The organism is Vibrio sp. S12_S33, from assembly GCF_963889785.1.
GTDB lineage: Bacteria > Pseudomonadota > Gammaproteobacteria > Enterobacterales > Vibrionaceae > Vibrio > Vibrio aestuarianus.
In genome coordinates, this window is record NZ_CAWPQZ010000020.1 from 1 (window position 1) to 57,671 (window position 57,671).

At 43.9% G+C, this 57,671-nt stretch carries 52 protein-coding genes, 1 other RNA gene and 1 pseudogene (1 of these 54 running past the window's edge); 30 read left to right on the top strand and 24 right to left on the bottom strand.

What is annotated here, in order from left to right; all coding sequences use genetic code 11:
- Positions 1–156 precede the first annotated feature (156 nt).
- From AACW06_RS10790 to AACW06_RS10805, 4 genes and pseudogenes are all read left to right on the top strand, one after another.
- Complete coding sequence (locus tag AACW06_RS10790) at positions 157–861, top strand: transposase (RefSeq protein WP_192075055.1); 705 nt, start codon at positions 157–159, stop codon at positions 859–861.
- Between the two features lie 12 nt (positions 862–873).
- Positions 874–1,062, top strand: a pseudogene (locus AACW06_RS10795) (IS3 family transposase); the annotation flags it as partial.
- 209 nt (positions 1,063–1,271) lie between these two features.
- Positions 1,272–3,875 (top strand): LysM peptidoglycan-binding domain-containing protein, encoded by a 2,604-nt coding sequence (locus AACW06_RS10800; protein ID WP_192075056.1) that lies wholly within the window; start codon positions 1,272–1,274, stop codon positions 3,873–3,875.
- 9 nt (positions 3,876–3,884) lie between these two features.
- Positions 3,885–4,205, top strand: coding sequence for a hypothetical protein (locus AACW06_RS10805; protein WP_013857456.1), 321 nt, complete (start codon positions 3,885–3,887; stop codon positions 4,203–4,205).
- 500 nt (positions 4,206–4,705) lie between these two features.
- On the opposite strand, the gene AACW06_RS10810 is transcribed toward AACW06_RS10805, so the two are convergent.
- The 7 genes from AACW06_RS10810 to radC all read right to left on the bottom strand — a co-directional run bounded on the left by AACW06_RS10810 (position 4,706) and on the right by radC (position 7,834).
- Positions 4,706–4,933, bottom strand: a complete 228-nt coding sequence (locus AACW06_RS10810) for a hypothetical protein (protein ID WP_192075057.1) — start codon at positions 4,931–4,933, stop codon at positions 4,706–4,708.
- 47 nt (positions 4,934–4,980) lie between these two features.
- Positions 4,981–5,349, bottom strand: coding sequence for a hypothetical protein (locus AACW06_RS10815; protein WP_192075058.1), 369 nt, complete (start codon positions 5,347–5,349; stop codon positions 4,981–4,983).
- A 30-nt stretch (positions 5,350–5,379) separates the two neighbouring features.
- Positions 5,380–6,114 (bottom strand): WYL domain-containing protein, encoded by a 735-nt coding sequence (locus AACW06_RS10820; RefSeq protein ID WP_192075059.1) that lies wholly within the window; start codon positions 6,112–6,114, stop codon positions 5,380–5,382.
- 138 nt (positions 6,115–6,252) lie between these two features.
- Complete coding sequence (locus AACW06_RS10825; RefSeq protein ID WP_192075060.1) at positions 6,253–6,429, bottom strand: hypothetical protein; 177 nt, start codon at positions 6,427–6,429, stop codon at positions 6,253–6,255.
- Positions 6,430–6,432: 3 nt separating this feature from the next.
- Complete coding sequence (locus AACW06_RS10830; protein ID WP_192075061.1) at positions 6,433–6,876, bottom strand: DUF2787 domain-containing protein; 444 nt, start codon at positions 6,874–6,876, stop codon at positions 6,433–6,435.
- Positions 6,877–6,926: 50 nt separating this feature from the next.
- On the bottom strand, positions 6,927–7,364 hold the full coding sequence (locus AACW06_RS10835; protein WP_192075062.1) for a DUF2787 domain-containing protein: 438 nt from the start codon (positions 7,362–7,364) through the stop codon (positions 6,927–6,929).
- Complete coding sequence (gene radC / locus AACW06_RS10840) at positions 7,361–7,834, bottom strand: RadC family protein (RefSeq protein ID WP_192075063.1); 474 nt, start codon at positions 7,832–7,834, stop codon at positions 7,361–7,363. The genes AACW06_RS10835 and radC overlap by 4 nt, the downstream gene beginning before the upstream one ends.
- Before the next feature lie 158 nt (positions 7,835–7,992).
- Here radC and AACW06_RS10845 point away from each other — a divergent pair, with 158 nt between their 5' ends.
- From AACW06_RS10845 to AACW06_RS10855, 3 genes are all read left to right on the top strand, one after another.
- Complete coding sequence (locus AACW06_RS10845; RefSeq protein ID WP_053541675.1) at positions 7,993–8,181, top strand: AlpA family transcriptional regulator; 189 nt, start codon at positions 7,993–7,995, stop codon at positions 8,179–8,181.
- Positions 8,182–8,299: 118 nt separating this feature from the next.
- Positions 8,300–8,479 (top strand): methylation-associated defense system helix-turn-helix domain-containing protein MAD1, encoded by a 180-nt coding sequence (mads1, locus tag AACW06_RS10850; RefSeq protein WP_007464736.1) that lies wholly within the window; start codon positions 8,300–8,302, stop codon positions 8,477–8,479.
- A gap of 86 nt (positions 8,480–8,565) precedes the next feature.
- Entirely contained in the window at positions 8,566–9,177 is a 612-nt protein-coding gene (locus tag AACW06_RS10855; protein WP_238336677.1) for a type I restriction-modification system subunit M N-terminal domain-containing protein, read from the top strand.
- A 7-nt stretch (positions 9,178–9,184) separates the two neighbouring features.
- Here the strand turns inward: AACW06_RS10855 and AACW06_RS10860 are convergent, their stop codons facing one another.
- The 6 genes from AACW06_RS10860 to AACW06_RS10885 all read right to left on the bottom strand — a co-directional run bounded on the left by AACW06_RS10860 (position 9,185) and on the right by AACW06_RS10885 (position 17,583).
- Positions 9,185–9,883 carry a hypothetical protein gene (locus tag AACW06_RS10860; protein WP_192075064.1) on the bottom strand — a complete coding sequence of 233 codons (699 nt, stop codon included), beginning with the start codon at positions 9,881–9,883 and terminating at the stop codon, positions 9,185–9,187.
- 11 nt (positions 9,884–9,894) lie between these two features.
- Positions 9,895–10,671: a M48 family metallopeptidase gene (locus AACW06_RS10865; protein ID WP_192075065.1), complete on the bottom strand. Its 777-nt coding sequence runs from the start codon at positions 10,669–10,671 to the stop codon at positions 9,895–9,897.
- A gap of 2 nt (positions 10,672–10,673) precedes the next feature.
- The gene (locus AACW06_RS10870; protein WP_192075066.1) at positions 10,674–13,985 is read right to left on the bottom strand and encodes a type I restriction endonuclease subunit R; all 3,312 of its coding nucleotides are present in this window, start codon (positions 13,983–13,985) and stop codon (positions 10,674–10,676) included.
- A 217-nt stretch (positions 13,986–14,202) separates the two neighbouring features.
- Positions 14,203–15,390 (bottom strand): restriction endonuclease subunit S, encoded by a 1,188-nt coding sequence (locus AACW06_RS10875; protein ID WP_192075067.1) that lies wholly within the window; start codon positions 15,388–15,390, stop codon positions 14,203–14,205.
- The gene (locus tag AACW06_RS10880; protein WP_192075068.1) at positions 15,380–16,897 is read right to left on the bottom strand and encodes a type I restriction-modification system subunit M; all 1,518 of its coding nucleotides are present in this window, start codon (positions 16,895–16,897) and stop codon (positions 15,380–15,382) included. The genes AACW06_RS10875 and AACW06_RS10880 overlap by 11 nt, the downstream gene beginning before the upstream one ends.
- A gap of 44 nt (positions 16,898–16,941) precedes the next feature.
- Positions 16,942–17,583, bottom strand: coding sequence for a restriction endonuclease subunit S (locus tag AACW06_RS10885; protein WP_238336678.1), 642 nt, complete (start codon positions 17,581–17,583; stop codon positions 16,942–16,944).
- Between the two features lie 147 nt (positions 17,584–17,730).
- On the opposite strand from AACW06_RS10885, the gene AACW06_RS10890 reads away from it, so the two are divergent.
- The 10 genes from AACW06_RS10890 (at position 17,731) to AACW06_RS10935 (ending at position 33,072) form a co-directional block, all read left to right on the top strand.
- Positions 17,731–19,098: a tyrosine-type recombinase/integrase gene (locus tag AACW06_RS10890; RefSeq protein ID WP_192075069.1), complete on the top strand. Its 1,368-nt coding sequence runs from the start codon at positions 17,731–17,733 to the stop codon at positions 19,096–19,098.
- Entirely contained in the window at positions 19,091–21,028 is a 1,938-nt protein-coding gene (locus AACW06_RS10895; protein WP_192075070.1) for a hypothetical protein, read from the top strand. Before AACW06_RS10890 ends, AACW06_RS10895 begins: the two co-directional genes overlap by 8 nt.
- An 11-nt stretch (positions 21,029–21,039) precedes the next feature.
- Positions 21,040–23,028, top strand: a complete 1,989-nt coding sequence (locus AACW06_RS10900) for a hypothetical protein (protein WP_192075071.1) — start codon at positions 21,040–21,042, stop codon at positions 23,026–23,028.
- A gap of 5 nt (positions 23,029–23,033) precedes the next feature.
- Entirely contained in the window at positions 23,034–23,420 is a 387-nt protein-coding gene (locus tag AACW06_RS10905; RefSeq protein WP_192075072.1) for a hypothetical protein, read from the top strand.
- A gap of 127 nt (positions 23,421–23,547) precedes the next feature.
- Positions 23,548–25,665 carry an N-6 DNA methylase gene (locus AACW06_RS10910; RefSeq protein ID WP_337923390.1) on the top strand — a complete coding sequence of 706 codons (2,118 nt, stop codon included), beginning with the start codon at positions 23,548–23,550 and terminating at the stop codon, positions 25,663–25,665.
- Positions 25,658–26,923 (top strand): restriction endonuclease subunit S, encoded by a 1,266-nt coding sequence (locus tag AACW06_RS10915; RefSeq protein ID WP_192075073.1) that lies wholly within the window; start codon positions 25,658–25,660, stop codon positions 26,921–26,923. The genes AACW06_RS10910 and AACW06_RS10915 overlap by 8 nt, the downstream gene beginning before the upstream one ends.
- Before the next feature lie 61 nt (positions 26,924–26,984).
- A complete protein-coding gene (locus AACW06_RS10920) occupies positions 26,985–30,947 on the top strand; it encodes a type I restriction endonuclease subunit R (RefSeq protein WP_238336679.1) in 3,963 nt (1,320 codons plus the stop codon).
- Between the two features lies 1 nt (position 30,948).
- Positions 30,949–31,629, top strand: coding sequence for a M48 family metallopeptidase (locus AACW06_RS10925; protein ID WP_192075074.1), 681 nt, complete (start codon positions 30,949–30,951; stop codon positions 31,627–31,629).
- Between the two features lie 59 nt (positions 31,630–31,688).
- Positions 31,689–32,264 (top strand): hypothetical protein, encoded by a 576-nt coding sequence (locus tag AACW06_RS10930; RefSeq protein WP_192075075.1) that lies wholly within the window; start codon positions 31,689–31,691, stop codon positions 32,262–32,264.
- The gene (locus AACW06_RS10935) at positions 32,239–33,072 is read left to right on the top strand and encodes an ATP F0F1 synthase synthase (RefSeq protein WP_192075076.1); all 834 of its coding nucleotides are present in this window, start codon (positions 32,239–32,241) and stop codon (positions 33,070–33,072) included. Before AACW06_RS10930 ends, AACW06_RS10935 begins: the two co-directional genes overlap by 26 nt.
- Here AACW06_RS10935 and AACW06_RS10940 read toward each other — a convergent pair.
- From AACW06_RS10940 to smpB, 3 genes are all read right to left on the bottom strand, one after another.
- Complete coding sequence (locus AACW06_RS10940; RefSeq protein ID WP_192075077.1) at positions 33,069–34,307, bottom strand: integrase domain-containing protein; 1,239 nt, start codon at positions 34,305–34,307, stop codon at positions 33,069–33,071. The two genes, AACW06_RS10935 and AACW06_RS10940, sit on opposite strands and share 4 nt — an antisense overlap.
- Positions 34,308–34,490: 183 nt before the next feature.
- Positions 34,491–34,858: a transfer-messenger RNA gene (gene ssrA / locus AACW06_RS10945) on the bottom strand.
- A 67-nt stretch (positions 34,859–34,925) separates the two neighbouring features.
- Entirely contained in the window at positions 34,926–35,411 is a 486-nt protein-coding gene (gene smpB / locus AACW06_RS10950; RefSeq protein ID WP_053310366.1) for an SsrA-binding protein SmpB, read from the bottom strand.
- A 116-nt stretch (positions 35,412–35,527) separates the two neighbouring features.
- Here smpB and AACW06_RS10955 point away from each other — a divergent pair, with 116 nt between their 5' ends.
- Together AACW06_RS10955 and AACW06_RS10960 are read left to right on the top strand one after the other, a co-directional pair.
- The gene (locus tag AACW06_RS10955) at positions 35,528–35,962 is read left to right on the top strand and encodes an SRPBCC family protein (protein WP_192075078.1); all 435 of its coding nucleotides are present in this window, start codon (positions 35,528–35,530) and stop codon (positions 35,960–35,962) included.
- Positions 35,959–36,258: an RnfH family protein gene (locus tag AACW06_RS10960; RefSeq protein ID WP_192075079.1), complete on the top strand. Its 300-nt coding sequence runs from the start codon at positions 35,959–35,961 to the stop codon at positions 36,256–36,258. The genes AACW06_RS10955 and AACW06_RS10960 overlap by 4 nt, the downstream gene beginning before the upstream one ends.
- 85 nt (positions 36,259–36,343) lie before the next feature.
- On the opposite strand, the gene bamE is transcribed toward AACW06_RS10960, so the two are convergent.
- The 3 genes from bamE to nadK form a co-directional block, all read right to left on the bottom strand.
- Positions 36,344–36,703, bottom strand: coding sequence for an outer membrane protein assembly factor BamE (gene bamE / locus AACW06_RS10965; RefSeq protein WP_192075080.1), 360 nt, complete (start codon positions 36,701–36,703; stop codon positions 36,344–36,346).
- 141 nt (positions 36,704–36,844) lie between these two features.
- Complete coding sequence (gene recN, locus AACW06_RS10970) at positions 36,845–38,509, bottom strand: DNA repair protein RecN (protein WP_192075081.1); 1,665 nt, start codon at positions 38,507–38,509, stop codon at positions 36,845–36,847.
- Between the two features lie 123 nt (positions 38,510–38,632).
- Entirely contained in the window at positions 38,633–39,517 is an 885-nt protein-coding gene (nadK, locus tag AACW06_RS10975) for an NAD(+) kinase (RefSeq protein ID WP_053310361.1), read from the bottom strand.
- Positions 39,518–39,660: 143 nt separating this feature from the next.
- Here nadK and grpE point away from each other — a divergent pair, with 143 nt between their 5' ends.
- From grpE to dnaJ, 3 genes are all read left to right on the top strand, one after another.
- Positions 39,661–40,260: a nucleotide exchange factor GrpE gene (gene grpE / locus AACW06_RS10980; protein ID WP_192075082.1), complete on the top strand. Its 600-nt coding sequence runs from the start codon at positions 39,661–39,663 to the stop codon at positions 40,258–40,260.
- Between the two features lie 395 nt (positions 40,261–40,655).
- Positions 40,656–42,563, top strand: a complete 1,908-nt coding sequence (gene dnaK / locus AACW06_RS10985) for a molecular chaperone DnaK (RefSeq protein WP_192075083.1) — start codon at positions 40,656–40,658, stop codon at positions 42,561–42,563.
- A 296-nt stretch (positions 42,564–42,859) separates the two neighbouring features.
- A complete protein-coding gene (gene dnaJ / locus AACW06_RS10990; protein ID WP_192075084.1) occupies positions 42,860–44,005 on the top strand; it encodes a molecular chaperone DnaJ in 1,146 nt (381 codons plus the stop codon).
- Between the two features lie 76 nt (positions 44,006–44,081).
- On the opposite strand, the gene AACW06_RS10995 is transcribed toward dnaJ, so the two are convergent.
- Positions 44,082–44,513, bottom strand: a complete 432-nt coding sequence (locus AACW06_RS10995; RefSeq protein ID WP_192075095.1) for a type IV pilin protein — start codon at positions 44,511–44,513, stop codon at positions 44,082–44,084.
- Between the two features lie 102 nt (positions 44,514–44,615).
- On the opposite strand from AACW06_RS10995, the gene AACW06_RS11000 reads away from it, so the two are divergent.
- From AACW06_RS11000 to AACW06_RS11020, 5 genes are all read left to right on the top strand, one after another.
- On the top strand, positions 44,616–45,116 hold the full coding sequence (locus tag AACW06_RS11000) for a GspH/FimT family pseudopilin (protein ID WP_171980233.1): 501 nt from the start codon (positions 44,616–44,618) through the stop codon (positions 45,114–45,116).
- Positions 45,094–45,714, top strand: a complete 621-nt coding sequence (locus tag AACW06_RS11005; protein WP_238336680.1) for a PilW family protein — start codon at positions 45,094–45,096, stop codon at positions 45,712–45,714. The genes AACW06_RS11000 and AACW06_RS11005 overlap by 23 nt, the downstream gene beginning before the upstream one ends.
- Complete coding sequence (locus AACW06_RS11010; RefSeq protein ID WP_192075085.1) at positions 45,711–46,964, top strand: hypothetical protein; 1,254 nt, start codon at positions 45,711–45,713, stop codon at positions 46,962–46,964. The genes AACW06_RS11005 and AACW06_RS11010 overlap by 4 nt, the downstream gene beginning before the upstream one ends.
- Positions 46,954–47,367, top strand: coding sequence for a type IV pilus modification PilV family protein (locus tag AACW06_RS11015; RefSeq protein ID WP_192075086.1), 414 nt, complete (start codon positions 46,954–46,956; stop codon positions 47,365–47,367). Before AACW06_RS11010 ends, AACW06_RS11015 begins: the two co-directional genes overlap by 11 nt.
- 346 nt (positions 47,368–47,713) lie before the next feature.
- The gene (locus AACW06_RS11020; protein WP_192075087.1) at positions 47,714–49,273 is read left to right on the top strand and encodes an AbgT family transporter; all 1,560 of its coding nucleotides are present in this window, start codon (positions 47,714–47,716) and stop codon (positions 49,271–49,273) included.
- Between the two features lie 70 nt (positions 49,274–49,343).
- Here AACW06_RS11020 and fghA read toward each other — a convergent pair whose 3' ends face one another.
- The gene (fghA, locus tag AACW06_RS11025; protein WP_192075088.1) at positions 49,344–50,186 is read right to left on the bottom strand and encodes an S-formylglutathione hydrolase; all 843 of its coding nucleotides are present in this window, start codon (positions 50,184–50,186) and stop codon (positions 49,344–49,346) included.
- 62 nt (positions 50,187–50,248) lie between these two features.
- Entirely contained in the window at positions 50,249–51,382 is a 1,134-nt protein-coding gene (locus AACW06_RS11030; RefSeq protein WP_192075089.1) for an S-(hydroxymethyl)glutathione dehydrogenase/class III alcohol dehydrogenase, read from the bottom strand.
- A gap of 201 nt (positions 51,383–51,583) precedes the next feature.
- Here AACW06_RS11030 and AACW06_RS11035 point away from each other — a divergent pair, with 201 nt between their 5' ends.
- Positions 51,584–52,450 (top strand): LysR family transcriptional regulator, encoded by an 867-nt coding sequence (locus AACW06_RS11035; RefSeq protein ID WP_192075090.1) that lies wholly within the window; start codon positions 51,584–51,586, stop codon positions 52,448–52,450.
- Positions 52,451–52,483: 33 nt separating this feature from the next.
- Complete coding sequence (gene tadA / locus AACW06_RS11040) at positions 52,484–52,996, top strand: tRNA adenosine(34) deaminase TadA (RefSeq protein WP_192075091.1); 513 nt, start codon at positions 52,484–52,486, stop codon at positions 52,994–52,996.
- A 43-nt stretch (positions 52,997–53,039) separates the two neighbouring features.
- Here the strand turns inward: tadA and AACW06_RS11045 are convergent, their stop codons facing one another.
- Positions 53,040–53,174 (bottom strand): hypothetical protein, encoded by a 135-nt coding sequence (locus AACW06_RS11045; RefSeq protein ID WP_255091331.1) that lies wholly within the window; start codon positions 53,172–53,174, stop codon positions 53,040–53,042.
- A gap of 203 nt (positions 53,175–53,377) precedes the next feature.
- Complete coding sequence (gene mltF / locus AACW06_RS11050) at positions 53,378–54,910, bottom strand: membrane-bound lytic murein transglycosylase MltF (protein ID WP_192075092.1); 1,533 nt, start codon at positions 54,908–54,910, stop codon at positions 53,378–53,380.
- A 313-nt stretch (positions 54,911–55,223) separates the two neighbouring features.
- Here mltF and purL point away from each other — a divergent pair, with 313 nt between their 5' ends.
- A protein-coding gene (gene purL / locus AACW06_RS11055; RefSeq protein ID WP_192075093.1) for a phosphoribosylformylglycinamidine synthase crosses the window boundary here: on the top strand, positions 55,224–57,671 show its 5' portion. 1,449 nt of this gene lie beyond the right edge of the window; 2,448 of the gene's 3,897 nt are visible here — the first part of the coding sequence; the start codon lies at positions 55,224–55,226; its stop codon lies off the right edge, out of view.

Genomic DNA, 57,671 nt, shown 5'->3' on the forward strand with positions numbered 1-57,671 from the left:
AGTGGGCGAAATCATGGCGAATGTTAAAGCTATAAACAAAGTCATAGGACTAGGTATGCCCGTCAGAAGCTAACGGCTAGTCATATATGGTGTTATTGTTCTTCAAACTGATTTGATCAACAACGCCGTATAGACTCAGAAAATGCGGCTAGAAGCGTGTTATCTGGTGAAGCAAAAGTCATTCCTAAAAGCCATGCGGGGCCAGTTGAATCATTGCGAAGCTTGCTATTGACTCGTAATAGTGCGGTTAAAGCAAGAACCCAAGCCATGAATCAAATTCGAGCACTTCTTGTCTCGGGTCCTGATGAGCTAAAACAGTCCCTATATCTGCCAAAGCCAGAGGCTTGTGCAACGGCATGTTTAGCCCAATGCTCAAATAGCAGTGAGCCATTAATGATTTCGCTTGTACTGTTAGCACAACGATGGAACTTTCTAAACGAACAAGTAAAAATCCTTGATAAAGCGTTAAAAAAGTTAACTTTGAGTGCAGCTCAAGACCTTGTATCAAGATTTGGGGTTGGTGCAAATGTAGCAGCAACACTTCTTGTTGCTGCTGGAGATAATGCTAACCGATTGAGGAAGGAATCGTCGTTTGCTGCATTATGCGGTGTTAATCCAATTCCTGCGTCATCAGGGAAAACTACTCGTCATAGGTTAAATCGTGGAGGCTGCCGTAGTGCGAATAATGCTCTCTGGACGGTCGCTATGGTAAGAATGCGTGGCGATCCTAGAACGAAAGACTATGTTGCACGAAGAACGGCGGAAGGGTTATCAACCAAGGAAATAGCTCGTAACTTAAAACGTTATATAGCGAGAGAACTATTCCCTCTCATCCTAAAAGATCTAGCAAAGTTGGCTTGACATAGGAGCGTCAACGCTTGTGTTGAGAGCTTCTTCCATTCAATGAAAGTTGAAGCGATCCAATATGAGCCGATCATGACGCGAGACGAGATGCGCCAAGTGATCTTCGAATACATAGAGGTTGATTATAATCGGACGAGAAGGCACAGTGCTCTTGGGTATCTAAGCCCAGTTAACTTTGAACAACAAAATGTCGCTTAATTAAGTGTCCAGTCTGGCTGGAGCAGATCATTTCTTTTGTTTGGTAAAAATCCGCAACAAGCTTTATTTGCTTAATGATTAAGTCGTTATCAATAGGTTTGGTTCCTGTGGGTGAAAATCACAATGTTTGTAATTGGTAGACCGAACTTATGGTTATAAATCCTGCAACTCCCGCTGGTTAGGTAGAATACGCCCATTGAAAGTAGCGGATGGGTTTGATTGTGGGTTATCGAGTGGTACGGCTAACCGAACTGATGACATATGAGTTTGGGCAAGTCGAAGGTGATATCGAAAGACTGGATGAGAGAACGTTGGGTTCCGCGCTTCCTCAGGGGATGAGCTATTCCAATTTTATGGAGAAGCTGAAAAGTGGCGAGTTGGCCTTATTGACGGATTCACCCTCGAAGCCAGTGATGCTCCAAGACGGAATGAGCAAATCTTGGGAATTATCGACTGAAGGACAAGAGGCACTTTCGCCAGAAGCGAAGAATGCCTACCTTTCTAGAACAAGAATGTCTGGCGGTGCGGCTGGTGGTGGTGCGCCAAGTAGAGGTGGTGCAAGTGAGCCTAGTATTGACGAAACGTATGTTCCTGAGCCTGTGAAACCCGACCAAAGAGAAACGACACCCAAGATTAAATATGAGTATTGTTTTGAAATAGCGTGTTCAGATGAAACGTTTAAGCAAAATATTGGTTGTGCATTCGAGTTGGCAAAAACCAAACAAGAGCCTGTAGTGGGTCGCTGGGAAACTGAGCGAACCGATAACGGTACGAAATACACCGCCTATACCGCATTTGATGAGCCTAAAAAGCTGGTCGTGAAAGTGGCTTCTAGCTCTATGGGCATTGGCGTTCCAGAGAGCGTACAGGTCAAGCCGATAGGCTCTGGTGTCGTACGAGAAGCCTTTATTCCAGTCGTCCCTTCGGTGCAGCTTGGTGAGCGTTTGGGACTACCAACAGAAGGTTACTACTACCACTTCTACAATGGACGCTTAATTCAAGAGTACAAGCTGCTTGGAAATGGCAAGTGGGCATTCTACGCGACACGTTCAACCCACGAGAAGCTCAATGATGAGCAAGGCTACAACGTCTATCAAAGTGCCATTCTGGTTTACTGGAAGCTCGAAGGTAAAGACGTTGAAAACCAACATCTGATTTATCTTGAACAGCCAATTACCCGAGAAGAGCTAGACAACCTCAATGATGACTGGTTGGCTCAACATGGTATCAAGCTCGATATCAACGAATTGCTTGCTGCACCCAAACAATCTGTCGCTGAAAGGCAAAACATTCAACCAGCGGAAACGGAGAAAGCAGAGAGTAAACCAGAAACGCATACTGTTGGGACGGATTTTAAAACCAACCAACGGGAATCATGGGGAGCCATTGCAGAGCAATATGGCTTGTCGGCGAAACAGTTACTTGATTTGAATCCAAAGTACAATGCTGACCCGATGAAATTGAAGGTTGGTGACCAATTAGTAGTAAGTCACAAGACCGAGATTGAACAACAGACCGATTTAAAGTTTGGGAAGCCAAGTGTTGAAGTGAAGAAATACAATAAGCCCACAAACTCAATTTATGAGTATTCCAGTTCTTACATCAAAGGTTCCACAGTCAAGTCGGTGAATTCTGAAGATGTTGTTCATGATGATCTTGTTATTGCTAATTTAAGGGAATTTGAAGAGCAAATAGAGTTTCAGTTGGGCTTTTCGATTGTTGAGAAATCTAAGCCCCTTCGTGATTTTTGGGAGCAAGACCTCAGTGATGTGTCTTCAAAAACGAAAAGCTTGCTCCAAGAGCATAACCAACATTTGCATGATCCTCTGATTCCTGGAGAGATGGTAATCTTCCTAACTAAGGAGCCGTCTTCAGAAGAGGAAAAAGCCAAGCTAAAAGCATTAAAAGATAATTCAGGTATGGCGAGTGCCGAGCTGAGTAAGTTGAGTCCTGATCAAGTTGCGCTGCATCAAGCTTACTTTGAAGTGATAGAAAACAAGTTGGTGGAGTATTGGAACACGGGTAAGCCGTCAGACACATTCGCATACATGGGGGCTGTCGTTGGGACCATAGCTCCGGCAATGCAGAAGAATCTAGAAAATGTATCTTCATCACTTAAAAAGATGGATCGTCTATACCTTGATCTCTTATCTAAAAAAATTGATAGGGCAAGTTTTGTTCGGCAGAGACAAGGTTTGAAAAAAATTCTCGATAAGCAACTGGATAAACTTACGCAACGGACACTGAAAATACCAGTAGACCAAGGCTTAAAGGCGAGTCTAGGGATAAATTCTACTAAGTCACTCATTCACAATGCCGATGAGATATTAAAGGAAGGTTCTGTTCCTGAGTTAGGAGGGCGGGTGGCAAATACTGCTAAGTGGATAACTTATGCGGAGAAAGCAGGAAAACTATCGTTAGGCCTTGGAGTTGCAAGTGGCGTATACAATGTTACTCACAACTGTGAGTCGTTAGCATCATGTACTCGTCAAGCAGCAATTGAAACTGGAGGCGTTGCTGGTGGATGGGCTGGAGGGATGTTAGGTGCTGGTATCGCTGGTCTTTTGGTTGTTGGTCTATCTATAAGTGCTGCACCAGTCGTGATGTTGCTTTATGCAGGGGGAGCTCTGACTGGTGGGTTCATTGGCGCTGGTGCTGGCAAAGAGCTTTTTGAAGAAAAATATGACCTGTTGGGCTTTGATAGTTATCTTGATTCCGTAGAAAAAGAATTGGAAAAAGGTATCCCAGTAGAAGTGGAAACCTATATTAATTCAAATAGATATAGTAACTTTGATATGCCGAAAGTATTTTAAGAGTACAGTATGGAAGACTTTTTTACCCACATTCACAAGTTGGCTAGCCTATGGGTTTTTATCTGGGCATTGCCATTTATGTTTTATTCTTATCGCTACTGCTTCGGTGATAAGCGATATATTGACGAGCTGATAGCAAATTTATCTAAAGAACCAGAGCAGTTTAAGGAAAAGTGGTATCTGAATACTTCAGGCTTAGGAGCCGGAGGGTTGTTTGTGATGTATGCATTTTTCTATCCTTTAGTGCGTTATAGGGCTAAAAAGAGAACCATGAAATTTGATTTTTTTATGTGGGCTAACTTTGCTTTTTTGCTAAGTTTTCTCATTTGATCTTTTGTGAGGCTTAGCCAATTGTTGTCATATTTAGATACCCTAATTTCTAGCGCAGCAATGTTTTCTCTTGTGTGGATGTTTGTCTATTTTTATCATCTTGTCATCTATTCTTTGGGCGACAAAAAGTACATAAATCAATTAGTAGACAACTTAGCGAAAGAGCCCGAAAGCTTTAAGAGTAAAAACTACATTGCTATGAATAGTATGGGGGCTGGTGGTTTATTCTCATACTTTTGCCTAGTTTACCCTCTTGTAAGACATCGAAGAAGAGAGAAAAAGTGTTCTTCTGACGTTTTTATGTTTTTAAACTGGTTGTTTTTTATGACTGTGCTTTACCTCTTTATTTTTGTATAAAGGATTAATATCGCAATCATTTTGGGTAGAGTTAAGTCGCTTTTTAACAGATAACATATACCTTCAAACTGGTGTATTGAGACAAAAAAAGAATGGGGAGCGTAATTGCTCCCCATTGTCGTCGTTCACCTTCGCTGGTGGTATTACTTTTCTTTGATGGCTTCACAGCCTTCAGGAACGGTGATGGTTGATGCATCCTTACCTGCCTGTTGCGCCGCTTTCACCTCCATTTTGTATTGAGTGCATTTGCCCACACTGACGTTGACGGCTCCCGAATCTGCGGATGGGTTGCCGCCCAGTGTTCCACCAGCAAAGGCGGAAGAGGCAGAGAATACTAACGCTGTAGTGATAAGTAGAGATGACTTGTTCATAGTTTATCCTTACGAGTTGGTTGAGTGTGTTATTTGGGAATTGATAGTTAGAATGTGTAGACAAAGGTGCCAGCGCTGGAGGTGACTTCGATTTCTTTCACGCTGTCCACGGTGCAGTTGTTGCTGTATCCGGTGTAGGTTTGGCCGAACTTTAACGAAACGTTTCTTGATAGCTCTGAGGTCGTTCCTACGGGTAATCGGCAGTTGCCTCGGTTAATCACCACATTGCTAATTACGGTGTTGTCGGCAATAGCTTGCAGGTCAAAAACCAATGTTCCCCAATGTGAGTTGGTGGATATCGATATTTCAATATCGGCGGTGATGGTTTGTGCTTCTTCTTGCTCGCTGCAAGCAGTGAGCCCGATAAACAGGATGGTCATAGCGGTGTATTGGAGTAGGGTGTTGGTTAATGTCATAACGGTGCTCTCCTTATCGGTGAGTGAAATTCAGGACGCACTGATTCCATCGTGTTCACGCATGAACCGCTCAATATTGAAATCAGTCGGATAGGTAAAAGAAAACGTCGATACACTGGCCTCATCAATCAAAGGCAAGGCTAGGGTGCGTATCGTGTGTTGACCGGATAATCGAAAGAGCAGCAAGAGCGCGTCACACTGAACCGAGAGTCCCAGTGGCTCAATGAGCGCCTTCTCTTGCTGCAATACTTGGCTAGATATCTTGAGCATACGGTTGTGCAGTAATGCCGTGTGTACCGCATTTAATACTTGTCGTTGCTCGTTACTCCACTCGCGAATAGTGGGCAATGCCACATGGACTTTAGCTAGCCATGCTTGCTCTTTTGAATGAGCTGAACCCTTGAGGGACAAGGGTTTGTCTCTCTCCGAGGAGCGACCTTGCCCATAATTCAGTGCATCAGGAACCAGCGGAAGTAAGTACTTGTTGGTCAATTGCCAATGGAGCATATCCTGCTTGTTGAGCTTCAGTAATTGCTCTGAGGTTTTGCGATAAACATGGGGCATGCCCATCGAATCACACTCCACGTTAAACACGTCCACAATGATGTCATCGAGGTAGCGTTTAATGCTGCGAGTGGTGCGGTGGATATCGAGTAGGGCTAACTGCTGCTGCAACTCCCTAACGGTGATCCATCGATGTTGAGGAATAAGCATCAGCGTGTGCAGCAAAGCGGATAACCCTTCAATGCTGGTTTTATTGCTCATGACTACGCTCTCAATACATCAAAGCTCCACACCGGAGTCGGACATTTAATGTCGGGAGAATAGAGGTGGGTCAGACACATAATGTCCAACGGTGAAAACAGCATCAATCGGCATCACCAAAGCGTGAGCCGATTAACATTAACGAGGCTTATGCTTATCACTGAGCTCGGCAACGGCTACCAATAACCCAATCAACAGCACCACCAGAAACCCTAAACTGGATAGGGCTCCAATAGCACCGAAGAACGGGGAAAGTGAAAACAGCGTAATGAGGGCGGTGACAAGTTTGATGGTTTGTAGAAGAAGGGAAGTCATGAGTTATTGCGGGGTGACGACTATCTCGTTGTAGGAGTCCATATCGACATAGGCAAGAAAGTTATTCTCCCATAGCCGATACAGCTCTTTCGCATCACGGCTACCTTGCATTGGTAGCCATCCTCGATAAGCCACAAAGAACTGCCCAACCCGAAAATCAAAATCCAAATTGCGCTCTAACTCTGGATAGTAGTTTCCCATATAAGCAAAGTCGGTGATGTACTCAATGCTCCATTCTTCTGTTGAAGTTTGGCAAATCGCAATCTCAACCGGATGGAAGCCGCCTTCTTCCGCACTGTAACTCTTATCGCGAAAGTTAAACACCAGATAGCGGCTGGTGGTCAGTGCTTCATTACTCAGCAAATGAGCGGTGAACTGTTCACTTAGGAGCGTGTGCAGTTTCTTCGACACAGGTAGAGTGGATGCTGTGAAGTTTAATTTGGACATAGTGAGTCCTCCTTGTTTCAGGATTCAAATAAGAAATGAGACAGATAGAATTATTGGAATGTGCCGACCATCGTCAGTTGCACGTCATCAAAGACGTTTCTGGAAAGGTGACGAGCAAAGGCTTTCATCCATACCGAGAGCAGCTCTTGTACTTCTGGGTGGGATAAATCCGTGCTCCCCACATCGGGTTGATAGCACCAGCGATTAGCCAGGTGAAAGTACAACTCAGGCTCAACGGTTGTACTGTTGTCATCGGGATAAGAGAAGCTGGCAAAGAACACCACCAGCCAAGGGCTTGAGGCTGACTCTCGTTTAAGTTGTACCTCTATCGGATGCAAACCTTGTCTATGTCGGTAGTAACTCATCTGACGGCAGTTCAACACGAGCCGTTCAGCGTTCTCTGGGAGAGTGTACCGATTAAGAAGTGCTTCTAGTGACGTATGTAAAGCGTCATCAATGCACAGTTCTCCATAATGTTGCTCAATCATAGCCACCCCCTTTCAGCAAATGAGGTGCAGGTATCGCCTGTCACGATATGGTCGAGAACGCGAACATCCACCAGCGCGAGCGCGTCTTTGAGTCTTTCGGTTATGCGTCTATCGGCTTGAGACGGCGTTGAGTCACCGGATGGATGGTTATGGGCAAATATCACCGCTGCGGCATTCACTTCTAATACCGCTTTCACCACTTCACGTGGGTAGACGCTGGCCGCATCCACCGTTCCCTGAAACAGCTCTTTAAACTCAATCAATCGGTTTTGGTTATCCAGTAGCAATAAGGCAAACACTTCACGCTCATAGCGACCTAGCTTACAGCGCACATACTCTTTGGTGGTATCAGGATTGGTTAGGGCATCACCACGCACGTAGCGTGTTGCTAGTATCTCAGCCGCATGCTCTAGGATTTCATTTTCCTGATAGCGTTGCTGCTTTTGGTAATCGGAAGTTTTGGGATTCATTTCAAGCTCCTGTCGGAATCAATAGTGGTTATTCATATTGATGACATATGCCTGAAGATTTTTGTATTGAGCCTTGTCGCGCCAAGGCTTAACACCTCACTGTCTTTTTTACGTTAGCGCTTTATCCCATGAGGACCACAGATATAGGAGGACATCCCATGAGATTTCTAAAGCTAAAAGAAGTAATGGAAAAGACAGCACTGAGCCGTTCAGCGATTTACCGCAAAATGAATGATGGGGAATTTCCAGAGTCGGTGAGCTTGGGAGAAAGGGCGATTGCCTGGGTGGAAAGCGAAGTGGATGAGTGGATGGAAGCGCGTTTGCAAACCAGAGTGGTTGCCATGTAACCAACTAATCAGAGGCAGTGCACAATGCACTGCCCAGATCATTGTTCATTCCCCAATTTTCCCATATTCTCTCACCATCAAACTTATCAACAAAATCGATTAGAGCTAACACGCTGAAATGAATGATCAAATTTTAACCTTGAAAGAGGTGGCAGCGTATTTAAAGCTTGCTGAAAAAACGGCATACCGGCTTGCCAGTGAAGGCAAGTTACCTGGCTTTAAAGTGGGTGGCTCTTGGCGTTTCAAACGAGAAGATCTCGAAGCCTGGATAGAGAAGCAAAAAGGTGTGGCTGAATAGCCTTTTGGCAAGCATCACCTTCTATCTTTAACCCATTATCGAATTCAACGGTTCCGCACTGGCTGAACACAATCATTGAGAAAACTATGCAAAAACTGACGCTTAATAAACTGTCCAGCAAGCTATTCAAAGCTTGTGACATCCTGCGGGGAAAAATGGATGCTTCTGAGTACAAGGAATACATTTTCGGTATCCTGTTCCTTAAACGCATGTCAGACCAATTCCACAAAGACTATCAAGCGAAAATCAGCGAGCTAAAGAAAGAGGGGCATGACGATGATGAAATCGAACTTCTGCTAGAAGACGAAGAGCAGTTTGATTTCTTCGTGCCTGAAAAAGCGCGATGGGAAAACCTCAAGCACTTGAAAACTAACGTCGGCTCTGGGCTTAACAAAGCGCTGGAAGCATTGGAAGAGAGCAATACCAAGAAAGGCTTGGAAGGCGTACTCAAGCACATTAACTTCAACCGTAAGGTGGGTAAAAAGCCTATCCCTGATGAGCGCCTGGTTGAGTTTATTCAGCACTTTGACAGCATCCCTCTCTCAAATGACGATTTTGAATTTCCCGATCTATTGGGCGCAGCCTACGAATACTTGATCAAATACTTTGCTGACAGTGCAGGCAAAAAAGGTGGTGAGTTCTACATAATGCCATCTACATATTCACAGTCAAAATGCCACCTTCCTTTGGTAGCATAAACTGTTACTACGATTTACCTTTCTCAATTTCTTTCTGAATCTCTGCAACATAAGAGTTCAGCACTTCTAAAACATCAGATAAAAATCCTTTCTCGATAAGAACATGTTGACCATCTTGATGTACTTTTATTGAAGTATCGTCGATAAGAGTCCTAATCGCTGGTATCTCTTGCCCATCATTTGTTGTGACCTTTGCATCATTATGAGCGCAGCTATTTCTTAACTTAATGAGCTTTTTAATCATTGGAAATGCTTGAGAGTTTTTTAAACCAATCAATTTTGTCATAAAGAGGTGGATGCGCTCTAAACCACTACCTTTCAAGTCGTTTAGTTTCACAGGTGTGTTATGTTCTTTGGAATAAAAAGAACAAAACTTTTCTAGTTCATGCTCATAAGTTGCAATTAGTGTCAGCAAAGCAGAGCGTCTCTGAAGACTTGGGAAATAATTTTCTGCTACATCATCCAAGATGACATCATCAATGTGCTCATAAAGTCCCTGATAATGATATGCGTATTGATAAATCCCTTCTTTAGGACAAATCTCTATTTTATCGACGGATGGACCTGTCTCCTTATAGGCTGCAATGCTGGCATCAATAGCTTCTTCAGTATGATTAATAAATGCACACATTAGGTTGTAAGTAAAACCAAAGGTATACAAAGGTTCTGGTATTGTTGGGAATACTAACTTGTCGAACAAACTCATTTAATCAATCCTTATTCATTCAAATACAATTCCGCCATACCATCTAGCTTACTTTTCACTTCTTTCCAGTTCGGCATCACGCTGGTTAATAAGCGCCAAAAACGCTCGCTGTGGTTGTATTCTGCGATGTGGCAAAGCTCATGTAAGATCACGTAATCAATGCACTCTTTAGGGGCTTTGATCAGGTGAGGGTTGAGCATCAACGTGCCTTTGGCTGAACAACTTCCCCATTGTTTTTGCATCGGCATGATGCGAAATGAGGGGATGCCATCTACCCATGTTGCTTGTGGTAAAAGCTCAGCTAAACGTTCATGGAACACGCGCTCTGCACGAACGCCATACCAACCAGATACCAGTGCTTTAACGAGCTTTGGCTTATCTTCGTTAAAGCGGTTGAGTGTGACTAACAGCTTGCCTCGTTCCATCTTCACATTCGAAATAGCATCTCTGTCTTCAACCACCTTTAACACATAGCGGCGGCCTAAATAGAATTGCATCTCACCACTCACGTAGTGTTTGGTTTGCACATATTCTAAATGAGATCGGAATTCGACCAGTGCATTCCAAATCCATTGAGCGCGTTGCATGACCGCCTCATGGATTGCTGATTTTTCAGCATCTTGAGGCGCAGTGACAGCCACTCGACAATCTGGGTGAACTCGAATGGTGATTTTCTTTTTCTTGCCTTCAGCAAATACCTTGCGGATCACCTCATAGGTAACAGCTTCATCACCATAGATGAAGCTGTATTCCTCGGTATTGCCTTCTTTATGGTTAACCGAAGTCATGCTTAGTGACCTGACTTATTGTTACCAGACAGGCCAAGACGGGTGATCTGAATGACATCTGTGATAATGGCTTGCGCTTTGTCGATACCAACATCATTAAACAGCAGTGGCAGCAGTCCTAAACGGATTTGGTTTTCAATCTCTGATGGGTTAATTGAAAACTCGGCAACCGCTTTACGCACAATGCCATCAATGTCTAAGGCATACTTAAAGCATTGATCTTCCGTTAGCGGTGATGGTTCACCTAGCACTTTTAGGAACAGACCATAGTAGGCTTGAACATGGCGTTTGATTTTAGGGTCAAGCTCTACAAAGCGATCCGTTGGTAATCCTGCCACATCGCGGTCTCTGACCTGCTGCTCGAAATCCGCAAATAGAAGATACTGTTTAACGGGGCTATCAAACATCTCCTTGGTTTTCTCGATGGCTTGCTTTAACAAGTTTGAGAAATACTCTTGCGCATACGGATCATCCGCCAAATCTTGCTCAATCATCTTGGTTACACGGCCTGTGATGACATCCTTTTTGTTTTTGGCTTCATCATCGGTCATTTGCTCTGGTTTGGCATCTTTACCCATGTTGCCAACCAGATAAGCGCCTTCTGGCTCTTCAATCGACACACCTGCTATGTGCTTGTCTAACATGGCGCGAATATTTTCTAAATACTCGTCGTAGTCCACGGTTTCTTCTGCATCTGCGCGTACTTGTTGGCGCAGTTGACTCATGGACTTCAGCGTACTCTTATATAGTTCTCTCTTATTGTCGAAGCTTTTATCTTCAAAGTACGTCGCTGATTGCAATGCGACTTTTAAGCAGTTAGCAAACGCGGTTAGCGCCGCATAAAAATCATTACGCAGCTTTAAGTTGGTATCCGTCAGTTGACCATCAATGGTATCAATCTTAGGTGCCAAAGCCTGACGAAGTGCTTGTCCATCTTGCTTGTTCTTCACACTAGAAAAAATTGCCCAAAGGTCATCATACAAACCTGGCAACTTTTTGTACTCGGTATCCATGCGGTTGTAGAGACCTTTCAAGTCATCGATATCAAAGCCGCCTTGGGTGCGTTCAGCCAAGTCTTGGTACTTTTCAATGGTGATATCCAGCTCTTTGAGGATGCCACGGTAATCAATCAAATAACCGAACTGCTTTTTGCTGTGCAGGCGGTTAACCCGCGCAATAGCTTGAATAAGGTTATGCTGCTTTAACGGTTTGTCGATATAGAGCACCGTGTTTTTAGGCTCATCAAAGCCCGTTAGCAGCTTATCGACCACGATCATAATGTCGGGACCCTCATCCTTTTCAAATTCTTGGATGATGTGCTTGGTGTAGGCTTTTTCATCGCTCCAACCTTTCTGTGCGACGTTCTCTTTCCACCAATTTTGCACCAGATCGGTACTTTCATTATCGACGTTATCGTGTCCCTCACGGGTATCGGGTGGCGACATCGCAACAACGGACGTGACTTTACCGATTTGATCTAACAGCTTCTTATAGCGGATCGCAGAGGCTTTAGAATCACACGCCAGTTGACCTTTCAAACCTTGCTGCTTGAAGTTTTGGAAGTGATCAGAAATGTCGTGCGCAATTAACTCTAATCGTCCTTCGGTTTGGTAGATCTGACCTTTTTGCGCGAACTTGCGTTTTAAATCAGTGCGTTGTTTTTCCGATAGGGCATCGGTGATACGGTCAAACCACGCATCAATCGCTTTGTCGTTGGTGCTCAGGTCAGGCTTGCGTTCTTCATACAACAACGGCGTAACAGTGCCATCTTCAACGGCTTGCTGCATGGTGTAAGAGTGAATGATCTTACCGAACTTGTTCTCAGTTTTATCATCTTGCAGCAGAGGTGTACCAGTGAAACCGATATAAGCGGCTTTCGGCAAGGCTTGCTGCATTCGGATGTTGTTCTCACCGTTTTGGCTACGGTGCCCCTCATCCACTAATACTATAATGTCTGGGCTATCGTTGTAGCATTCAGGTAGGTTAATCGCTGTACCAAACTTGTTGATGATCGAGAAGATGATACGTTCATTGCCTTTGCCAATTTGCTCAGCAAGGCGTTTACCTGTAGTTGCCATTGCCTCTTTTTTGTCTTTATCTGACAGTGCGCCGCCAGAGGCAAAGGTGCGAGCAAGCTGATCTTCTAAATCCACACGGTCAGTCACAACCACAACGCGACACTTCGCTAACTCTTTTAGCCAAATCAGTGCTTTTGACAAAAACACCATAGTGAATGATTTGCCTGAACCTGTGGTATGCCAGATCACACCGCCGTTACGTGCGCCTTTGTCATCAAAAGAGGTGATGCGATCCACTAAAGCTTTAATGCCAAATACTTGCTGATAACGAGCTACAATCTTGCCTGCTTTTTTATCAAACAGGGTAAATAAACGAGTTAGCTCTAGTAAGCGGTCATGGCGCAGCAGGGATACTAATAAGCGATCTTGGTCTGTCACTACCAAATCACCGCCTGCAATCAGTGATAGATATTCATCTTTGATTGCTGGCGTGCGATGGCTGAAAAATGCATTCAATTGCACGTCATTCAGTGAGGTGTTCTTAAGGCGTTCAAAGGTATTTTCAGTAATTTCTTCTTCTTTCCATTTCGCCCAGAACTTTTCAGGTGTGCCGCACGTACCGTATAAGCCATCATGTCCATTGATGGATAACAACAGTTGGCTGTAAGCAAACAGATGAGGAATTTCATCCACTTTTTGGTTGCGAATGTTTTGCGAGATACCTTCGGTGATGGTGGGTTTGCCATTGATACTGCTATCAGGACGTTTAGCTTCTATCACGACCCACGGCAAGCCATTAACGAAACAGACCACATCAGGAATGCGTTTACCTGTGCCACGAGCATTATCAACTTCCATCTCTTCAGTGAAATGGAACTGGTTGTTTTCTGGCGTATCCCAATCAATAATTTGAATGGTTGGGTTGGCTTTTTTGCCATCAACAAACTCGGTGACGCCAATACCGTAGGTTAACGCGTTATAGAGCTTTTCATTGGCTGCTTTTAGTCCTTCATTCATCGCAGGGTTAGCCAGTTCTTGCACGATTTTATCAATCGCAGCTTCTGATAAATGGCGCTCTTTACCCATGAAGGAATAGGTTTTGAAGCTTAAAACCTTGCGTAACACCAGCGGCAAAATGACCGTGGTTTTGTTGCCACGCATTGCCATGCATTCACTTGGTGGAATGAATTGGTAGCCAAGGTTAGTAAGCAAAGTTAGTGCAGGGATTTTTGCACTTTGTTCTTCTTTGAAATTGGGCGTGTGGTGCTTAGGTTCACTAGGAGATAATGGTTCCATACTTAGCCTACGACATTGTTCTTATTGTTTATCAGGGCTTGCTAAACAAGCCCTGTATTGGTTGTCAAAAGATGCGCCAATTAAGCGGCTTCAGTTTCCGCAACTTGTTCCCTTAAAGCTTAGGGTTTGTCGCTAGGCGGCAAGCTTATCTAGCCCCATGAACATAGTTGTCCTATTTGATTGGGGTAGAAAAGCGTAGCCAACAACGCGACAGGCACTAAGATGACAGGGATACGCGACGCTTGCCTGTTAATAACTGTTGCATCAACGCTTTTTTCTCTTGCTTGAAGTGAGCAAGCTTAGCTTCTAACAACTCGATTTCTTTATCGGCGGCGGTTAGAACTGAGGCGATTCTTTGTTGCTCATTTTTTAGAGGAGCACTTAATGGAATTTTCTCAAAACTACTTTTGTTCAAAATAGGTACAGCAGTAGTACCTGCCCAAGCCAATAACTTATGCTTGTTAAATTCAATCTGGTAATAAAAGAATTCATTGGAATGATTGTTATTTATAACAACTGCGTTAATTTGTTGATTGGTTGTTATGTTTTCATAGGCAATTGCATTTTTACCAATGGAAGCAATACATGTAACTAAAACACTACCTTTAGGTACAATTCTGGCTTTAGATGCACCTAATTTTGTTAGTTTTACCTTTGTATTGCCAACATATTTACTTTTGAAATCTTCAGCAGTTGCCCAGCTTATGTCCGAGCCATAGTTACTATCATCATTTTTTGGCGGGGTATTACCCGTTACAACTTTACCGAATTCTCCAACCTTAACCTCTTCCCATTCCCCCTCAAACGTTTTACCCGTTTCAGGATCAATCAAGCGCTTTTTACCCGTCAACAACTGCTGCATTAAGGCTTTTTTCTGCTGCTTGCTGACATCAATCAACTTTTCAGTGGTTGTAATTGCTTTATCCCATGTAGAAAGGATTTGGGCGATTTTGTGTTGCTCTGGGAGTGGAGGGACAAGTATTGGTTGATTATCAATGTCTTTCTTTTGAACATGTAAAAGAGTGGCTTTAAAACCATGTGCTTGAGCTTCAATCTTATTGGTAACCCATCTCAATGATTCATAGAGCCAATCTTGATCGACTTGATCTTGTGCATAAACCTTATAGATATGTTGGTTCAACACACCACGTTCTTTTTTCCAGATGAATGGCCCGAAAGATACCCCTTTAGTGCCAGCCCATGAAAACAACAATTGTCCTGTTTCTACTAACCACTTTTCGTTTACTTCGCCAGAGTAATAATTGAAGTTTTCGCTACCATTCAAATTTTGGATACGAATGATTGGTAGGCCTTTCGTATCCCACTGATGCGGCTTAAAGCTATTTCCATTTTGAAGAGTACAAATGTCAGAAATCTGTTGCTTTCTCCAATCATTAGGCACCATAACCTAACTCCTCTAGGTAGCCCGCCATTTCCGCTTCTAGGTCAGCTAGTTCAGTTTGCAGCGCCAAACGCTCACTACGTACTGCCATCAAATCGATTTCCGCTTCTTCTTCAAAGGTATCGACATAACGAGGAATATTCAGGTTGTAGTCGTTCTCGCGGATCTCATCGAGGCTTGCTACATAGGCGTACTTATCCACGTTATCGCCGCTGCGGTAGGTCTTGACGATCTTGTCGATGTTTTCTGCTGTAAGAACGTTCTGGTTTTTGCCAGATTTGAACTCACGCGAAGCATCAATGAACATCACATCGTTGGTGTCTTTCTTCTTCTTGAAGATCAAGATTGCCGCTGGAATGCCCGTACCGAAGAACAGTTTTTCAGGTAAGCCGATCACCGCATCTAGCAAGTTTTCTTCAATCAACTTTTGTCGGATTTTACCCTCAGAAGATGCGCGAAATAGCACCCCATGAGGCACAACCACGCCCATGCGACCTGTCTCTGGTTTCAAAGTCTCGATCATGTGCGAGATGAACGCGTAATCACCTTTGGTTTTTGGTGGCACACCACGGCGGAAACGACCAAAGTGATCGCTTTCTGCGTCTTCATGTCCCCATTTATCTAACGAGAACGGCGGGTTTGCGGTGACTACATCAAAGTGCAGCAAGCCACCGTTAGCATCTTGTAGCTTAGGGTTACGAATGGTGTCGCCCCATTCAATGCGGTGGTTGTCTTCGCCATGCAGGAACATGTTCATTTTTGCCAGTGACCATGTTGAGCCAATCGCTTCTTGACCAAACAGGGCATACTGCTTAGAGCCGCCAAAGTTCTTTTGAACTTGCTTACCACACTTCATCAATAGCGAGCCTGAACCACACGCTGGGTCACAAATGCTGTCGCCTTGTTGTGGCTCTAAGATGATAGAGAGCAGATCCGATACCTCTGGCGGGGTATAGAATTCACCTGCCGATTTTCCGCTACCTGCGGCAAAGTGTTTGATCAGATATTCGTAGGCGTTGCCAATCACATCCAGCGAACCAACACGGCTTGGACGTAAGTTTAGAGTTGGCTTACCAAAGTCTTCTAACAGATGGCGTAGAATGTCGTTTTTTTGCTTTTCATCACCCAGTTTATCTGTGTTAAAGCTGATGTCTTGGAACACGCCTTTTAGTTTGGTGCCGTTGGCTTCTTCAATCGCGTGCAGTGCTTGGTCAATACGAGTACCGTTACCTGCGGTATTACGTGCATCATACAAATCCCAGAATGTTGAACCTGCTGGAATTTTGAATGATTGGCTGGCAAGCATAGCTTCAACCATCTCTTTGTTGTCACCGAACTGTTTAGTAAGTTCTTCCACTTTGTCTTGGCGTACATCTGAGATGTATTTTAAGAACAGCATGGTCAAGATGAAGTCTTTGTAGATAGATGGATCTACGGTGCCACGGAACGTATCGCACGCTGACCATACGGCTTTGTTGATATCGTCTTGGTTGATTGGAGAGTTTGGCATGTGTATCTCTTTATTATTTAATTAATTAATTTTTAATGCTTTTATTATTTAAGCAGGTCAGTAGCAATAGCATTGAGTTGCTGCTGACGGTTGTTTATAAGCTTATGAAGTAAGGCATTTTCTTTGATGCTGGCTTCATAGAGCTTGGCAATGGTGTTCTGTTTACAAAGCGTTGGCAGCGCGATAGGCGTTGCCGCAAGTACAGGCTTACGGATGCTTATTTGGAAGCTGCCTTCAGCACTTCGTTTAAAGTACGTTTGAGCAGGTAGCTGGTTAAGTTGCCAAGTGAGGAACTGAGGGTTCACTTTCTCTTTCCACTCAGATTTCACTCTGAGCAAAAACAGACTTGGCGCACAGGTAGTCCTCTCTAGTGCTTCATGCACATAACACGCAATGTGCTTGCTGCCTTTTGCACTAAACAAGATATCACCTTGCTGTAACCAATCCGCATCACGCTTACCTGTTAGGTCAGTTACGATCAAATCATTGGTTTGTAGCTCACCTAACGGTGAAATATCTTTCGCCTGAACCGCTCTAACGCTTCCACTTGGGATATCTCTTATTGCCCCTCGAAATGGGTAGCCAGCTTGTATTGTGACGCATTCTGCAAGTGTGATTGTTACTGTTCGCTCTTGTTCAGAAGATGCTGACTGGTCATTGCTTACAACCATTGGGTTGTGCCTCATTTGTCATTTCTTCCTCACATTGTCGCACCATGCTTTTTCTATGCAACGCATTTTTACAGTAATTATATGATGCAAATAAAACTTTGACATTAAAACCTAATTCATCTAGTTTTTATTGCAGTAATTGAATGATGCAGAGTGGGTTTAATGAAAGTAATTAAGCATGATGTGAATTTGGGGGATCTACCTTACTTCGATTCTCAGTGTTCTAGTGAGCAGGTCTTGCGAGTTATTGCTTTCCATAAGGATCGTGAAGTCCCTAGCTTTCCACGACTACGTTCGTTAACTCGAATCCATGATGTTCTTGAGATGAATCTATTTTTGGAGCATCGCTACAAAGGGCTATTTATGCCGCCAAAGCGAGCCAATAAAACCAATAACCTTGGCGGTGTTAGCGTGCTTACACTGAGTTCAACGGCGTATTCGTTAAGCATTTTTTTGGCGTGGCTTGAAGAAAATAATGTGGCTTGGCAAGAGGTGATCGCCGTTGCTTCGTCTGAAAAAGCTAAATATTGGCTCCCTGTGTACCGCTTTCGTAAGCATTTGATTGAACGAGTACAGGCTAAGGAAATTGGTCGAGACTCAGCCAATTTGTATATGAATCATATTCGTCAGTTTTATGAGTGGGCACTCAAGCAGCGTCGTATCGATAAAATCCCATTTGAATACAAAACAAAAATTATCAAAAAGAAGCGCAAAGATGGCGATATTGACTTCCTTTTTGCTGGTCACTTTACCCAAGAACGAGGCATTACTGTGACAACTACCGATTTACTTATCCCCAAAAAATACAAGCAAAAAACCTTTAATCAAAACGAATTGGCACCGTATAGCCGTGAAGAGTTGGAATTGCTCTACGGAAGTCAGGAGTTAATGAAACCAGCCTCAAGACTGTGGGTTGAACTGGCGCATCAGTGTGGTTTGCGAGCCGATGAGGTCGCCACCTTTCCTGCCTCGGCAGTCAAAGACCCTACGCTTATCTCCGATAAAATCTTTTATGTGGAAATCACGGGTAAGCTGAGTAAAACCAGAAAGGTCATGGTATCGAGTGCGCTTATGGCAAGTTTATGGGGGTATCTAAACTCGACTGAGCGACAACGTCGTTTGGGTAAATGGCAGCTAGAGTACGGTGAAAGTAATACCGCACCACTGTTTATTAATCGCTCTGGTAGGCCAATGATTGCAAAATCAGTCAGTAATGTGATTTCCAAAGTGCGAGCTGGATTAGATGGAAAAACGCTAGAGAGAGACTTTCACGATCTCCGCTCTACATTTGCTACCAACCTTGCCAAGTTCATGCTTAAGCAAAACCTGCCCATTGGTTTTATTCAATACAAGTTGATGCAGTTGCTTGGACACAGTGATTTTTCGACGACGCAGAAGTACATCAATTTTGCGCGTTCAGAAACCTTCGATAAGCAAATGTCGAATTGGGTCGATAAGTTGTTTGGTGAACATTTACCGAGCCTACATGGTGACTTACAGGCAATTCAACAAGGTGGTGCTAATGAGTGAAGTTATACTTGAACTGCCTGTTGGCAATACCAATATCACGGATTTATTCCACTTTTCACCTGCTTTAGTGGATGACTTAAAGCAGATCTTAGCCAGTGAACGCTATCAAGGTAGAAAAGGACATAACTTACGTTCAATGTCTGCACGATTTCGAGTGGTCTTGATCGCATGTCGATTTATTATCGCCAACGAAACCAATGCGTATACGCTCAAGCAAGGCTTTGATGCTTTTGTTAAAGATAACTATGCATTTTTGAAGTCTCTTTATAGAGGCGATATACGTACACACCTTTTTAAGGAGCTATTGCTGGCTGTGGGTGCATACAGAGGAACGCCAGTGCTCAAACATCATTATCAATCTGATTTGTGGGCGTTTTATTTTGAGGAACAAAATGTTTGGCGACACATTGATAGTGCAGATTTAAAAGAGGCAATGCCGAGAACCCACGGTGAAATGACGGCACTACTAGACAGTGAAATTGAATTATTGGGGCAAAAAAACTACAACATAGAGACGCTTCATACTCGATTCACCAAAGCCAGACGTTTGTTACGAGAGCGTTTAGCTCCCAAGTTTAAAGCAGAATTTGAGCAGCATGGCTTGCAAGCATTCAGTGTCGATAACAATCGTATTCAAAAATCACTGTTACAAGCCATTCAAAATGATGTTCAGCAGAAGAAAATCTCGATTAGAACAGGCACAGGCTACTTTGAAGTTGTGCGATGGTTGATGGAGGTTACAGGGCAAGAATTTGTGGATGCCTATCGTATCACTATGCAGCGTTATCAAACCCATGCTAAACGCGAGTCACTGGAAAAAACCTACAGTGATGAAGAACTCATAGAATTAGTTTACCACTTAGAACAAGCTATCGAACAGGCACAAAATAGTAAACAACGAGTCACGTTGTACTTTGCCAAAATTCAGCTTAAAACTTGTTGGAATATTGCACCTATGTGCGCAATTGAGCTGTCGGACATTAAGGAAATCGAATTACCCACCTCAAAAAAAACGATGGCGATCATGCTGCAAAAAGCTCGCAAAGGGTACGACATAGATACCTACCATTTAGATGGGCGTACGGTGAACAGTGTGATGCAAGATTTGTTGCAAGTGAAAGCGTTGACTGAGCAATACAGAGAGGCTAACTCTCCATTGCAATCACTCCTGTTTGTCTATGACGAATACGGTGAGATCGGGTGCATTAAAGGCACAAATGCGACAACTTATATCAACGCATTGCTTGAAGCTCAAGGGTGCAGTGTACGCTACAACTCACAGCGCATTCGTAAGTCTGGTGCAAACTATATTTATCGTGAAGTGGCGAAAGACTTACGCAAATATAAAAAGCGGATGCGCCATTCATTCTCGACATTCCTCAAGCACTATAAACAGATAGAAGAAGCCGATATTCACGCCACTCTAGGGGAAGCGGTGCAAACTATGCAGAACTACTTCACTGGTCGAGAAATTAGTTCCGAAATCATCATTATTGATAAAGACAACCAGCATTTGCAACAGACCCCTACGGGCTTGTGTGCATCAAAAGGGAATGATCCTGAAGCACTGCAATATCACAAAGAACATAGATATTTGCATCAGAAAACTGGGCGTGATTCGGCATGGTGTAGCGATTATTTAGCGTGTATTTGGTGTAAATATTTTCGCACTGTTGCCGATCCCGATCATGTTTGGCAGCTCTTGAGCTATCGAGATTATGTTCTAGCGGATATGAGCGCGAGTGTGTCCAATCTAGAGGGCAACGAGCAACAAAAAGAAGCGATAGAAATATTGAATAATCGCGTGAATGATATTTTACGTCAACTGGGTACTAGAAACCCCCAAGCAGTCGAGCAAGCGGAAGAAATGCAACGAAATCAAGGTATGCATCCATTCTGGTCATTTGCAGTATCTACAGTCGCAATATAGGTAAAAACAGAATGATACATGATGTCTTAGAAGAGGTTTTAGCGATAGATGGTGCTATCAAATTACAGCCATATTCCGTAGAGAAATATCAACGTTTAGCTTCTATCGTTTTGTGGCAAGTTCATCGAAATACAGGAGCGAAAGTAAGCTGTTTTCGTGATGACTCTTGGCTGAGAAATGGTGAAAAGGAATCCATAACATTTCATAATGCTTCTGATGAGTTTAAATATGAACTAAAAGCATTAACGCTTGGAATGCTCACTCATGGAGCAGGTGAAGGTATGCTTCCTGTTAAGTGGGGGACAACTAAGAGAATTATTCGCTGTAGTAAACGCTTCATTCTATGGCTACAAAAGCAAAATATTCGTTCACTTCATCAGTTAGATACACTGCCGCTACTTCGTTTAAGGCATCTTCTTGCGAAATATTTAACTGACATGAACGCTTCGAAGCATATTCATATTGCCCAAGAGATAGCGAGTTCCCTCTATTGGTGGCAAAAATACAGTATTGTGAATAAAGTTGAGGTGATAGCACTATTTAATGAGTTATTGAGTCCCCTAATTGCCCGTAAAGCCGCATTGCGCCACAAACATGCCGTGATTCCAACTCGGATTATGAAATTAATATTAAAAGAGTGCGAGAAACAGCTTGATGTAGCCGAAGTGTATTTTGAAGGATGGCAGTCAATTCAAAACACTTTGACAGATAGAATTCCTGCCCTGGCACCTTGGCATTTCAAAAACAGCACTTTTATTGATGGATTGAGTACAGAGGAAATGGAGGATTTAGATGAGTTACATCCTCCTTTCGATACAATTCGTCGGTATGCATTCGTGCTGATACTCGCTTATTCTGGCATGAGGCATAGCGAGGTAATGGCGCTTGAAGATAATTCAGCGTTTAGCCGTGGTGGTGTTTTTTATTTACGTTCGTCACTATCTAAAACTACTGATGGCACTCAGTATTTAGAGTGGGTTGTAAGTGAACACGCATATCGTGCTGTTAAACTAATTGGCAAGATGAACGCTATTTATCGTTATCGCGCCCAAGAATTGGTGCGTCATCACGCCAGTTCATTGCCTAAAAAGCGGGTTCAAGATCTTCAATTTGGAATAAAAGATAATAAGTTGTTTCGAGTTAAGCATACAAGACAATCTGCGTGGTTCAGCAATCAAACTAAAGCAACTAAGAACGGATTTAATAATATAAATACGTTGTTTAACATCCCCGTGGAGGAAGCTGATATTGAGCAGTTAGAGGCTCTAGGATGTAATGTTCAATCTATTTCTGCGAGTAGTCCGAAATTTCGCTTACCTTACCAAGTCGGCATTCCTTTTAACTTTACTTCACATCAATTTAGACACACGTTTGCTTGGTTCATTGTTGCCAACCGCTTAGGCGATCTTGATGACATTAAATACAATTTCAAGCACTTAGAAAACAGTATGACGCTAGTTTATAGTCATCGTGGCTATGACACTATGGCTGAATTGGTGCGTTTAACCGAAAGCTTTGAGGCTTATCTAATCGAACAAGCTATGACTGATATGGTGAGTGCAGCAGAGCAAGGTCACTTAGCTGGTAGAGGTGGTGAGAAATTTGTCGAAAGGCTGAAACTGGTTCTCGGAGATGACTTTGAAAGTGGCTCTTCCCCCCATTTCGCCAATATGCAGGAATTGTTGGCGTACACCGCTAAGCACTCTTCTAATTTTCGAGGGTTATCTCATGGATACTGCACCAAAGGTATTGGTTGTAAAGTCCGTAATGCAGCAGACCCAAGCCATTGCATCAACTGTGACTCCTATATCGCAACTCCAAAGCATTTACCTCATTGGCTTGTAATAAAGCAACGCTGTGAGCAGCAGCTATCAGCGTTTGAGCGATTCCCCACAGAAATGCAGCCAAGATTCGCATCGTTTAAAGGTGCGCTCACCGATAACTTACATGCGGCAAATCAAATCATTGCACAGTTACAAATCAACATTAAGGAAGCCTAATAGGAATGGAAACAAGACAGCAACTTGAAGCCATTGTGACCGAGATGATTGCAACAGGCGAAAAGATAAACGTGAGCCGAGTAGCAGCAAAAGCAGGTGTTTCTAATGCTCTTATTTACAATCGTTATCCAGAGTTAAAAGTGCGTATTCAAACGGCGAAAGAAACACAACAAAGCCGAAAGCAACAGGTTGAAGCAACGACCGAAGCCGAAAAACTGAAGTCTCAACTCGATAAAGCTAAGAAAACGCAGGAAGAAGCCGAGTTGATGGCATGTTCGTACCAAAAACAAAACGAGCAACTTTGGGAGCACATCCAACAGGTTTATGCGATGTATGACCAAGTGCTAGTAGAGCGAAATGACTTTGCTGAACGTTTGAAGTTTATGAAGTAACAAATTCCCTTAATTCATCCTGCTAGAGCAATAATTCAGAGTTAATTATCATCTAAAACTGTTACAAGCCTAAATGCCTTGTATCTATTGGGAGTAACAGTTTTAGTAACACCCCTAAAATTCCATTATCTATACCCCTGCTGAAGTGGTGCGTCTGCTGGTGGAAATTCTTGAGCCAGCTGAAGGCATGGAAATCTACGATCCGACCTGTGGTTCGGGCGGTATGCTAATCCAAAGCCGCAACTACGTGCAGGAAACGGGCGGTAACGTTAAGAAAATTCACCTGTTTGGCCAAGAAGACAATGGCGGCACCTGGTCTATCTGTAAGATGAATATGATCTTGCATGGAACAGGTGGCGCAGACATTGAAAATGGTGACACGCTAGCCACACCGCTGCACCGAACCAAAGATGGTGAACCTCGTCCTTTCGATCGCGTGATTGCTAACCCGCCGTTTTCACAAAACTATAAGAAAGCGGATATGCAGCTCAAAGAACGCTTTAACACCTTTATGCCAGAGTCTGGCAAGAAAGCGGACTTGATGTTTGTGCAACACATGGTGGCTTCACTCAAAGCCAACGGTAAAGCGGCTGTGGTGATGCCTCATGGCGTATTGTTCCGTGGCGCAGAAGAGCGTACTTGCCGTCAAGACTTCATTGAGCGCGGCATTCTTGAAGCCGTGATTGGCCTGCCGCAAGGCTTGTTCTACGGTACGGGCATTCCTGCCTGTGTGTTGGTGTTGAATAAAGCAGGGTGTAAAAACCGTGACTCAGTGCTGTTTATTAACGCTGACCGTGAATATCGTGAAGGCAAAAACCAAAACAGCTTACGCCCTGAAGATATTGAGAAAATCACCAGCGTCTATAAAGCCATGCTGGAAGCTGAAGAGCACCCTGGCGTCGAAAAATATGCGCGTTTGGTTCATAAAGACGAACTCAAGCGTGAAGATTACAACCTCAATATTCGCCGCTATGTCGATAACAGCCCAGCACCTGAGTCTCAAAACGTTAAAGCACACTTAAACGGCGGTATTCCAACCAAAGAAATTGATGCGCTGCAAAGCACTTGGAGCGATTATCCAGGCTTGCAAGAAAGCCTGTTCGTTCCACGTGCTAACAACGAGTTCCAAGACTTTGCTGATGAGTTTGAAGCCTTGTCATCGCTCAAACCACATATTGAAAACTTCCCAGCGGTACTGAAAAAACATGCGGATTTCCAAGCCGCGTTGGATGATTGGAAACAAAACTTTGCTGGCTTTGAAGCGTTAGGCGACATAAAGCTCGGCGATGAAGGTGTATTTGCTCTGCGCCGTGAATCGCTGAACACCATTGAAAAGCACCTAATGCCGATCAACCTACTGAACCAATACAAAGTGCGTGGCGCATTGGCAGATTGGTTTAAAACCCTGGAAGCGGATTTTAAATCTGTTGCTGCAAGTGGCTGGAATGCTGAGCTTATTCCTGACGAAGTGCTGTTTGCCAGCCAGTGCGCCGATGTGGTGGAAGAGCTGGAGACCAAACAGGCGCGTATCAGCGAACTACAAGCCTTTGTGGATGCAGCCGATGAAGAGGACTACGAGCCGACCGATGAAAACCCTGCGTTGCCATCTCAATATGTTAAACAGCTGAAAGACGGCCTGAAAGATCAGAAAGCGACAATCAGTACTAGCCTTGCAGTGCTGAAGGCCCAAATAAAAGATGCGTTCACCCAGCTGAAAAACAGTGCAGAACTTCCAAAAGGCACTAAGCAAGGGGATTTTGCCAAAGGGCTGACAGGCAAAGAGCTGAACTTCGCAGTCCATAGCGAGATCCTTGCGCTTGCGGATGAACTCGGCGTTCAGTTAGATAACCTTGAGCTGATCAAAGAGCACGCGCGAAAAGGTGCAGTTGCTGCGGCTGAAGCAACAGCGATTGAAGCCAAGCTGGCAGCACACAAAGCGCTGGAAGATGAGTTGAGGCAGCTGAAAGCGGAAATCAAGGATACCGAAAAACGCCGAGATGAACTGCTTGAGGCTGCTCGTGACGCAATTACACCAGAACAGGCGAAAGTACTGATTCTGGACCGGTTCAAAACTGAGCTGGATCGCCAATACCAAAGTTATGTGCGTGCCTTGTTGCTTGACCGTATCGCTGCAATCGAGAACCTACATCGCAAGTACCAAGTTACCGCCAAAAGCATCATTGCCAAACGAGAGCAGGAAGCGAGCAAATTAGCTGGCTTTATGAAGGAGCTGGGCTATGAGTGATTCAAAGCTTCCAGCAGGATGGAGTAAAAAGCCCTTGGGAGCTTTGGTTAGTTTCCAAAAAGGTAGGAAAACAGACACGTCAAAAAATGCTCTTAATGGTTATGCCCGCTATTTAGGAGCGTCAGGTTTGTCTGGTAAGGATGATGGCTTCGCGGATATGGCTGGAGCGGTCATTGCTGAACCTAGTGATCTGTTGATGCTTTGGGATGGTGAGCGTTCTGGTCTGGTTGGGTACATGCAACAAGGCGTTGTCGCTTCTACTGTGTCACGACTAACACCAACAGATGAAATCGACTCAGCTTATTTATATTACAAGCTGGTTAGTTTATTTGATTGGATTCAAGCTCGTCGCACTGGTACGGGGGTTCCCCATGTCCCTAAAGATCTAGGAAAGATACTAGATATCATCTATCCGAAAGATAAGAGTGTTCAAAGAAACATCGCAACTATTTTACGTACCATCGACAACCAAATCGACGCCACACAAGCCCTTATCGACAAATACACTGCTATCAAACAAGGCATGATGGCCGACTTGTTTAGCCGAGGTATCGACCCAGAAACCAAAGCCCTTCGCCCAACGTTTGAAGAAGCGCCTGAGCTTTATCATAAAACGCCTTTGGGGATGTTACCGAAAGGGTGGAAAGTTATTGAGTTAGAAAACCTGCTGGATGATGTGACCACTCCAATGCGAAGTGGGCCATTCGGTAGTGCTCTGTTGAAAGAAGAATTGGTCAGTGAAGGCATTCCCTTATTAGGTATAGATAATATCTTTGTTGAGCGATTCAAGGCAAGCTATAAGCGCTTTGTTACTGAGCGGAAGTTTAGAGAATTATCTCGTTATGCCGTTCGAGAAAGAGACGTGGTCATTACGATAATGGGAACTGTCGGAAGATCGTGCGTTATTCCCGAATCCATAGGGCTGGCTTTATCGTCTAAGCATTTATGGACAATGACGTTTGATAAGGAGCAAATATTACCTGAACTAGTTTGTTGGCAATTGAACCATTCGCCTTGGGCTGAAAGTTGGTTTAGGCGTGAGTCACAAGGGGGGGTTATGGATGCAATCCAGTCTCAAACGCTCAAAAAACTGAAACTAGTAGTTCCCATGCCAGCGGAGCAAAATACGATCTATGAACGTTATGAAAATTTAAATAATCATATTGAAGTTAATCAGACCTCATTGGACAAGCTGATGCTTCAAAAGGCTGGCCTAATGCAGGACCTTTTAACAGGCAAAGTCCCAGTACCCGCATAACAAAAAATAAGAAAATGGCAGCAGGTAAAAGCCTCGCTGCCTGCAATAAGGATATCAAACAATGTCAGAGTACCAATTAGTTGAAAAGCCGCTGCTAAATCAGCTTAAAAGCATGGGCTGGGATGTGACGGATTTAGGGCAGGGTGTGCCGACCGACCCAACCACCAGCTTTCGCAGCTCTTTTCGTGAAGTCATCTTAAAAGACATTTTTAAAACCGCAGTACATCGCATCAACACCACTGATGATGGTAAGCCGTGGCTGACGGATAGCCAACTCGATGTCTTGCTCGATGATGTCACCGACTTTGGTACTCACAAGTTGCTGGCGGCCAATGAGGAGTTTATTGGCCGTCTACACAAATGGCAACTTGACCGTAACGAGCTGACCGGCGAAGAAGACCCTGTTGTGAAACTGATTGATTTTGATAATTGGAAAAACAACACCTTCACTGCCATCAATCAGTTCCGTGTTGATACCCCAGGGTTGGGGAAAGAGCACATTCGCCCTGACATTGTATTGTTCGTCAACGGCCTGCCGCTGGTGGTGATTGAGTGTAAAGAGCAGTCACAGCATTGCTGCAACCCAATGGCTGCAGGCATTGACCAATTGCGCCGCTATGCAGACTTGCGCGAGCCCGAACACAGTAAACTGCGCGAAGGTGAACCCGCTCTGTTCTTTACCAACCAGTTGATGGTCAGCACCTACGGTGATGATTGTAAAGTGGGCACCATCACCTCGAATGAAGATTACTACTTCAACTGGAAAACTATCTACCCCGATACTGAGCCCTATATTGCACCGGAAATCGGCACCCATCGCAGCCAGGAAAAGCTTGTTCAGGGCATGCTTCACCCACAAAGACTGCTTGATATCACTCGTTGTTTTACCCTGTTTATGGATACCGACAACGGCCCACGTGTGAAAGTAATTTGCCGATACCAGCAATTTCGCGCGGTGCAAAAAATCCTTGAGCGTATGGAGCAGGGCGAAACGGGGATTCAACGTTCAGGCGTGGTTTGGCATACCCAGGGAAGCGGAAAAAGCCTGACCATGGTGTTCTTGGTGCGTAAGCTTCGTCGCCATCCTGAGCTGAAAAGCTACAAAGTGCTGATGGTCAACGACAGAAATGATCTTGAAGAGCAGCTCACTAATACAGCGGCTTTAATTGGTGACAAGGTCGTTGTCATTAAAAATACGAGAGATGCGAAGGCGGAGCTTGCAAACGATACGTCAAATACCAATATGGTGATGGTGCATAAGTTTCGCGAGCAAGACAGTGGTTTCCTACCAGAATCTGTGCGTAAGCTTTTGTCTAAACAGCTAGCGGAAGCGCAAGAAGCCGGTGATGTTGAGCGTATCGAAGAACTAGAGTCAGACTTTGATGCCGAGATCGTCATGCATCAGCCTTTCGGGGTGATCAATGAAGGCGAAAAAGTCCTGATCTTAGTGGATGAAGCGCATCGTACGCAGCGGGGAGGTAAAGACCGTCCAAGCCTTTCAGATAACCTGTTTGATGCTTTCCCGAATTCCACCCGAGTGGCATTTACAGGAACGCCGCTCATCGCTGACCACCACACTTATCCAACCTGGAAGCGCTTTGGAGTCAATCAAGAAAAAGCCTATATCGACAAGTACAAACTTCAGGATGCCGTCGATGATGGTGCGACGTTAAAAATTCTCTACGAAGGCAAAACCGCAGAAAGTGCGATTTACGATAAAGCGGGGTTTGATACCAAGTTTGAAGATCTTTTTGCTGACAGAACGGAAGAAGAGCTGAGAGAGATCCGTAAAAAGTACGGTGCGGAAGGGGATATTCTTGAAGCAGAAAAGCGTATTGAGGAAATTGCTGAGGATCTAGTAAAACACTACCTAAGACAAATCCTGCCAGCAGGGTTTAAAGCGCAGGTGGTGTGTTCTTCCAAGCAAGCGGCTATTCACTATCAAACCTATATTGAAAAGGCACTAGCGAAAGAAATCGAGCTATACAGAAAGCAACCTGAGCAATGTATCGACAAAGCCTGGCTTGAACGTCTTGAGTTTTTGAAAACGGCGGTGGTGATTTCAAGTGATGACACCAATGAAGCAGCATCTTTCACATACGCCAGAAAGCAGGCTAAAGAGCTAAAAGCAGTCGATAACTTCAAGAAGAAGTTTGATCACAGCAAGCCAAATACCGGCGTCGCTTTCTTGATTGTCTGCGACATGCTGTTAACGGGCTTCGATGCGCCTATTGAACAGGTGATGTATCTCGACAAGAAACTGCGAGAGCATAATTTGCTGCAAACCATTGCCCGTGTAAACCGCACAGCGAAAGAGAAAAAACGTGGCTATATTGTCGATTATATTGGTCTTGCTCATCACTTGAGAGATGCACTGTCGATGTACTCTCAAGATGATCAAAACGACATCATGGAAAGTATGCAGAACATTGATAGCGAAATGCCGGTGTTGGAAAGTCGTTATCGTCGTTTGCTTCAGCTATTTTCCGAACTCGATGTTCACAATATCGAAGCATTTGTGAACCAGAAACTTAGTGTGGATGAGCACTATCAAGTGCAACTTCAGGCGATTGCTGTTTTAGAAGACCCTCGCCAGCGTGACAGTTTCAACGTGTTCTTGAAGAAGTTTCTTCAGAGCATGGACATTATCATGCCGAACTCCTTGGCAGATCCTTACAAAACGCCGATGTACCAGTTTGTGCATATTCAAGCGAAAGCGCGTCAACGTTATCAAGATGACAGCATGAGCTTCCAAGGTGTGGGCGCAAAGATTCGCCATCTAGTAAATGAACACCTGATTAGTCTTGGTATTAACCCCAAAGTTGAGCCTATCGACTTGTTCAGTGATGCGTTTATGACCCACATGGGAAAAGAGCCGGACTTACAAGCGCAAGCGAGTGAAATGGAACACGCCATTCGTAAGCACTGCAAAGTCAATGCGGATGATGACCCAGTTTTCCACAAAAAAATGAGTGAGAAGCTGGATGAGATAATAAAAAAGCACTCTGGCAACTGGGAAAAGATGATCCTAGAGCTGAGTGCTTTGCGAGATGAAATCGATGCGGGGCGCGGGCCTAACGCTCAAATCTCCGACCCATTCTTTGATCTGATTGTCAGCATTGCATTCCCAGATGGTGAGCCTGTTAAGCCTCTGGACAAGGTAAAAGCCTGTGTCGACGCCATTATGGAAGAGCTAGGCGAAAACATCAGTAGCTTAGACTTCTGGGAGCGTGAGGACCTAGTGTCTGAGTTGAGAGGGCGCATCAAAAAACGCTTTATTCTCAGCAAAGTACCGCAGATGAAAGACGCGCGTGAACAGCTAACGATAGAGGTGGTAGCCCTGGCGCGTAGACGGGAGCAAATGCTTTTATCTGATCATGAGCTGACCATCAAAATTGAGAGGCTCATAGACGCGATAAAAGAACTAAAGCTAACAGGAACAGAGGAAGGCGATCGAAGAATACTGGATATGCTGAAGTATTCGGTATGTGGTACGGAGCTTTATTTAGCAAGTGAACTTGAGCAGTACGAACAGTTTATCCGAGTGGCCTCCGTGACTGTCAGAACTGACATCGACGTTCCCAATGCGCCTGAAGCTCCCTCATCAGACAGTAGCATGCCTTATGAAGTGAGAATTGAATACGACCTAATGTCAGCGCTCTCTCAAGAGGCTCTTTCAGACATTGTTTCTGCTCTTCAAGATGAATTAACAGTTGACGGGCTTGGGGCTCCTATCATTGCTTTAAAGCAGACCAGAAGAGGGAGCCAAGATTTCGATCTTGTAGCATTCTTTCAAGTGTCAATTGCGCAGGGGATCATCGGTTATATTGCTATAGCTGCCTTTAAGCAGCTTCTAAAAAGAGTCGCTGAACTTCCTCAAATGTTACCCGGTGCGATGGAAAAAAGCCGAGTCAAGAGAGAACGAATTGAGCCAACTTACAATGCGTTCGAAGTGAGATCGCAAAAGGAACTTGAGGAAGCAGTTGAAGAACGGAAAAAATTGAATAAAGAGCAGTTGCACTAACATGCAATACAAAGATATCAAATACAGCTTGAAACAAAGCAAGCGGAAAACCACCAGCATTCTTATCGAGCGGGATGGAAGTGTTACTGTGCTTGCACCTGAAAGCTACGATATGGAAAAAATAGAGAGTATCGTTGAGGAAAAACGCAGTTGGATTTATCGCAACCTTGCAGAGTGGGAAGATCTTAACCGCACCAAAGTTGAACGTGAGTTCGTGAGTGGTGAGGGCTTCCCCTACCTGGGCTGCAATTATCGCTTAAAGCTGGTGGACGAGCAGAAAGAAGACTTGATCCTGAAAAATGGTTACTTCCTCATGCGCCGTGATAAAGCGGAATACGGCAGCGAGCTATTCAAATACTTCTATCGCACCAAAGGGCTATCTCGTATTAGTAAAAGAGTAGAGCATTTCGCCCCAAAGCTAGGAGTGGATTATCGTGCCATCCGAGTCATGGAGCTTCAGCACCACTGGGCCTCTTGCTCACCAAAGGGCGACCTCAACTTTCATTGGCGTTGCCTGATGGCACCACTCGCTGTTCTTGATTACATCGTGGTGCATGAGCTAGCACATCGCATTGAGCCAAATCATAGTGCTGCTTTTTGGAACCTCGTCGATAAAATTATGCCGGACTACCAAAAACATGTTTCTTGGTTGAAGCATAATGGTGCGGGGATGGATCTTTGATTTGAAAGGAACAGAATGACTTAGTTCCTAACGGCAACGAAAGATGTTAAGGATTGATAATGATAAACACTATATATCGCCTGTTGCTGACATTTAACGCTACTTCATTGTTAGTAATCATTTTCCTGGTTCAAAAAACGTTCACATTGGGACACTTTTTCCCAGAAGTCCCTAGTTTGGTAGGGATGCCAAACTACGTGTCGTATTTGGGATACTTATCTGTACCTGTTCTTCTCACGGGGATAAGTATCCGTCTGAGCTCATGTTTGGGAAAGGATGAGTTCACACCGGATGAAATTGAGAGTGTTGAGCATGCAAATAATAGCTTTCTTCCGAGCTATCTCGGTTACTTTTTCGTCGCGTTGAGTGTTGGCAATTGGGAAACACTTGGGTTTGTTTATGGCGTATTGTTTGTGTTCACATTTTTATCGCAAGCTTTGTATTTCAACCCGTTGTTCTTGCTTTTTGGCTTTGAGTTCTACAATATCAACACAAAAAATGGGACATCTATCTTCTTGATAAGTAAATATAAATACAAAAAGCCTTGTGAGGTGGATGTCCCAGTGGCAAACCGAATTAATAATTACACGTTTATCGAACGAGGTGGCAATGGATCACGTGTTGGCGAAGGTTAAAAACTCACGTAAAAAGCCATACTTTAAGCTCATATCTGATCGTGGTTTGTTTGACGATGTAGGGGTTAATGTTGATACCTGCGTACCTTACAGCCCAGACCATAATCTAGATGAAGATGCTTGGTTTAAAGTCGAAAATTTTAGTGGGCAGCCTTTCTTCCTTGAGATTTTGAGGACTCCCTTCGACTCGAAAGATTTTGACGATCTTGTGAAAGCCCAGTTTGGCAAGATTGGTTTCATTTTCTCCGTGCAGAATGGTGACTTCTATTTTCAAAAAGTTACCCCCTCATTGTTTGTAAAACGTAAAACGATCGCTTTTGGTGAGGTGGCAACAATCGAGCAGGATGCAGCTCGCTTAGTGATTAACCCAGACCCTGATGCCATTTATTTTTCACAAACGGATACTCTCGTATTTACCAACCTTGCTACAATTTCGAGTATTTTCAAGGGCATCGACGTACTGTACAAAGAGGCAACTGAACAAGAGGTTGAAGACTTCTTGAACGAAGACTTTATCGAGCTGTCACCTGGTTACAGTTTGGATAAAGTGTCGAAGCCAAATAGGAAGAGAATTAGCTTGGCGATGGATACTCTAAACGCTCTAGAGCCTGAGCAAAGAACCCAAATGCTCACGTATATTGATGCTTACTGTGATGAGAAGCTGAAATACGACAAAACCTCAGGGAAGTTTGAAATCAATACTGATGACGAATTGAAGCTACTGCTCTACGGGATTGAACAACGTTTTTATACAACGCCTCTCAGTAAAGAAAGGCGTTTAGCAAACTCAGTTCAGTCGATGGATTAAATTACTTTCAACTGCTTAGTCCCAGTTACAGATAGGCTACCTTTGGCGGCCTCTTCGATATGCCCGCTCCACCAGCTCATCATAGGACGACGGCGTTCAAGGTAGTCAGTACGGTTATAAGCACTACGTACTTGGTTGTCATCAACGTGTGCCAATGATGTTTCGATTAAGTCACGGTCAAAGCCTTGTTCATTGAGTGTGGTACTCGCTAGAGAGCGTAGACCGTGGCTAACTAATCTTCCTGCAAATCCCATACGTTTTAGGGCCATATTTGCCGTTTGGCTGTTACATGGTTTCTTCGGATCGCGATCTGAAGGAAAGATAAATTCACGATGGCCGCTTATCGGCTTCATCACTTCCAATAGCGCCAGTATTTGCTCTGTGAGTGGGATGCGGTGCTCTCTTCTTTTTTTCATTCTCTCGGCTGGTATGGTCCATATTTTTTCTTCCCATTCAATCTCATCCCATCTAGCGCCTGCGGCTTCAGAAGGACGTGTCATAGTGTGAAGTTGCCACTCAATTAAACAACGAGTAGTACGCTTTATACTAGCATTGGCGATAGCTCCCATGAGCTCTGGTAACTCATCTGGTGCTAGTGCTGCCATGTTTTCTTTTTTGGGCTTTTTGAAAGCGGCTCGAATACCTGTTAATGGATTCGCTTTAACAAGACCACAGTTTGCCGCGTAGTTCATTATTTCGTTTAAGCGTTGAGATAAGCGTTTAACCGTCTCTAAACTGCCTTTTGCTTCGATAGGTCTAAGTAGATCAATAACGAGTGGGGCATCGATATCTTTTACTGGTGTATTCGCTATTTGCGGAAATACATGTAGTTCTAAAGAACGCCAGATATCATCGGCATAGTTTGGTGTGACACTTTCTTTTTTTCTTTCAAACCACTCTTTAGCTAAGTTGAGTAATGTGTCTTCAAGCTCTTTTTGCATTTCAGAAAGCTTTGAATCTCTGGCTTCTTTAGGATCAATGCCATCAGCAACAAGCTCCCTTGCTTCTATTGTCTTTTTACGGGCATTAGCGAGAGATAACTCAGGGAAAGCACCTAAACCCATGTTGATGCGTTTTTTAGTAATAGGGTGGCGGTAGTTGAAGTTCCACAACCGAGAACCATTTGTCCTAACTCGTAGCTGTAAACCGTCGCCGTCTGAAAGAACATAATCCTTCTCTTTAGGCTTTGCGTTGGTAATAGCTTTACTTGTTAGTCTAGTTGCTCTGGTTCCCATTGGGTCAACTCCTCAAATAAATGGTATTCCAAATACTATCATTTATTGCTTGGAATACCACGTGGAATACCAAAAAGTATGGAAGGTAGAGAACGTTGTGGACGATAATGGACTATAAACTGTTGATTTTATTATGTTTCAGGCAAGAAAAAAGACGCCCTAGGACGTCTTTAAACTTATAATTGGTGGAGCTGGCGGGATTTGAACCCGCGTCCGAAAATCATTCATCATTGGTACTACATGCTTAGTCGATCTTTAATTTCACCATCAAACTGCGAACCGACACGCTATCTAATGGCTATCCTGAATTAATTTTAATGCTTTGTCTCTCAGGCGGGAGACGCGGCACGAGCTTGTTTGGGTTTGACTCTCTGTTATTCCCCGTCTTACGAGCGGAAGCTAGGGCAGAAAGGCTCTTGGCAGGTTATTAAGCTGCTAGTGCGTAGTTTTCGTCGTTTGCGACTATTTTTTTGCGGTTTGTTAACGAGGCCTACCGCACCTCGGCATGCACCTCAGACTGCAAAATTCCCGTCGAATCCTGAATCAGCCCCAAGGGTGTTGAAGCATAGTACCAGAAAAGCTGTGCCTGTCTAGTTCCATGCGTCTAAGTGGTCAAGATTAACGCAATGAACTCTTCATTACGCGTGCTTTCTCTCTTGCCCAATCTTTTTCTTTTAAATCATCACGTTTATCGTGAAGTTTTTTACCTTTCGACACGCCAATTTTAAGCTTGACCCATGAACGAGACCAATAAAGAGACAACGCCGTTAACGTCATACCTTCGCGGTTAATTCGCCCTGTGATATTGTCCAATTCGCGTCGGCTCAGTAATAATTTTCGAACACGAGTCGGGTTAGCGACAACGTGTGTAGATGCCTGTTGAAGAGGTACTATTGTCATTCCTGAGACAAAAGCTTCTCCGTCTCGCATGAAAACATAGCTTTCTGCAATATTGGCTTTGCCTTGACGAAGAGATTTTACTTCCCAGCCTTGGAGCTCTAGCCCTGCTTCTATTTCATCTTCGATAAAATATTCGTGGCGAGCTTTCTTATTTAAAGCAATGGTACTGCTACCAGCTTTTGAGTTTGATTTTTTCTTTACCATAATGGCGTCATTATACGGCTTGGTGTGAGCTTATGAAATCCTTTTATTTGCGTAGGATAAGAATAAAAGTAAAATTGTTACACACCTGACTCTTTAGGTGATGATGAGGAGTGAATATGAAGCAAGTCAGTCGTTCTGCTTTAGTGTCTTTTAGCGCAGAACAAATGTTTAATTTAGTGAATGACGTTGCTCGTTATCCTGAATTTTTACCTGGGTGTTCAGGTTCTCGTGTGATTGAGTCTTCTGAGCAGTCAATGGTCGCTTCTGTTGATGTGTCGAAAGCAGGGATTAGCAAAACATTCACAACATCAAATGTTTTGGTCACAGGTGAAGCGATTATGATGCATTTGGTTGATGGTCCTTTTAAGACATTAAGAGGCGGTTGGTACTTTACGGCACTTGATGAGCAAGCGTGTAAAGTCGAATTGAAACTAGAGTTTGAGTTTTCGAGCAAAATGATTGAGTTGGCTTTCGGAAAAATCTTTCATGAATTAACGAGCAATATGGTCAATGCGTTTACAAAACGAGCCAAGCAGGTGTATCAAGTATGAATATTGAGTCTGACATGATTCATGTTGAAGTTGTTTACGCACTACCTCATGAGCAGCGAGTGCTGAATTTAGTGGTGGATAAAAATTTAAATGTTCAGGAAATCATTGAAAAATCTGGAGTACTTGAATTATATCCAGAAATTGATTTAGCGAAAAATAAAGTTGGTGTATTTAGTCGCAATGTAAAGTTAGATGCACTAGTTAGAGATCGAGATCGTATTGAAATTTATCGGCCACTGCTTGCTGACCCTAAAGAGATTCGCCGTAAGAGAGCCGAGCAGGGTAGAGCGTCATAGCTACCCTAAATTTAGGTGAGTAAGATAGATATAAAAATAGGGTTCACTGTGAACCCTATTTTTATATCTATCTTATCAATCCGAGTTAGTTTATCCCTTCGAAAAACTGTTCGCTTGGGGAGAAGTCTCCAGCGACGTTAACCAAGGAACCAGAAGGATTAAAGTTCACAATCAGGTTTTTCTGTATAGAAGCTTTGTGGCCTTCGGTATGGTGATAAATGTAATACCACGTGTCAGGGTAACCATTTTCAACCAACATTGGAGAGCCCATGATATATCGAACTTGTTCCTTGGTCATTCCGAACTTAAGCTTATCTACCGCTTGTTGCTCTACATAATTACCTTGGTTAATGTCGATACGATATACCAGTTTTTCTGCCAACGAACACCCAGTTAGCATTGTGATAGCGAGTGGTACTGCTATTAACCATTTCTTTAACTGCATACTTAAATTCTTTGCTAATAAGTTTTAAAACTTGGCTGATAATAAACAAGCTCACGGCAGAAGTAAAAAGCTGACTGAACTACGAGCTAATTGAGACCGTGAATTTTGAGTTTAGTTGCAAACCGAGAAGAAAAAACGAATTTAAGCTGCGATCAATAGCTCTTTAGCATTGGCTAGGGTTGACTCCGTAATTTTGCTTCCCCCCAATAATCTCGCAAGTTCTGTAATGCGTTGTTCAGTGTCTAAACGTTTCATTTGGGTTTCGGTTTTTCCTGCCTTGGCTTGTTTACTCACAAATAATTGCTGATGGCCGCAACCAGCGACTTGTGGCAGGTGAGTAACGCACAACACCTGTGTTGATTCACCTAGTGTTCTTAACATTCTTCCGACAACGGCTGCCGTTGGGCCGCTGATACCCACATCTACTTCATCAAAAATTAGACTTGGCGTGTCCACTTTTTGAGCGGTGATCACTTGGATAGCTAATGAGATTCGAGATAGTTCACCACCTGATGCCACTTTGGCAATGGGTTGCAACGGTTGCCCAGGGTTGGTTGAAACTAAGAAGGTCACAGTATCAAAACCTAGTGGTGATGGATGTGTCGTTTCATGTTTAACTTCGATGCAAAATTTAGCTTTTTCCATGCTCAATTCATGCATACTTTGGCTGATGAGCTTATCTAACTCTTTAGCGTAACGACTACGAGATTTATGCAGTTTATCAGCAACGGTAATAAAGGCTTGGTAGTATTTTTCGACGTCCTTTTCTATTGCCTGTAACTTTTCTTCAGAGCAATCGAGTTGCTCTATCTGCTTTAAAAGATCTTGGTGATGCTGATACAGATTTTCTGCCGCAATATGATGTTTACGAGAGATAGACATGACTTTTGAGTATCGTTCTTCGACATAAGCCATACGTTCAGGGTCTACGTCGATGCTGTCTAAATAATGTCTTAGCTCGCTATTGGCTTCTTCTAACAGGATCATCGCTTCTGCCACCATATTAGGTAGTTGGGCGAGTTTTGCGTCTAAACCTGCAAGTTCATTCAATGAGCTGATTGTTGACTGTAGTATGCCAAGCGCATTCACTTCTTCACCTTCGTAGATGAGTTCGATCGCTTGTTGGCAAAGCGTGGCTAGGTCACCACTATTAGATAAGCGTTTATGCTCTTGCTCTAATTCATTGAACTCTTCTTCGCCGATAGCCAATTCGTTTAGCTCTTTAATTTGGTATTCCAAAAGTTGTATTTGAGCTTGATTTTGCTGACTATTTTCTTTGAGTTGGTTGAGTTGATTATCGGCTTGACGCCAAGCTTGATAGGCTAACCTTGTTTCTTTCAACAAGCTAATATGGCCTGCATACTGATCAAGCATGACCATTTGATGTTCACTTTTCATTAATTGGTGATGAGCATGTTGGCCATGGATATTGATCAACAGTTGTCCGAGTGCTTTTAGTTGCGAAAGAGGAACTGGGCTACCGTTAATGAAAGCGCGTGAACGCCCTTCTTTGGTAATAATTCGACGTAAAATACACTCTTTATTATCGAGCAGATCATTGTCTTCTAACCAACGCGTAGCATGTAGATTATTATCCAAAATAAAGGCAGCGCTGACTTCGGTTTTTTCTTCATCTTGTCTGACCATGCCGGCTTCTGCGCGGCCACCAAGACAGAGGCTAAGCGCATCAATGGCAATCGACTTCCCTGCGCCGGTTTCGCCAGTAATGGTTGTCATTCCTTTGGAAAGCTCTAACTGCAATGATTTAACGATAGCAAAATTATTCACACTTAAATGAGCCAGCATTTTATTACCTGTATAATTGAACAATACTGTATAAGAAAACAGTATAACCTGTTTTTTTATACAGTAAAGTTGCTCAGGTCATTTTATTTTTGCTAGCAAGAGAATTGTGAAGTACTTCTTAATTTAAAATAGCTTACTCGACCAGCCCAATTTTTCCCGTAATACATGGTAGTAACTATAATCTTTAGGGTGGATCAGCCTTAAAATATTGGGGCTTTGATAGATATGAATTTCGTCACCTGGCGAGACAGGTAAAGAGACTTGCCCATCACAGCTTACTTCTTGTGTGCCCCTGTTATCTGGTGACACGATAAGCTTAATTTTACGGTTACCATCCACAACCAGTGGGCGGCTAGAAAGCGTATGTGGGAACATTGGCACTAAAGTGATTGCATTAAGGCTTGGCGATAAAATTGGCCCGCCTCCGGAAAGTGAATAAGCCGTTGAGCCTGTTGGGGTTGAGATAATGAGACCATCTGAACGTTGTGAGAAAGCAAAGCTATCATCAATATAGACTTCAAATTCAATCATTCGCGCAACTTGCCCAGGGTGAAGTACCGCTTCATTAAGTGCGGTGTTATGGCTTTTCACTTGCCCGTGGCGATGAATTTCCGCTTCGAGTAAAAAGCGCTGCTCTTCTAGATATTCGCCATTAAGCACCGCTTGCAGCCGTTGCTGAAAATCTTCTGGGTTTAGGTCTGTTAGAAAGCCTAAATTTCCGCGGTTGACACCAATAACCGAAATATCAAACCGTGACAGTACTCGAGCAGCACCAAGCATGTTGCCGTCACCACCGACGACAATGGCTAAATCTGCTTTTTTACCAATATCCAATAAGCTTGCGAAATGCTCGGCAGGGACACCATCTAAAATGTCACTCAGTCTGTCATCGACAAAGACTGGATATCCGATTGAAGTTAACCACTGGTAAAGCTCTTTATGCGTATGTATGGCTTGTTGATCGCGCGGTTTTCCAATGATAGCTATCACTTCAAATGGTTTTTTCATAGGTTTTCCCAACTAATTAGGCTTGAATCAGGATTCATCATCCCCATAATAAAGGCAAGTTATGCCTTTGTGCGAATTTTTGTGTGTTTAACGTGCGGATACTTGCCGTGTTAAGCGCAAAATAGTTGGATTCTGGAGATATCATGAGCAACGAAAAAAACACAATGAAAGAAGAAGAGCTACAGCAAGATGTAGTAGAGCAAGAAGCTGAAGCTGTGGGTACTGAAGCTGATATCGATTGGAACGAAAGCGTTGAATTGGATGAGCAAGAAGCCAAAGTTGCTCAATTAGAAGCCGCGTTACTATCGAGCGAAGCAAAAATTCAAGAGCAGCAAGATACGGTTCTAAGAGCAAAAGCTGAAGTTGAAAATATGCGTCGTCGCTCTGAAGCCGAAGTTGATAAAGCGCGTAAGTACGCCTTGAGCCGCTTCGCAGAAGAGTTATTACCAGTACTGGATAACCTAGAGCGCGCTATTCAAGCGGCTGATGCTGACAATGAAGTGATCAAGCCATTGGTTGAAGGTGTCGAGCTTACGCATAAAACGTTTGTTGGCGTAATTGAAAAATTTGGTCTGAAAGAAATTAATCCAGAAGGCGAAGTATTTAATCCTGAATTCCACCAAGCGATGTCGATCCAAGAGAGTCCTGATCACGAGCCGAATACGGTGATGTTTGTGATGCAAAAAGGCTATGAACTTAATGGGCGCGTTGTTCGTCCGGCAATGGTGATGGTTTCGAAATAATCATTTTTAATTCATTGGTGTGCAATTTAGTTATTGTTTCTCCATGATGTTATTTAAGAGTGATGATTTGCAATCAAGTTTTGGCTTGTTTGCTGTACAAGGGAGGCTAAGGCCTCTCTTTTTAATGAGTAGATGTTTGATAGAAAAAAACTCATGGTTTATGTCGTTATGCCTAGCGCGTATTCCTGTATTCATCGGCACGAAGAAGAGTTTAGATATAAAAATCGTAATTTTTTTCAAATTTGCCCTTGAAATGGTTTTTAGCGCCCCTATTTATTGGGCATACGAGAAACAAACATCCTTGTTTAGTTTGTGAGCCAGGGTTGAAACCCTGTTCTCCAGCCCCATATTGGGGATAGTGAAAAACAAAATAGAATTTATTTGGAGATAGCCAGATGGGTAAGATCATTGGTATTGACTTAGGTACTACTAACTCTTGTGTCGCTGTTTTAGATGGCGACAAACCTCGCGTAATCGAAAACGCAGAAGGTGAGCGTACAACGGCATCGGTAGTTGCATATACAGATGGTGAGACGCTAGTAGGTCAGCCTGCAAAACGTCAAGCGGTAACAAACCCAACCAACACGCTATTTGCAATTAAGCGTTTGATCGGTCGTCGCTTTGAAGACGAAGAAGTACAACGTGACATCGAAATCATGCCTTACAAAATTGTAAAAGCTGATAACGGTGATGCTTGGGTTGAAGCAAAAGGCCAGAAAATGGCGGCTCCTCAAGTTTCAGCTGAAATTCTTAAGAAAATGAAGAAAACAGCTGAAGACTTCCTAGGTGAAGAAGTCACTGGCGCAGTAATCACTGTTCCTGCTTACTTTAACGATGCTCAACGCCAAGCAACAAAAGATGCTGGTCGTATCGCTGGTCTAGACGTTAAACGTATCATCAACGAACCAACGGCTGCTGCTCTAGCATACGGCCTAGACAAGTCAGGCGGCGATCGCGTTATCGCAGTTTACGACCTTGGTGGTGGTACATTTGATATTTCAATCATCGAGATCGATGAAGTTGAAGGCGAGAAAACATTTGAAGTTCTAGCAACTAACGGTGACACACACCTTGGTGGTGAAGACTTCGATAACCGCTTGATCAACTACCTCGTTGATGAGTTCAAAAAAGAACAAGGCATCAATCTGAAAACTGATCCGTTAGCAATGCAACGTGTTAAAGAAGCAGCAGAAAAAGCGAAAATTGAGCTTTCTTCAGCTTCTCAAACTGACGTAAATCTGCCTTACGTAACGGCAGATGCAACGGGTCCTAAGCACATGAACGTTAAAGTAACGCGTGCGAAACTAGAATCTCTAGTTGAAGACCTAGTACAACGTTCACTTGAGCCTCTAAAAGTTGCTCTAGCGGATGCTGACCTATCTGTAGGTGACATTACTGATGTTATCCTAGTTGGTGGTCAGACTCGTATGCCAATGGTTCAAGCGAAAGTGGCGGAATTCTTCGGTAAAGAAGCTCGCCGTGACGTGAACCCTGATGAAGCTGTAGCAGTTGGTGCGGCAATTCAAGGTGGCGTACTAGCGGGTGATGTTAAAGACGTACTATTGCTAGACGTTACTCCTCTATCTTTCGGTATCGAAACGATGGGTGGTGTAATGACTAAACTGATTGAGAAAAACACAACCATCCCAACTAAAGCGGATCAAGTGTTCTCAACAGCTGAAGATAACCAAAGCGCAGTAACGATTCACGTTCTTCAAGGTGAGCGTAAGCAAGCGACTTACAACAAGTCTCTTGGTCAGTTTAACCTAGAGGGTATTCAGCCTGCGCCACGTGGTATGCCACAAATTGAAGTAACTTTCGACCTTGATGCTGATGGTATCTTGAAGGTATCAGCGAAAGACAAACAAACTGGTAAAGAGCAGAAGATTACGATCCAAGCTTCAGGTGGTCTGTCTGATGAAGAAATCGAGAAAATGGTACAAGAAGCAGAAGCTAACAAAGAAGCGGACAAGAAGTTCGAAGAGTTAGTGATTGCACGTAACCAAGCTGACCAAATGATTCACGGTACTCGTAAGCAAATTGAAGAAGCGGGTGATGCGCTTCCTGCTGACGACAAAGTGAAAATTGAAGCGGCGATTACAGAGCTAGAAGAAGCGAAGAAAGGCGAAGATAAAGAAGCTATCGACGCTAAAGTTCAAGCTTTAATGGCTGCTGCTCAGAAGTTGATGGAAATCGCTCAACAGAAAGCTCAAGCACAGCAAGCCAGTGAAGGCCAACAACAATCTGCAGAAGATGATGTTGTAGATGCTGAGTTTGAAGAAGTTAAAGAAGACAAGAAGTAATTTTCTTTACTAGAGTTGCCTAATTTAGGTGTTAGAAGTGCGATTGAGATAAAGCACTTCCTCCTAAATCAAGCTATCTAGTTTTGAATCAAAATCCTTGTCTGGACTATTCTTGCGGGCGTTTGAGGTAACTCTTACGCCCGTACGTTTGTAAGTCATAATCAAAAACATTGGTGTCCATCTAACTAAAAGTGTCTTTATAATTTTAGTTCATTAGAATCTAGAGCCATTAGTTAGATTGATATAAACACCGAACGATATTTGTCGTTTGCAGTAATAAATTGGTGACGAAGAACATGTCAAAACGTGATTTTTACGAAGTATTAGGCGTTGGCCGAGATGCCTCTGAGCGCGATATTAAAAAGGCGTATAAACGCTTAGCAATGAAGTTTCACCCTGATAGAAATCAAGGGGATGCAAGCGCTTCGGATAAGTTTAAAGAAGTAAAAGAAGCGTATGAAATTTTAACTGACCCACAAAAGAAAGCCGCTTATGATCAATATGGTCATGCAGCCTTTCAACAAGGCGGCATGGGCGGTGGTGGCTTCGGTGGCGGTGGTAGCGCAGACTTCGGCGACATTTTCGGTGATGTCTTTGGTGATATCTTTGGCGGTGGTCGCCGTGGTGGTGGCCAAGCTCGTGCACAACGCGGTGCAGACTTACGCTACAACATGGAATTATCGCTAGAAGAAGCGGTTCGTGGTTGTTCGAAAGAAATTGAAATACCAACACTAGTGCATTGTGACACTTGTGAAGGGACGGGTGCTAAGAAGGGCACATCGGCTCAGACTTGTGGCACTTGTCATGGGCATGGTCAAGTTCAGATGCGTCAGGGTTTCTTTGCTGTTCAACAAACCTGTCCAACCTGTAATGGTAAAGGTAAGATCATCAAAGACCCATGTAATGTGTGTCATGGCCAAGGTCGCAAGCAAAAATCGAAAACGCTGAGTGTGAAAATTCCAGCGGGCGTAGATACGGGCGATCGCATTCGTCTGTCCGGTGAAGGTGAAGCTGGGGAAATGGGCGCACCAGCTGGCGATTTGTACGTACAAGTGCATGTCAAAGAGCACAACATTTTTGAGCGTGATGGCAATAACTTGTACTGCGAAGTTCCTGTTAGCTTTACGATGGCAGCGCTTGGTGGGGAAGTTGAAGTTCCAACATTAGATGGCCGTGTTAGCCTAAAAGTACCTGAAGAAACGCAAACTGGACGTATGTTCCGTATGCGCGGCAAGGGTGTGAAAGGTGTTCGTGGTGGAGCGGTTGGCGATTTGATCGTTAAGTTGGTCGTTGAAACACCGGTCAAACTTAGCGCACGCCAAAAAGAGCTATTACGTGAATTTGAAGAGACTTGCGGTGGGGATGCAGCGAATAAGCATAAACCTAAATCGGAAGGTTTTTTCAATGGCGTTAAAAAGTTCTTTGATGACTTAACTAGCTAATAGCGCGTTAACAATATGATATTTCAAGGCTCGCAATTGCGGGCCTTGTTTGTTTTTGGCATTCACAAACCACAAGCTATTTCCAACACGTTTTCGGCTCGGCTTCATTATTAGCTGTGAGAGTCATTTTCTTATCACTGAGCAAACATGGGTCTTTATCTTGCCCCTTAGTCGCTTGTGCCGTTGCGGTAATGATATAAGCATGGGTTGCAGAGCTCGCAACAGCAAATAGATAGCGCTCGCTATCACTATCACAAATTAGACATGTTCCTCCTGACATGATCTGGTTCCAGTTATAACCATTGTCGTAGTGATGCTCTAGCGTGAGCTGAATTTTCGCCATATCTGCCAATGCGGTTGTCCTATGTCCTTTCAACACATGTTTGCTGTAACTGGGGTAGGCGATAGCCGCTAACAGGCTAATGATTGATACGACGATCAATAATTCGATCAATGTCATTCCTAATCGTCTTATTTTGTTGCCATTGCAGAGTGAATTTCGAATCATCACGTGGAGTTCCTTATCGATTTCCCGATCATTTTTATTAGCTGTTATCATTCGCGCAAGATGAATTTTGTTTCATATTTTATTTACATGGGAGTTTGGGAAATGGCTCGCGGATTTACTCTGTTAGAACTGCTGATCACTGTAATGGTACTTGCCGTTTTATTGTCTGTCGCCGCTCCAAGTTTTACGCATGTCAGTGAGAGTCAAAAAATGAAGCGCTTAGCTAATGAATTGAATGGATTTGTGATGAATGCTCGCTCAGAAGCGGTGAGAAGAAAAACAGAGTTATGGGCTCATATCGCTATTTCTGGCGCAAGTAATAACAGTGGTGACTGGTCTATCGTGTTAACGGATTCTGCCACCAATCCTGGAGGAACCGTTCTTTCATCCCTTTCTGGAGAGGCTTATAACAATATCGAGGTATCGACAACGTATGTTTCAGAACAGATTAATTTCGATGCAATTAATGGCCGAGCGACTAGCGGCAGTTTTATTTTTACCAGCAGTGGTGGTGCTTTAAAATTAGGGTCATTTCGCCTTTCGGGAAAAATGAGAATATGTGCTGTTGGAGGAGACCACTTTGGTTTCAAGGCGTGTTCTTAATTCATTGCAGCAAGGCGGGGCTACGTTGATCGAATTTATGGTCGCGTCAGTTATTGGTTTAATGGCTATTGGCATCATTGGTTCGGTATTTGTCACTAGTCAGAGCAGCGCAGCAGAAAGAGGTAAAGAACTACTGTTGCTACAACAAGTCTATGGCACTTTACAATACTTAAAACAAGACATTCAGCGAGCGGGTTACGCTGGTGATAGTCGCTCCCCTTTACGGCTGCAAGATAGTGATGATCTGGTTTATATTTCGGCGGATGCCAAAACGCTCGCTTACGCTTACTTAGATGACCACCAACCGCCTGAACAAATTCGTAATGTATCACTGAGCTGGGTTTCTGGTGAGTTGAAAGTGTGTGATAGACCGTCGTCAATGGTGACAAAAACAGTGTCAGCAGCGACATCGGGTTGCTCGGCTATTTTTGAACCGCAGCAAATCATGGTGACTAAGTTTCACGTGCAGCAAGTAAGCTTGGCATCATCGGGTGTCAGCTCTGCTTATCTCACTATTTCGATGGCCGCAGCATTAGTTGGTGATCCTAGTGTTTCTCATGCACTTGCAATCAATATTAAGCAGAGGAATTGGCAATGAGGCGAGCGAAGTGGCGAGGGGCAATTACGCTATTAGTCACAACATTGCTATTAGCTATTACCTTGATGCTGGTTTTGGGCAGTTATCGTGCGACCCTTTATCAAATTAAAAGAGCGCAAAATGAGATTGAAACAAGGCAAGATCACTGGCGAGCAGAGGGGGGGCTTGAGTGCGTTTATGCGCAATTCAAACTGGCAGATGGGTTACCTGGCACACTTCAACCTTGTCTATTTACCACACCTGTCGCATTAACCCTAGAACCATTGACGAACGGCTATCTAGTTTCAGCTCGCTCTCATTACCTTTCTCTTTCCAAAACAATTTTAACGTCTGGTGCGTTACAACCGGGCGCGATGCAATCCAGCGCCGATCTCTATTTTCATTCAAGTGCCACATTTTCAACCCCAGATCCCGGAGCATTAACCGTAGATGGATGGCAATGTATTGCACTTAGGTATCGCAGTCGATTTTATGCGGCCGTGGTCGACAATAAGGGTATTGTTCATGGAGTTCCTCCCTACGCCGATTTTAACAATCCGGATGGTAAGGAGTGCATTAACCTTGAAGGTAATGACCATTTATCTTCATTAATTGCTGGTATTGGCGTTGGGCGAGATTTCGTGTTGGATCCTGACGTATCGCCTTTTGAAGCATATTTTGGTGTACCTGTTACTGAGCACAATACAGTAAGAGATAGTGGTGAATTTACAGTGATTAGCGGCAGCGGTTCACCAAAAACTGTTAGCCATTGCGGGACTAAATTGGTAAGTGAAATTGACGCTGGTAATACTCGGGTTTGGCTAGAAGGAGGCTGTGAAATTGAGAGTTCAGAATATAACGCTCTTGTCGATGCTACTCAAACAACGCAGGGGGTGACTATTTTGGTGCATGATGGGTTAATGTCGATAATGGGTAAGCCAGAGTTAGGCGCTTCTGCCCATCCATTCAAAGGTGTGCTATTTCATTTTAATGTAGATTACCAACCGACGGTGGCAGACTGGGCGGCTTTTGCCGCCAATGCTTATTTAAACCATGCATCTAGTCCAATTGAGAACAGTTATCGCACTGCAGCTTCTTATTATCAGCATGGTACATTTGCAGTGTCCGGTGGGCAGTTTTTTGATGCTGAAGGGCAAGCGGCTATTTTCTTTAATTCGCTAGATTTTCGTTTTAATAAAGATGTGATTGATGAATCAAGAAAACCTTTTAATACCGTCAAATGGCGCAAGGGGTCGTGGAATGATCTCTAAACAAAAAGGTTTTAGCCTTATCGAAGTGATGATTGCTTTTCTATTGATTGGTATTAGTAGCCTAGGGTTAGTGAAACTGCACATTTATGTTGAGCAAAGAGCAGACTTTGCTTTGCATAGTATTGAAGCGCTTCATTTGGCTGAAAATAAACTGGAGTGGTTTCGTACTCGTGGTGCGTCCTCAGCGTTATCTTCAATGACACTAGCAGATTTCTCTACCGATATTATTGATGGGCAAGATACCTCGCACTCTTTTTATACTTTACGTTGGTCTGTTTCCTCTGTGAGCTTATCGGGCGTATTAAAGAGTATTGATATCGAAGCATCATGGTTTGATCGTCAAGGGGAAAAGCAGTCTGTGAAGTTGCAAACGATGCTCTCAGCATTCAGCGAATTTGATTAATCAGTTCCTACTTGGCGGTTAGTAAGCTCAACACGCACTAATGATTTTTTTATGAGGTAACGCCGATTGATACGAGTATTTATTTTTTTGCTAACTCAGTGTTTACTCATAAATGGAATCAATGTTTTTGCGCTAAGGTTATCTGTTTGTAGTGCTAATTGATATTTGCTTGTATGTGGATTGTTGTAGTGTGGTGCTGTTTTTACAAGTTATGTCTCCATTTTTGCAAAAACACACAAGGCATTGTGTTTTAGCTTTCGCTTTTTTATAGAATTATCGCTAATTATTGGGTCGAAAAACTATTTTACGAAGACCTGCGAATGCAACATTACATATGGAGTTACCAATGAGTAACCAAGCGACACAACAAGCACCATCACCGAAGCCGAGCAGCATGGATCGCTTTTTAAACTTTATTGAACGAGCAGGTAACAAAATCCCAGATCCTGCTATTTTGTTTTTCTGGGCACTGGTTATTGTTTGGGTTTCATCTGCACTTTTGTCGAATGTTACATTCGATCTTATCAATCCTCGCACGGGTGAAGCACTGCAAGTTAACAACTTACTGACTGGCCAAGCGCTTGCGAGTTTTTTAGCGAATATGGTCACCACATTCACCAGTTTTGCGCCATTAGGCATCGTTTTGGTCGCCATGCTTGGTGTTGGTGTTGCTGACTCTTCAGGCTTTATCACCACGGGTTTGAAGAAAATGCTGAACTTCACACCCGCTAAGCTTCTTACCCCAATGTTGATTTTAGTGGCTATTGTTTCCCATACTGCCGCTGATGCTGGTTATGTACTGGTCATTCCATTGGGCGGTATTATCTTCCATGCTGCGGGGCGTCATCCATTAGCTGGTATTGCCGCGGCTTTTGCTGGTGTATCGGGTGGTTTTTCAGCGAACTTTATTCCTTCAGGTATTGACCCACTACTGGCTGGCTTTACTCAAACGGCTGCTCAAGTACTGGATCCTGACTATGTGGTTAACCCGTTAGCGAATATTTTCTTCACTGGCCTTTCATCAATCATCATTGTGGCGATTGGTTGGTACGTGACAGAGAAAATCATTGAGCCACGTTTGGCTAAAATGCCTGTTGATGAAGATGCAGAAACCGCACCCGATTTAGGTACTTTTACTGCGATTGAATCAAAAGCGTTTAAGTATGCGGGGTGGGCAATGATTGTCGGTATTGGTTTGCTTGTGGCAGCACTGACCCCTGAAAATTCAGCACTCCGTTCACCTGATGGTGAGCTCACCGCATTCTCTGCACCAGTGATGAAATCTATCGTGCCACTGATTTTTATCCTATTTATTATTCCGGGTATTGTTTATGGCCGTGTCGCTGGTACTTTTAAAAACAGCAATGATGTCATTAAAGCAATGTCTGCAACGATGGCAACGATGGGCGCGTACATTGTTATGTCGTTCTTCTGTGCTCAGTTCTTATCAGCATTTGGTCAATCGAATATCGGTACTATGTTGGCGTTGTATGGCGCTGAAGGTCTCAAAGCGATGGATCTACCTGGTCAGGCTACGATTGTTGGTATGATTCTACTGACAGCGTGCGTTAACTTGTTGGTAGGCTCTGCGTCAGCTAAGTGGGCATTAATTGGTCCAATTCTAGTACCAATGTTAATGGCGGTGGGGATCTCTCCTGAACTCTCGCAAGCGGCTTACCGTGTAGGTGATTCAGTTTCTAACATTATCTCTCCGCTAATGGTGTTCTTTCCACTGGTTGTGGTTTATTGCCAACGTTATGTGAAATCAACAGGTATTGGTACATTAGCGTCATTGATGATGCCGTTCTCAATTGCAATGCTTATCGGTTGGACGATTTTCTTGCTGGCTTATTGGGCTTTCGGTATCCCTCTGGGCGTGCAAGCACCATATACTTACAGCATGTAAGTGATGCTTCAAATCAAGTCAAGAAGGCCCGTGATACTGTTCACGGGCTTTTTTGTGGACGATTCGAAGCTTATGGATTGAGATGTTGTGCATGGAAGGCTAAATGTTCCTCAATGAAACTTTGAATAAAAAAGTAACTATGATCGTAGCCTTTATGCATTCTTAAAGTGAGTGGGCTATTTGAAGCTTGCGCTGCCGCTGCGAGTCGTTCTGGTTTTAACTGCGCGTGTAAAAAAGTATCTTCTTCTCCCTGATCAACCAAAATTGGCAGCTTGGACGTGTGTGAACTTAAGATCTCAACCGCGTCATAAGCTTTCCAAGCTTGTTGATCATTACCAAGGTAATGTCGAAATGCTTTTTGTCCCCAAGGACATTGCATAGGGTTACAGATAGGACTGAAAGCGGATATTGATTGATAGCGTGTAGTATTTTTTAATCCAATGGTCAGCGCTCCATGGCCTCCCATGCTGTGTCCTGATATGGCGCGCTTATCATTGACTGGAAAATGTTGCTCAATCAAATCTGGCAGTTCTTGTACGATGTACGAGTACATTTGGTAGTGCTGAGACCAAGGCGCTTGGGTTGCATTGAGATAAAACCCCGCGCCTAAACCTAAGTCGTAGCAACCTTGTGGATCATCAGGCACTCCTTCTCCTCGCGGGCTAGTATCAGCCGCGACAATCGCGATACCTAACTTGGCCGCCTCTTTGAAAGCACCTGCTTTTTGCATGAAATTTTCATCGTTACAGGTTAAGCCGGATAACCAATACAGAACCGGAACGGGGTGATGGTCAGCTTGCGGGGGAAGGAAAATGGCGAAACGCATGGTACATCCCAACGCTTGTGATCGATGTGTGTACTGTTTATGCCAGCCACCGAAGACTTTGGCTTGGCTAATATTTTCAATATTCATAGTATGACCTATCAAGCACCTTATGAGAGGTGCTTGCTGACTGAAGGTGTGAACTGAAGTCGTTATTTATCAAAATGAACCACAGAGCGGATACTTTCCCCTTTATGCATGAGTTCAAAAGCATGGTTGATATCTTCTAAGCCCATCGTGTGAGTAATGAATTCCTGCAAACCAAACTCGCCAGCCATGTAACGTTCAACGATTTCTGGTAGTTCTGAGCGACCTTTAACGCCCCCAAATGCACTACCTCGCCATACTCGACCGGTCACTAATTGGAAAGGACGGGTTGAAATTTCTTGCCCAGCACCTGCAACCCCAATAATGACAGATTCCCCCCAGCCTTTGTGACAACATTCGAGTGCTTGACGCATCACGTTGACGTTACCAATACACTCAAAAGAAAAATCAACACCGCCATCAGTCATCTCAATGATCACATCTTGGATTGGTTTATCGACCTTTCGCGGATTAATGCAATCGGTCGCGCCTAGCTGAGTCGCTAATTCAAACTTACTTTCGTTGATATCAATCCCAATAATGCGGCTCGCACCAGCCATTCTCGCCCCAATTATCGCCGAAAGACCAATGCCGCCTAAGCCAAAGATCGCCACGGTATCACCTTGCTTAACTTTGGCGGTATTAAGCACTGCGCCCATACCAGTAGTTACGCCACACCCAAGTAAACAAACTTCTTCTAATGGCGCATCTTTATTGACTTTGGCTAATGAAATTTCCGGCAATACGGTGTACTCAGAAAAGGTAGAGCAACCCATGTAATGGAAGATGGGTTGGCCGTCTTTATAAAAGCGTGTGGTGCCATCGGGCATCAATCCTTTACCTTGAGTTTCACGCACCGCTTGGCAAAGGTTAGTTTTGCCAGATTGACAAAACTTGCACTGACCACATTCTGCGGTGTAGAGAGGAATTACATGATCACCGACATTGACGCTCGTTACACCCTCGCCAACCATTTCGACAATACCACCGCCCTCATGGCCTAAAATGGCAGGAAAGATGCACTCTGGGTCTTCACCTGAAAGGGTAAAGGCGTCGGTGTGGCATACTCCGGTCGCCACAATACGTACCAACACTTCGCCTTTTTTAGGCAACATGACGTCAACTTCTTCGACTTTCAGAGGTTGATTTGGTCCCCATGCAATAGCAGCACGAGATTTAATGAATTGAGGTTGTGACATAATGTTTTCCTTTTCGCCTGGATGGTTGTATCCAATGAGTCATTCGTGTGACTTTGCTTAAGCATCGCTGATTCAGTAGATGGGCTTTGATATAGGTATAACAGCGAATGTCGCTGAGTGTTAATGACAGTATATTTATTTCTAAAATTTTTATAATCAGTCTAAAATGAGAATCACTTTTACGTATCAGTAATAATCGAAATGGCAAATTGGGAAGGCATTAATGAATTTGTAGCGGTCGCTGAGACTGGTAGTTTTACATCTGCGGCACACAGACTGGCGACTTCAGTGGCTAATGTAAGTCGTCGTATTGCGACATTGGAAGCGCGTTTGGCGGTTAAATTATTGCAACGAACAACGCGAAAGGTCTCGCTGACTGAAGCGGGGCAACTTTATTATCATCAATGTCGTCAGTTGGTGGAAGGGTTAGAGTTAGCAGAGCTTACAGTAACCCAAATGCAGCAAACCCCCTCTGGCTTATTAAAGATCACCGCGCCCGTGACGTATGGTGAACAAAAAGTGGCGCCATTGCTGAATCAATTTTTACAACAGCACCCTCGACTGGAATTAGACTTGATTCTGACTAACCAAAAGCTCGATCTTATTGAACAAGGGGTTGATGTTGCGGTGCGTCTTGGGCAATTAGAAGATTCGAGCTTTATTGCTAAAAAATTGAGTAATCGGCAGTTGTTTGTTTGCGCAAGTCCTGGCTATTTGGCTCAGTATGGTACGCCACACACTTTGTCTGAACTGGCTCATCATCAATGTTTACAAGGAACGATGGGACATTGGCGCTTTAAAGATAATCAGCGTTCTCGTCAGATAAGTGTTAAAGGTAAAATTAAGTGCAATAGCGGTGTGGCGTTACTTAATGCCGCGTTGCAAGGTATTGGAATGGTACAATTACCAGATTATTACGTAGAGGCATATTTAGCGTCAGGTGAGCTGGTGGAAGTGCTATTGTCGTATCGTGATGATCGCGAGGGCGTGTGGGCACTCTATCCTCACAATCGTCATTTGTCATCTAAGGTGAGGTTGCTGGTCGACTTTCTTGCTGATGCGCTATAACCCTAACAACAATAACAGAGAAATACGCGAACTATGAATACGAGTTTTACTCCTCAAGATCATCAATTTATGCGCCGTGCTATCGAGTTGGCCGATATAGCGGAACAAGCCGGTGAGGTGCCGGTGGGGGCCGTACTTGTCAAAAGTGGTGAGATTATTGCTGAAGGATGGAATTGTTCGATTGGCAGCCACGATGCAACCGCTCATGCTGAAATTCAAGCATTGCGTCAAGCTGGTCATGTGCTCAGTAATTATCGTCTGTTAGACACAACGTTGTATGTCACTTTAGAGCCGTGCCCTATGTGTGCAGGAGCGCTGCTGCATAGCCGAGTAAAGCGCATTGTTTATGGTGCGCCAGATCTTAAAGCTGGGGCTGCAGGTACAGTGCTGAATTTATTTGAAAGCCAAGCATCGTATCACTATGCAACCATTGAAAAAGGGTTGTTAGAAGATGTGTGTCGAACTCAGTTACAGAGTTTTTTTAAGAGAAGAAGAGCAGAGATCCAAACAGCGAAGAAGTTAAAAAGAGAACAAGAGAAAGAGTGAGTTTTTAGCAAACATCTAGCGATGTAGATGTTTGCTTGTTGATCTAAGAAGCGAGCAATTGCATAAATGCACGATTACGCCAAATAATTTTCTTTTTATTATTGGCCAGCATGCGCTTACGGCGGTTCGCTGATACGGTTTTACTAAGGTGTTTTGACTGCGTTCTACGTTTAAGCATAAAACAACCTCCTACTGCTAAGTTTTGACAATAATCCCTAACCGTTTAGGGTGCCTTTTGACAATGTAAGTCTGTCTTTATAGAGCCTGATTGTTACCGTAATATGAAGCTTGTGAAACGATCTGGCTCACAATTTGATGTATGGGTTGCACACCTGAAAATCAAGTGCGCATTTTTTGTCCACACGAAGTAATGGGAATACATTATTGCGGGGCGCTATTCGCCTCTTCTGCATCTTGAGCTGCTTCTCTTTCGGCCTCATCAAGCAGCGTTTCATCTTCAATATTGATTACGACTAAATCAGCGGTGTCAGATTCTGACTGTGACGCATTTTGTTGATCAACGTGGCCGATAATACTTTGATAATAACGACGAATGTTTTCCACATATGCTTTTGCTTCATCGCCCCTTGCGTACCCATAACGCGTTTGGCTGAAGTATTTTTTCTGTCTCAGTAATGGCAGGCGTTCTTTAACCTCGGTCCACGAATCAGGGTTAGCGCCTTGCAACTTGGTTAAGCGTCTGGCATCCATCATATGCCCATAACCGACATTATAAGAGGCAAGAGCAAACCAAATCTTTTCATGCTCTGAAATTGAATCAGGAATTCGTTTGACCATTCTACGTAAATATTCGACGCCACCTCGCACCGATTGTTCAGGATCGAGTCGATTGGCAACACCAACACTTCTTGCGGTGGGCAGAGTCAACATCATCATGCCTCGCACCCCTGTTGGCGATTTGGCACGTGGATTCCAATGTGACTCTTGGTAAGCCAGTGCGGCTACTAAGCGCCAGTCAAATTCATCTGAATATTTCTGGAAAAGAGGAGACCACTTAGGTAATCGGCTATCTAAAGCGCGTATGAAAGCGCGAGTATCGACATAGTCGAACGTGCCAACGTGTCCAATGTATTTCTCTTCCAAGGCGGCTAAATGGCCTGATTGTTTTAGGTTGCCAAAAAATTCAATCATTAAAGCGTAAAGGCTTTCATCTTCGGAACGTTTAACGTACCAAGCAATCGGCTGATCTTCGGTTAATTCGAAAGCAACCGCTAAATCGGGGTTCACACGTTGCGAAAGCGAGACTTCAACCGAGTCGGCCATGGTGAAATGCAACTTGCCTTCAGAGACCTGTTTGAGTAGATCTGTGACATCTGCGTTGCGATCAACGCGGTATTGAAAGTCTGGATGAGCTTGCTTTATGGCATTTAAGGTATTTTCAAAATGAGACTCTTCGACGATAGAAAAAATATCGTTGCCCTGATCCTCTGCTATTAGCTCAGCCTGCTTTGCTAGTAACTGGTCTAGGTTTCTTGGTCGCCACAAGCCTTTTTTATACACCACTTGCTGGCTGACATAGTAGTAGGCTGGCCCTGCTCTAAACCCTTTTAAGTGCTGAGTTGATTGACTTAAACCCGCGGCGATCATGTCTATCTCGCCATTTTTGAGTGCAGGGAACAGGCTCGATAAGCGATAAGCCGGTTTCATCTCTAATTTAACGCCGAGCTCGTTAGCAAAGTCACGAGCCAATTCGTAATCTAACCCTGATGGGCCATCAGGACCAATATAGTAAGAAAGCTGATTGTTAATCGTACCAACACGTAATACACCACGTTCGCGAATATGATCGAGTTCGCTTTTCGGATCGGAATCAATTTGGCAGCCAACGATCAACAAAGGGAGTAGTAACAGAAGTAGTGAGCGATGAAGCTGATTTAAATAATAGTTGGGCATTTAAGGGAGATCTCTTACATCAATTGATACCTTTATATCAAAGGCCGCCATATTGGCAAAGTTCCAGATTAAAAATGGCTGCAAAAGTGTCGGTTGCCGCCTGAATATGGGTGTATTTCAAATTTGACAAAAAAAATGACGCAAACGGTTGCTTTTGGTGTTACGTCACAAAAAGAATTCCTTTATAATGCGCTCGAAAGTTGGAGGTTAAATTGGTATGAATTCAAGTTTTTTGTTTTAACTTATTGTATTTTAAGTTTTTGTGAGTTCATTCCAATTACACCTCAACCCACTGTATAAGAGACCTAAGCACATGAGAATTTTGCGTGGCTCCCCAGCTCTTTCCGAGTTTCGTGTTAACAAACTCGTTGAACTTTGTCGTGAACAGCAATTACCTGTTTCTGGTATTTACGCGGAGTTCATGCATTTTGCCGATCTCTCAGCAGATTTAGACGCTCAAGCACTCGAAAAGTTAGAGAAGCTTCTTACTTACGGCCCAACCATTCAAGAGCATGAACCACAAGGTCTTCTTCTCCTTGTTACTCCTCGCCCGGGCACAATTTCTCCTTGGTCTTCGAAAGCAACAGATATTGCTCATAACTGTGGTTTAGCTAATGTAAAGCGTTTGGAACGCGGTACCGCTTATTACATTGAGTCTGAAGGTGAGCTTTCTGCTGAACAGATCAACGCCATTCAATCGTTGATTCATGACCGCATGATGGAAGTGGTATTTACAGAATTTGAAGCGGCCAATGCACTATTTAAAGTGGCACAACCTGCTCCGGTTGCGGATGTTGATCTACTAAACGGTGGTCGTGCTGCACTTGAACAAGCAAACGTTACCCTTGGCCTTGCATTGGCAGAGGATGAGATCGATTACTTGCTCGAAAGCTTTGTTTCTAAACTAAAGCGTAATCCAACCGACATCGAATTGATGATGTTTGCGCAAGCGAACTCTGAACATTGCCGCCACAAAATCTTTAACGCTGATTGGACCATTGATGGTGTAAAGCAAGATAAATCACTGTTCAAGATGATCAAAAACACCTTTGAAGTGACGCCAGATCACGTTCTATCGGCTTACAAAGACAACGCTGCGGTGATGGTCGGGTCAGAGGTAGGACGCTTTTTCCCAAATCCAGAAACTCGTCAATATGGCTACAGCCATGAGAAAGCACATATTTTGATGAAGGTGGAAACACACAACCACCCAACAGCTATCTCTCCTTGGCCTGGTGCTTCTACTGGTTCTGGCGGTGAAATCCGCGATGAAGGTGCAACCGGTATTGGCGGTAAACCTAAAGCGGGTCTGGTTGGTTTTACCACCTCTAACCTACGTATTCCAGGTTTTGAACAGCCATGGGAAGCAGACTTTGGTAAGCCAGGTCGAATCGTTAACGCATTAGATATCATGCTAGAAGGGCCACTTGGTGGCGCGGCATTCAACAATGAATTTGGTCGTCCAAACTTATTAGGTTACTTCCGTACTTACGAAGAGAAAGTAAACTCTCACGCGGGCGAAGAGGTACGTGGTTACCACAAGCCGATTATGATCGCAGGTGGCATGGGTAACATCCGTGACGAGCACGTACAGAAGAAAGAAATTCCAGTCGGTGCAAGCCTAATCGTGCTTGGTGGTCCGGCTATGAATATCGGCCTTGGTGGTGGAGCGGCTTCGTCAATGGCGTCTGGTCAATCAGCAGAAGATCTTGATTTCGCTTCAGTACAACGTGAAAACCCAGAGATGGAACGTCGTTGTCAGGAAGTGATTGACCGCTGTTGGCAGCTAGGTGATGCAAACCCCATCGCGTTTATCCACGATGTGGGCGCGGGCGGTATTTCTAATGCACTTCCAGAGCTTGTGGATGATGGCGAACGTGGCGGTATTTTCCAACTGCGTGATGTGCCAAACGATGAGCCGGGTATGAGTCCGTTAGAAATCTGGTGTAATGAGTCACAAGAACGTTACGTAATGGCTGTCGCTCCTGAAAATATGGCTGTCTTTGATGCAATTTGTAAACGTGAACGTGCACCATATGCAGTGGTTGGGGTAGCGACAGAAGAACGTGAGCTCAAGCTTGAAGATTCACACTTTAACAACACGCCAATCGATATGCCAATGGACATCCTATTAGGTAAAACACCTAAGATGCACCGTGATGCGAAAACGCTAAAAGCAAACAACCCAGCCATCGATCGCAGTGGTATTGAACTTAACGAAGCGGTTGATCGTGTTTTACGCCTACCAACGGTTGCCGAGAAAACTTTCCTTATCACCATTGGTGATCGCACGGTAACGGGGTTAGTTGCACGTGACCAAATGGTTGGGCCATGGCAGGTGCCAGTGGCAAACTGTGCAGTCACCGCAGCCAGCTACGATACTTACCATGGTGAAGCGATGTCGATGGGTGAGCGTACGCCGGTAGCTTTGCTTGACTTTGGTGCATCAGCTCGTTTAGCCGTTGGTGAAGCGATTACTAATATTGCTGCAACCAACATCGGTGATATCAAACACATTAAACTATCAGCAAACTGGATGTCTCCCGCCGGTCACCCAGGTGAAGATGCTGGTCTTTACGAAGCGGTGAAAGCGGTCGGTGAAGAGCTGTGTCCAGCGCTTGGTCTGACGATTCCTGTTGGTAAAGACTCGATGTCGATGAAAACCAAGTGGGATGAAAACGGTGAGCAAAAAGAAGTGACTTCGCCACTTTCTCTTGTCATCACGGCGTTTGCTCGTGTTGAAGATGTACGTAAAACCATT

Bases quoted from the DNA above. Each gene is read 5' to 3' on its own strand.
- AACW06_RS10885 (WP_238336678.1), bottom strand. From the start codon at position 17,583: ATGAGGCACAACCCAATGGTTGTAAGCAATGACCAGTCAGCATCTTCT.
- AACW06_RS10820 (WP_192075059.1), bottom strand. From the start codon at position 6,114: ATGAGCAATAAAACCAGCATTGAAGGGTTATCCGCTTTGCTGCACACG.
- fghA (WP_192075088.1), bottom strand. From the start codon at position 50,186: ATGAATATTGAAAATATTAGCCAAGCCAAAGTCTTCGGTGGCTGGCAT.
- AACW06_RS10935 (WP_192075076.1), top strand. From the start codon at position 32,239: ATGGATCACGTGTTGGCGAAGGTTAAAAACTCACGTAAAAAGCCATAC.
- AACW06_RS10830 (WP_192075061.1), bottom strand. From the start codon at position 6,876: ATGTCCAAATTAAACTTCACAGCATCCACTCTACCTGTGTCGAAGAAA.
- AACW06_RS10810 (WP_192075057.1), bottom strand. From the start codon at position 4,933: ATGAACAAGTCATCTCTACTTATCACTACAGCGTTAGTATTCTCTGCC.
- AACW06_RS10930 (WP_192075075.1), top strand. From the start codon at position 31,689: ATGATAAACACTATATATCGCCTGTTGCTGACATTTAACGCTACTTCA.
- AACW06_RS10870 (WP_192075066.1), bottom strand. From the start codon at position 13,985: ATGGAACCATTATCTCCTAGTGAACCTAAGCACCACACGCCCAATTTC.
- AACW06_RS10860 (WP_192075064.1), bottom strand. From the start codon at position 9,883: ATGAGTTTGTTCGACAAGTTAGTATTCCCAACAATACCAGAACCTTTG.
- mltF (WP_192075092.1), bottom strand. From the start codon at position 54,910: ATGCCCAACTATTATTTAAATCAGCTTCATCGCTCACTACTTCTGTTA.
- AACW06_RS10855 (WP_238336677.1), top strand. From the start codon at position 8,566: ATGCAAAAACTGACGCTTAATAAACTGTCCAGCAAGCTATTCAAAGCT.
- recN (WP_192075081.1), bottom strand. From the start codon at position 38,509: ATGCTGGCTCATTTAAGTGTGAATAATTTTGCTATCGTTAAATCATTG.
- AACW06_RS11020 (WP_192075087.1), top strand. From the start codon at position 47,714: ATGAGTAACCAAGCGACACAACAAGCACCATCACCGAAGCCGAGCAGC.
- mads1 (WP_007464736.1), top strand. From the start codon at position 8,300: ATGAATGATCAAATTTTAACCTTGAAAGAGGTGGCAGCGTATTTAAAG.
- AACW06_RS10875 (WP_192075067.1), bottom strand. From the start codon at position 15,390: ATGGTGCCTAATGATTGGAGAAAGCAACAGATTTCTGACATTTGTACT.
- AACW06_RS10960 (WP_192075079.1), top strand. From the start codon at position 35,959: ATGAATATTGAGTCTGACATGATTCATGTTGAAGTTGTTTACGCACTA.
- AACW06_RS10880 (WP_192075068.1), bottom strand. From the start codon at position 16,897: ATGCCAAACTCTCCAATCAACCAAGACGATATCAACAAAGCCGTATGG.
- AACW06_RS10915 (WP_192075073.1), top strand. From the start codon at position 25,658: ATGAGTGATTCAAAGCTTCCAGCAGGATGGAGTAAAAAGCCCTTGGGA.
- tadA (WP_192075091.1), top strand. From the start codon at position 52,484: ATGAATACGAGTTTTACTCCTCAAGATCATCAATTTATGCGCCGTGCT.
- AACW06_RS10865 (WP_192075065.1), bottom strand. From the start codon at position 10,671: ATGACTTCGGTTAACCATAAAGAAGGCAATACCGAGGAATACAGCTTC.
- AACW06_RS10920 (WP_238336679.1), top strand. From the start codon at position 26,985: ATGTCAGAGTACCAATTAGTTGAAAAGCCGCTGCTAAATCAGCTTAAA.
- AACW06_RS10995 (WP_192075095.1), bottom strand. From the start codon at position 44,513: ATGATTCGAAATTCACTCTGCAATGGCAACAAAATAAGACGATTAGGA.
- AACW06_RS10800 (WP_192075056.1), top strand. From the start codon at position 1,272: ATGGGTTTGATTGTGGGTTATCGAGTGGTACGGCTAACCGAACTGATG.
- AACW06_RS11045 (WP_255091331.1), bottom strand. From the start codon at position 53,174: ATGCTTAAACGTAGAACGCAGTCAAAACACCTTAGTAAAACCGTATCA.
- AACW06_RS10805 (WP_013857456.1), top strand. From the start codon at position 3,885: ATGGAAGACTTTTTTACCCACATTCACAAGTTGGCTAGCCTATGGGTT.
- AACW06_RS10905 (WP_192075072.1), top strand. From the start codon at position 23,034: ATGGAAACAAGACAGCAACTTGAAGCCATTGTGACCGAGATGATTGCA.
- AACW06_RS10890 (WP_192075069.1), top strand. From the start codon at position 17,731: ATGAAAGTAATTAAGCATGATGTGAATTTGGGGGATCTACCTTACTTC.
- AACW06_RS11035 (WP_192075090.1), top strand. From the start codon at position 51,584: ATGGCAAATTGGGAAGGCATTAATGAATTTGTAGCGGTCGCTGAGACT.
- AACW06_RS10825 (WP_192075060.1), bottom strand. From the start codon at position 6,429: ATGACTTCCCTTCTTCTACAAACCATCAAACTTGTCACCGCCCTCATT.
- bamE (WP_192075080.1), bottom strand. From the start codon at position 36,703: ATGCAGTTAAAGAAATGGTTAATAGCAGTACCACTCGCTATCACAATG.
- AACW06_RS10940 (WP_192075077.1), bottom strand. From the start codon at position 34,307: ATGGGAACCAGAGCAACTAGACTAACAAGTAAAGCTATTACCAACGCA.
- AACW06_RS11030 (WP_192075089.1), bottom strand. From the start codon at position 51,382: ATGTCACAACCTCAATTCATTAAATCTCGTGCTGCTATTGCATGGGGA.
- AACW06_RS10925 (WP_192075074.1), top strand. From the start codon at position 30,949: ATGCAATACAAAGATATCAAATACAGCTTGAAACAAAGCAAGCGGAAA.
- AACW06_RS10955 (WP_192075078.1), top strand. From the start codon at position 35,528: ATGAAGCAAGTCAGTCGTTCTGCTTTAGTGTCTTTTAGCGCAGAACAA.
- AACW06_RS10815 (WP_192075058.1), bottom strand. From the start codon at position 5,349: ATGACATTAACCAACACCCTACTCCAATACACCGCTATGACCATCCTG.
- AACW06_RS10895 (WP_192075070.1), top strand. From the start codon at position 19,091: ATGAGTGAAGTTATACTTGAACTGCCTGTTGGCAATACCAATATCACG.
- AACW06_RS10845 (WP_053541675.1), top strand. From the start codon at position 7,993: ATGAGATTTCTAAAGCTAAAAGAAGTAATGGAAAAGACAGCACTGAGC.
- AACW06_RS10835 (WP_192075062.1), bottom strand. From the start codon at position 7,364: ATGATTGAGCAACATTATGGAGAACTGTGCATTGATGACGCTTTACAT.
- AACW06_RS11015 (WP_192075086.1), top strand. From the start codon at position 46,954: ATGATCTCTAAACAAAAAGGTTTTAGCCTTATCGAAGTGATGATTGCT.
- AACW06_RS11010 (WP_192075085.1), top strand. From the start codon at position 45,711: ATGAGGCGAGCGAAGTGGCGAGGGGCAATTACGCTATTAGTCACAACA.
- radC (WP_192075063.1), bottom strand. From the start codon at position 7,834: ATGAATCCCAAAACTTCCGATTACCAAAAGCAGCAACGCTATCAGGAA.
- AACW06_RS10900 (WP_192075071.1), top strand. From the start codon at position 21,040: ATGATACATGATGTCTTAGAAGAGGTTTTAGCGATAGATGGTGCTATC.
- nadK (WP_053310361.1), bottom strand. From the start codon at position 39,517: ATGAAAAAACCATTTGAAGTGATAGCTATCATTGGAAAACCGCGCGAT.
- smpB (WP_053310366.1), bottom strand. From the start codon at position 35,411: ATGGTAAAGAAAAAATCAAACTCAAAAGCTGGTAGCAGTACCATTGCT.
- dnaJ (WP_192075084.1), top strand. From the start codon at position 42,860: ATGTCAAAACGTGATTTTTACGAAGTATTAGGCGTTGGCCGAGATGCC.
- grpE (WP_192075082.1), top strand. From the start codon at position 39,661: ATGAGCAACGAAAAAAACACAATGAAAGAAGAAGAGCTACAGCAAGAT.
- AACW06_RS11000 (WP_171980233.1), top strand. From the start codon at position 44,616: ATGGCTCGCGGATTTACTCTGTTAGAACTGCTGATCACTGTAATGGTA.
- dnaK (WP_192075083.1), top strand. From the start codon at position 40,656: ATGGGTAAGATCATTGGTATTGACTTAGGTACTACTAACTCTTGTGTC.